General features: G+C 67.1%; 56 protein-coding genes and 2 pseudogenes (1 of these 58 cut by a window edge). 28 read left to right on the top strand and 30 right to left on the bottom strand.

The annotated features are described in order from the left end of the window. Positions 1 to 423 carry the 5' end (the start) of an ATP-binding protein gene (locus KO481_RS31000; RefSeq protein WP_215922004.1) on the bottom strand. The gene continues 636 nt to the left of window position 1, outside the view, so only the first 423 of its 1059 coding nucleotides appear in the window; its start codon is at positions 421 to 423; its stop codon lies off the left edge, out of view. 179 nt (positions 424 to 602) lie between these two features. Here KO481_RS31000 and KO481_RS30995 point away from each other — a divergent pair, with 179 nt between their 5' ends. The 3 genes from KO481_RS30995 (at position 603) to bfr (ending at position 2182) form a co-directional block, all read left to right on the top strand. Continuing rightward, complete coding sequence (locus tag KO481_RS30995; protein WP_215922003.1) at positions 603 to 1211, top strand: methyltransferase family protein; 609 nt, start codon at positions 603 to 605, stop codon at positions 1209 to 1211. A gap of 94 nt (positions 1212 to 1305) precedes the next feature. Beyond that, on the top strand, positions 1306 to 1548 hold the full coding sequence (locus tag KO481_RS30990) for a (2Fe-2S)-binding protein (protein WP_308166826.1): 243 nt from the start codon (positions 1306 to 1308) through the stop codon (positions 1546 to 1548). Positions 1549 to 1699: 151 nt separating this feature from the next. After that, positions 1700 to 2182, top strand: coding sequence for a bacterioferritin (bfr, locus tag KO481_RS30985; protein ID WP_215922002.1), 483 nt, complete (start codon positions 1700 to 1702; stop codon positions 2180 to 2182). Between the two features lie 46 nt (positions 2183 to 2228). Here the strand turns inward: bfr and KO481_RS30980 are convergent, their stop codons facing one another. Further along, positions 2229 to 3956, bottom strand: coding sequence for a DEAD/DEAH box helicase (locus tag KO481_RS30980; protein ID WP_215922001.1), 1728 nt, complete (start codon positions 3954 to 3956; stop codon positions 2229 to 2231). Between the two features lie 126 nt (positions 3957 to 4082). Here KO481_RS30980 and KO481_RS30975 point away from each other — a divergent pair, with 126 nt between their 5' ends. Continuing rightward, the gene (locus KO481_RS30975) at positions 4083 to 5216 is read left to right on the top strand and encodes a YihY/virulence factor BrkB family protein (RefSeq protein WP_215922000.1); all 1134 of its coding nucleotides are present in this window, start codon (positions 4083 to 4085) and stop codon (positions 5214 to 5216) included. A gap of 21 nt (positions 5217 to 5237) precedes the next feature. Here the strand turns inward: KO481_RS30975 and KO481_RS30970 are convergent, their stop codons facing one another. Both KO481_RS30970 and KO481_RS30965 read right to left on the bottom strand, forming a co-directional pair. Further along, entirely contained in the window at positions 5238 to 6263 is a 1026-nt protein-coding gene (locus KO481_RS30970; protein ID WP_215921999.1) for a GlxA family transcriptional regulator, read from the bottom strand. A gap of 12 nt (positions 6264 to 6275) precedes the next feature. After that, the gene (locus KO481_RS30965) at positions 6276 to 7013 is read right to left on the bottom strand and encodes a VOC family protein (RefSeq protein ID WP_215921998.1); all 738 of its coding nucleotides are present in this window, start codon (positions 7011 to 7013) and stop codon (positions 6276 to 6278) included. A gap of 218 nt (positions 7014 to 7231) precedes the next feature. Here KO481_RS30965 and KO481_RS30960 point away from each other — a divergent pair, with 218 nt between their 5' ends. Then, positions 7232 to 8488, top strand: a complete 1257-nt coding sequence (locus KO481_RS30960) for an MFS transporter (RefSeq protein WP_215922090.1) — start codon at positions 7232 to 7234, stop codon at positions 8486 to 8488. Here KO481_RS30960 and KO481_RS43480 read toward each other — a convergent pair. After that, the gene (locus KO481_RS43480; RefSeq protein WP_308166837.1) at positions 8459 to 8818 is read right to left on the bottom strand and encodes a DUF3099 domain-containing protein; all 360 of its coding nucleotides are present in this window, start codon (positions 8816 to 8818) and stop codon (positions 8459 to 8461) included. The genes KO481_RS30960 and KO481_RS43480 overlap by 30 nt on opposite strands. 241 nt (positions 8819 to 9059) lie before the next feature. On the opposite strand from KO481_RS43480, the gene KO481_RS30950 reads away from it, so the two are divergent. After that, a complete protein-coding gene (locus KO481_RS30950; RefSeq protein ID WP_215921996.1) occupies positions 9060 to 9293 on the top strand; it encodes a DUF3039 domain-containing protein in 234 nt (77 codons plus the stop codon). A gap of 309 nt (positions 9294 to 9602) precedes the next feature. Continuing rightward, positions 9603 to 10508, top strand: coding sequence for a lipase family protein (locus tag KO481_RS30945; protein WP_215921995.1), 906 nt, complete (start codon positions 9603 to 9605; stop codon positions 10506 to 10508). 162 nt (positions 10509 to 10670) lie between these two features. On the opposite strand, the gene KO481_RS30940 is transcribed toward KO481_RS30945, so the two are convergent. Further along, on the bottom strand, positions 10671 to 11879 hold the full coding sequence (locus KO481_RS30940) for an MFS transporter (protein ID WP_215921994.1): 1209 nt from the start codon (positions 11877 to 11879) through the stop codon (positions 10671 to 10673). Between the two features lie 118 nt (positions 11880 to 11997). Between KO481_RS30940 and KO481_RS30935 the strand changes: the two genes are divergently transcribed. Beyond that, a complete protein-coding gene (locus KO481_RS30935; protein WP_215921993.1) occupies positions 11998 to 12939 on the top strand; it encodes a LysR family transcriptional regulator in 942 nt (313 codons plus the stop codon). 525 nt (positions 12940 to 13464) lie between these two features. On the opposite strand, the gene KO481_RS30930 is transcribed toward KO481_RS30935, so the two are convergent. From KO481_RS30930 to KO481_RS30920, 3 genes are read right to left on the bottom strand one after another with little or no spacing between them, the layout of a single operon-like run. After that, positions 13465 to 15429, bottom strand: coding sequence for a bifunctional copper resistance protein CopD/cytochrome c oxidase assembly protein (locus KO481_RS30930; RefSeq protein WP_215921992.1), 1965 nt, complete (start codon positions 15427 to 15429; stop codon positions 13465 to 13467). Continuing rightward, positions 15426 to 17696, bottom strand: a complete 2271-nt coding sequence (locus tag KO481_RS30925; RefSeq protein WP_215921991.1) for a heavy metal translocating P-type ATPase — start codon at positions 17694 to 17696, stop codon at positions 15426 to 15428. Before KO481_RS30925 ends, KO481_RS30930 begins: the two co-directional genes overlap by 4 nt. Positions 17697 to 17738: 42 nt before the next feature. Next, complete coding sequence (locus tag KO481_RS30920; RefSeq protein ID WP_215921990.1) at positions 17739 to 18824, bottom strand: cytochrome c oxidase assembly protein; 1086 nt, start codon at positions 18822 to 18824, stop codon at positions 17739 to 17741. A 56-nt stretch (positions 18825 to 18880) separates the two neighbouring features. Here KO481_RS30920 and KO481_RS30915 point away from each other — a divergent pair, with 56 nt between their 5' ends. Continuing rightward, complete coding sequence (locus tag KO481_RS30915) at positions 18881 to 19480, top strand: DUF5134 domain-containing protein (protein ID WP_215921989.1); 600 nt, start codon at positions 18881 to 18883, stop codon at positions 19478 to 19480. Positions 19481 to 19666: 186 nt separating this feature from the next. Here KO481_RS30915 and KO481_RS30910 read toward each other — a convergent pair whose 3' ends face one another. Together KO481_RS30910 and KO481_RS30905 are read right to left on the bottom strand one after the other, a co-directional pair. After that, complete coding sequence (locus KO481_RS30910) at positions 19667 to 19882, bottom strand: heavy-metal-associated domain-containing protein (protein ID WP_215921988.1); 216 nt, start codon at positions 19880 to 19882, stop codon at positions 19667 to 19669. A gap of 196 nt (positions 19883 to 20078) precedes the next feature. After that, complete coding sequence (locus KO481_RS30905; RefSeq protein ID WP_215921987.1) at positions 20079 to 20642, bottom strand: TetR/AcrR family transcriptional regulator; 564 nt, start codon at positions 20640 to 20642, stop codon at positions 20079 to 20081. A gap of 106 nt (positions 20643 to 20748) precedes the next feature. Here KO481_RS30905 and KO481_RS30900 point away from each other — a divergent pair, with 106 nt between their 5' ends. Next, entirely contained in the window at positions 20749 to 21405 is a 657-nt protein-coding gene (locus KO481_RS30900) for a lysophospholipid acyltransferase family protein (protein WP_215922089.1), read from the top strand. A gap of 23 nt (positions 21406 to 21428) precedes the next feature. Here the strand turns inward: KO481_RS30900 and KO481_RS30895 are convergent. Both KO481_RS30895 and KO481_RS30890 read right to left on the bottom strand, forming a co-directional pair. Continuing rightward, positions 21429 to 22683: pseudogene (locus tag KO481_RS30895) on the bottom strand (IS701 family transposase). A 154-nt stretch (positions 22684 to 22837) separates the two neighbouring features. Next, on the bottom strand, positions 22838 to 23563 hold the full coding sequence (locus tag KO481_RS30890; protein WP_215921986.1) for a zf-HC2 domain-containing protein: 726 nt from the start codon (positions 23561 to 23563) through the stop codon (positions 22838 to 22840). A 108-nt stretch (positions 23564 to 23671) separates the two neighbouring features. On the opposite strand from KO481_RS30890, the gene KO481_RS30885 reads away from it, so the two are divergent. Then, positions 23672 to 24199, top strand: a complete 528-nt coding sequence (locus tag KO481_RS30885) for a sigma-70 family RNA polymerase sigma factor (protein ID WP_245401753.1) — start codon at positions 23672 to 23674, stop codon at positions 24197 to 24199. A gap of 44 nt (positions 24200 to 24243) precedes the next feature. Beyond that, on the top strand, positions 24244 to 25446 hold the full coding sequence (locus KO481_RS30880) for an MFS transporter (protein WP_215921984.1): 1203 nt from the start codon (positions 24244 to 24246) through the stop codon (positions 25444 to 25446). A 359-nt stretch (positions 25447 to 25805) separates the two neighbouring features. Here the strand turns inward: KO481_RS30880 and KO481_RS30875 are convergent, their stop codons facing one another. From KO481_RS30875 to KO481_RS30860, 4 genes are all read right to left on the bottom strand, one after another. Then, positions 25806 to 26603, bottom strand: a complete 798-nt coding sequence (locus KO481_RS30875) for a metal ABC transporter solute-binding protein, Zn/Mn family (protein WP_215921983.1) — start codon at positions 26601 to 26603, stop codon at positions 25806 to 25808. Beyond that, a complete protein-coding gene (locus tag KO481_RS30870) occupies positions 26546 to 27424 on the bottom strand; it encodes a metal ABC transporter permease (RefSeq protein WP_215921982.1) in 879 nt (292 codons plus the stop codon). Before KO481_RS30870 ends, KO481_RS30875 begins: the two co-directional genes overlap by 58 nt. Then, positions 27421 to 28080, bottom strand: a complete 660-nt coding sequence (locus KO481_RS30865; protein ID WP_215921981.1) for a metal ABC transporter ATP-binding protein — start codon at positions 28078 to 28080, stop codon at positions 27421 to 27423. The genes KO481_RS30870 and KO481_RS30865 overlap by 4 nt, the downstream gene beginning before the upstream one ends. A gap of 135 nt (positions 28081 to 28215) precedes the next feature. Beyond that, the gene (locus KO481_RS30860) at positions 28216 to 29394 is read right to left on the bottom strand and encodes an acyl-CoA dehydrogenase family protein (RefSeq protein WP_215921980.1); all 1179 of its coding nucleotides are present in this window, start codon (positions 29392 to 29394) and stop codon (positions 28216 to 28218) included. 87 nt (positions 29395 to 29481) lie between these two features. Here KO481_RS30860 and KO481_RS30855 point away from each other — a divergent pair, with 87 nt between their 5' ends. Together KO481_RS30855 and KO481_RS30850 are read left to right on the top strand one after the other, a co-directional pair. Beyond that, a complete protein-coding gene (locus KO481_RS30855) occupies positions 29482 to 31164 on the top strand; it encodes a CoA transferase (protein WP_215921979.1) in 1683 nt (560 codons plus the stop codon). Further along, positions 31161 to 32795: an AMP-binding protein gene (locus KO481_RS30850; RefSeq protein WP_215921978.1), complete on the top strand. Its 1635-nt coding sequence runs from the start codon at positions 31161 to 31163 to the stop codon at positions 32793 to 32795. The genes KO481_RS30855 and KO481_RS30850 overlap by 4 nt, the downstream gene beginning before the upstream one ends. 327 nt (positions 32796 to 33122) lie before the next feature. Here the strand turns inward: KO481_RS30850 and KO481_RS30845 are convergent, their stop codons facing one another. Beyond that, a complete protein-coding gene (locus KO481_RS30845; RefSeq protein WP_215921977.1) occupies positions 33123 to 33551 on the bottom strand; it encodes a MerR family transcriptional regulator in 429 nt (142 codons plus the stop codon). Further along, positions 33548 to 33886, bottom strand: a complete 339-nt coding sequence (locus tag KO481_RS30840) for a hypothetical protein (RefSeq protein ID WP_215921976.1) — start codon at positions 33884 to 33886, stop codon at positions 33548 to 33550. Before KO481_RS30840 ends, KO481_RS30845 begins: the two co-directional genes overlap by 4 nt. A 108-nt stretch (positions 33887 to 33994) precedes the next feature. On the opposite strand from KO481_RS30840, the gene KO481_RS30835 reads away from it, so the two are divergent. Continuing rightward, the gene (locus tag KO481_RS30835) at positions 33995 to 34537 is read left to right on the top strand and encodes an SUKH-4 family immunity protein (protein WP_215921975.1); all 543 of its coding nucleotides are present in this window, start codon (positions 33995 to 33997) and stop codon (positions 34535 to 34537) included. Between the two features lie 113 nt (positions 34538 to 34650). Here KO481_RS30835 and KO481_RS30830 read toward each other — a convergent pair whose 3' ends face one another. Beyond that, entirely contained in the window at positions 34651 to 35871 is a 1221-nt protein-coding gene (locus tag KO481_RS30830) for an MFS transporter (RefSeq protein ID WP_308166825.1), read from the bottom strand. 149 nt (positions 35872 to 36020) lie between these two features. On the opposite strand from KO481_RS30830, the gene KO481_RS30825 reads away from it, so the two are divergent. After that, entirely contained in the window at positions 36021 to 36407 is a 387-nt protein-coding gene (locus KO481_RS30825; RefSeq protein ID WP_215921973.1) for an ArsR/SmtB family transcription factor, read from the top strand. A 296-nt stretch (positions 36408 to 36703) separates the two neighbouring features. On the opposite strand, the gene KO481_RS30820 is transcribed toward KO481_RS30825, so the two are convergent. Then, positions 36704 to 37522 (bottom strand): MBL fold metallo-hydrolase, encoded by an 819-nt coding sequence (locus KO481_RS30820; RefSeq protein WP_215921972.1) that lies wholly within the window; start codon positions 37520 to 37522, stop codon positions 36704 to 36706. Positions 37523 to 37633: 111 nt separating this feature from the next. On the opposite strand from KO481_RS30820, the gene KO481_RS44505 reads away from it, so the two are divergent. Continuing rightward, positions 37634 to 38233 (top strand): helix-turn-helix domain-containing protein, encoded by a 600-nt coding sequence (locus KO481_RS44505; protein ID WP_215921971.1) that lies wholly within the window; start codon positions 37634 to 37636, stop codon positions 38231 to 38233. 209 nt (positions 38234 to 38442) lie between these two features. Here KO481_RS44505 and KO481_RS30810 read toward each other — a convergent pair whose 3' ends face one another. Next, positions 38443 to 39282 carry a LysR family transcriptional regulator gene (locus KO481_RS30810; protein ID WP_308166824.1) on the bottom strand — a complete coding sequence of 280 codons (840 nt, stop codon included), beginning with the start codon at positions 39280 to 39282 and terminating at the stop codon, positions 38443 to 38445. 105 nt (positions 39283 to 39387) lie between these two features. On the opposite strand from KO481_RS30810, the gene KO481_RS30805 reads away from it, so the two are divergent. Continuing rightward, positions 39388 to 40122 (top strand): SDR family oxidoreductase, encoded by a 735-nt coding sequence (locus KO481_RS30805; protein WP_215921969.1) that lies wholly within the window; start codon positions 39388 to 39390, stop codon positions 40120 to 40122. A 112-nt stretch (positions 40123 to 40234) separates the two neighbouring features. Here KO481_RS30805 and KO481_RS30800 read toward each other — a convergent pair whose 3' ends face one another. The 3 genes from KO481_RS30800 to KO481_RS30790 form a co-directional block, all read right to left on the bottom strand. Next, positions 40235 to 40924 carry a class I SAM-dependent methyltransferase gene (locus tag KO481_RS30800; RefSeq protein ID WP_308166823.1) on the bottom strand — a complete coding sequence of 230 codons (690 nt, stop codon included), beginning with the start codon at positions 40922 to 40924 and terminating at the stop codon, positions 40235 to 40237. An 87-nt stretch (positions 40925 to 41011) separates the two neighbouring features. Then, positions 41012 to 42562, bottom strand: a complete 1551-nt coding sequence (locus KO481_RS30795; RefSeq protein WP_215921968.1) for an arylsulfatase — start codon at positions 42560 to 42562, stop codon at positions 41012 to 41014. 291 nt (positions 42563 to 42853) lie between these two features. Beyond that, positions 42854 to 43186, bottom strand: coding sequence for a winged helix-turn-helix transcriptional regulator (locus KO481_RS30790; RefSeq protein WP_215921967.1), 333 nt, complete (start codon positions 43184 to 43186; stop codon positions 42854 to 42856). A gap of 99 nt (positions 43187 to 43285) precedes the next feature. On the opposite strand from KO481_RS30790, the gene KO481_RS30785 reads away from it, so the two are divergent. The 4 genes and pseudogenes from KO481_RS30785 to KO481_RS30760 all read left to right on the top strand — a co-directional run. Then, the gene (locus tag KO481_RS30785) at positions 43286 to 43612 is read left to right on the top strand and encodes a YciI family protein (protein ID WP_215921966.1); all 327 of its coding nucleotides are present in this window, start codon (positions 43286 to 43288) and stop codon (positions 43610 to 43612) included. A gap of 7 nt (positions 43613 to 43619) precedes the next feature. Next, entirely contained in the window at positions 43620 to 44261 is a 642-nt protein-coding gene (locus KO481_RS30780) for a cysteine hydrolase family protein (RefSeq protein ID WP_215921965.1), read from the top strand. Positions 44262 to 44312: 51 nt separating this feature from the next. After that, positions 44313 to 46154, top strand: coding sequence for a CDGSH iron-sulfur domain-containing protein (locus tag KO481_RS43475; RefSeq protein WP_245401704.1), 1842 nt, complete (start codon positions 44313 to 44315; stop codon positions 46152 to 46154). Next, positions 46154 to 46296, top strand: a pseudogene (locus KO481_RS30760) (IS256 family transposase); the annotation flags it as partial. The gene KO481_RS43475 and the pseudogene KO481_RS30760, both read left to right, overlap by 1 nt. Before the next feature lie 46 nt (positions 46297 to 46342). On the opposite strand, the gene KO481_RS30755 reads toward KO481_RS30760, so the two are convergent. Continuing rightward, a complete protein-coding gene (locus KO481_RS30755) occupies positions 46343 to 47011 on the bottom strand; it encodes a DinB family protein (RefSeq protein ID WP_308166822.1) in 669 nt (222 codons plus the stop codon). Positions 47012 to 47340: 329 nt separating this feature from the next. On the opposite strand from KO481_RS30755, the gene KO481_RS30750 reads away from it, so the two are divergent. Then, the gene (locus tag KO481_RS30750; RefSeq protein ID WP_215921964.1) at positions 47341 to 48702 is read left to right on the top strand and encodes a flavin monoamine oxidase family protein; all 1362 of its coding nucleotides are present in this window, start codon (positions 47341 to 47343) and stop codon (positions 48700 to 48702) included. A 113-nt stretch (positions 48703 to 48815) separates the two neighbouring features. Here the strand turns inward: KO481_RS30750 and KO481_RS30745 are convergent, their stop codons facing one another. Together KO481_RS30745 and KO481_RS30740 are read right to left on the bottom strand one after the other, a co-directional pair. Next, on the bottom strand, positions 48816 to 49166 hold the full coding sequence (locus tag KO481_RS30745) for a DoxX family protein (RefSeq protein WP_215921963.1): 351 nt from the start codon (positions 49164 to 49166) through the stop codon (positions 48816 to 48818). Positions 49167 to 49169: 3 nt separating this feature from the next. After that, entirely contained in the window at positions 49170 to 49757 is a 588-nt protein-coding gene (locus tag KO481_RS30740; RefSeq protein ID WP_215921962.1) for a cupin domain-containing protein, read from the bottom strand. A gap of 183 nt (positions 49758 to 49940) precedes the next feature. Between KO481_RS30740 and KO481_RS30735 the strand changes: the two genes are divergently transcribed. The 4 genes from KO481_RS30735 to KO481_RS30720 all read left to right on the top strand — a co-directional run bounded on the left by KO481_RS30735 (position 49941) and on the right by KO481_RS30720 (position 54477). Beyond that, positions 49941 to 50849 carry a sigma-70 family RNA polymerase sigma factor gene (locus KO481_RS30735; protein ID WP_215921961.1) on the top strand — a complete coding sequence of 303 codons (909 nt, stop codon included), beginning with the start codon at positions 49941 to 49943 and terminating at the stop codon, positions 50847 to 50849. A gap of 238 nt (positions 50850 to 51087) precedes the next feature. Further along, positions 51088 to 52392 carry an erythromycin esterase family protein gene (locus tag KO481_RS30730; RefSeq protein WP_215921960.1) on the top strand — a complete coding sequence of 435 codons (1305 nt, stop codon included), beginning with the start codon at positions 51088 to 51090 and terminating at the stop codon, positions 52390 to 52392. A gap of 181 nt (positions 52393 to 52573) precedes the next feature. Further along, positions 52574 to 53821, top strand: a complete 1248-nt coding sequence (locus tag KO481_RS30725) for a sensor histidine kinase (protein ID WP_215921959.1) — start codon at positions 52574 to 52576, stop codon at positions 53819 to 53821. An 11-nt stretch (positions 53822 to 53832) separates the two neighbouring features. Continuing rightward, on the top strand, positions 53833 to 54477 hold the full coding sequence (locus KO481_RS30720; protein WP_215921958.1) for a response regulator transcription factor: 645 nt from the start codon (positions 53833 to 53835) through the stop codon (positions 54475 to 54477). A gap of 34 nt (positions 54478 to 54511) precedes the next feature. On the opposite strand, the gene KO481_RS30715 is transcribed toward KO481_RS30720, so the two are convergent. Further along, positions 54512 to 55144 (bottom strand): response regulator transcription factor, encoded by a 633-nt coding sequence (locus KO481_RS30715; RefSeq protein ID WP_215921957.1) that lies wholly within the window; start codon positions 55142 to 55144, stop codon positions 54512 to 54514. Next, positions 55135 to 56364, bottom strand: coding sequence for a sensor histidine kinase (locus KO481_RS44500; protein WP_215921956.1), 1230 nt, complete (start codon positions 56362 to 56364; stop codon positions 55135 to 55137). The genes KO481_RS30715 and KO481_RS44500 overlap by 10 nt, the downstream gene beginning before the upstream one ends. A gap of 446 nt (positions 56365 to 56810) precedes the next feature. Here KO481_RS44500 and KO481_RS30705 point away from each other — a divergent pair, with 446 nt between their 5' ends. Further along, positions 56811 to 56969, top strand: coding sequence for a hypothetical protein (locus KO481_RS30705; RefSeq protein WP_215921955.1), 159 nt, complete (start codon positions 56811 to 56813; stop codon positions 56967 to 56969). The last annotated feature ends 31 nt before the right edge of the window (positions 56970 to 57000 follow it).

The following is a 57000-nucleotide window of genomic DNA, read 5'->3' as shown; positions in this document are numbered from 1 at the left end:
CGGCCGGGCCAGCGCGTTGTCGGTGGCCCGATTCCCCGCGCCGATCACGACCGATCCGGCGGGCAGTTCGTAACTCCCCACGCGCCGGTCCAGGATCAGCGAATAGAACGACTTCTGCACCTCCGCGGGCGCGGCATTCAGCTCGTCCAGGAACAGGCAGTAGGGCTGGGCGCGGGCGATCATCTCCGGCGGCGCGAATCGGCTGCGATCCTCCACGATCTGCGGCACCCCGATCAGATCCTCCGGCGCCAGCTGGGTACCCAGCAGCGTCACGCACTCCAGCCCCAGCGATTCGGCGAACGCTCGCACCAGCGAGCTCTTGCCGATACCCGGTGCGCCCCACAGGAATACCGGCCGTACCACCGCCACGTGCAGCAGCAGCTCCGGCAACTCCTCCGGAGTCACCGAGACGGTCGCCTCCACACACCCTCCCCTACCTTCTGCCATATCTCGCATGTGCGTCGCACGCCGTCGAGACCATGGATCGGTGGTCCAGAGTAGATCCGCGCCCAGGGGCCCTCCACCGAATTTCCACCCGCGGGTGGACGGGAACCGGCTGGCGGGTGGTGCCGGAGGGGGCGTCGCCGGAGCACCCTGAAGGTATGAACATCGTGCACCTACTGACCCTCGTCGCCGGACTGAGCATCGACGTGGTCGGAATCGTGTGGCTCGGGACCGCGGTGTGGTTCGCCGCGGTGCGGCCGGGCACCCTGCGCGACAAGCTCGGGCACTTCGCCCGCACGCTGCTGCCCGAGCCGTGGATGATCGCCGGACTCGTCGTGTTGAGCGTCGTGCTGCATCTGCTGCCGCGCTCGATCTGGGACCCGATCACCTGGAAGGCCGCGGCCCTGACGGCCCTCGGGTCGGTGCTGATCATCGTGTCGGCCGGGCTCATGGTCTGGGCACGGCTGGCCCTGGGCACCATGTGGGCGGGCAGGCCGATGATCCAGCGGAATCACGAGCTGCGCACCGACGGCCCGTACCGGATGGTGCGCCATCCGATCTACACCGGACTCCTGGGGCTCATGCTCGGCGCGACCCTGCTGTCCGGATTCGGGGCCGGGGTGGTGCTGCTGGCCTTCGTCACCGCATGGTTGCTTCGCCGGGTCCGCGTCGAGGACACCATGCTGATCGACACCTTCGGCGACGACTACCGCGATTATCGGCACCGGGTTCCCGCGCTGGTTCCACTCGCGCGGCCCCGCGCCTGACGCCGATCGGAAAACAGGGGGGTCACAACGACGGCGATCCGTGATATACATAAGGCGAGGCTTACTTCATAAGGGGAGGCTAACCTCCTCCCCGGTGCCTCACCCCGACCGACGCTCCCGCACCTCGAGGCCCACCGTGTACGTCTGTATCTGCAATGCCGTCTCCGAATCGGACGTGCACAGCTGCGTCGCCGCGGGCGCCTGCTCCACCAAACAGGTCAAGAACGCTTGCGGATGGAAGCCCGGCTGCGGCAGCTGCACCCGGCGCCTCGCGGAGGTGTTCGGCCAGGCCATGACCGCCACATCGGTCGCATCGGCGCAGGCCCCGGCCGCCTGACACGCCGCCGAGTAAACCGGCCGACCGGATTGTCCCGGTATAGCCTTTAGGCCAGCCTTGCTTCGCTGGGGCCGAATTTGCTTGCAGAAAGCCGAGACACGCTGGCTGTTATAGCAACGGCGAATATCCTGGTGTGCCACGATCACACCCCATGGAAGGCGACAAGGAAATCATCGCGCTGCTCAACGAGCAGCTCACGGCCGAACTGACCGCGATCAACCAGTACTTCCTGCACGCCAAGATGCAGGAGAACTGGGGCTTCACCAAGCTCGCCAAGCACACGCGGTACGAGTCCATCGACGAGATGAAGCATGCGGAGATTCTCACCGACCGCATCCTGCTCCTCGAGGGACTGCCCAACTACCAGAAGCTCAACACGCTGCGCATCGGGCAGACCGTGCCCGAGCAGCTGCGGGCCGATCTGGCGGTCGAGGTGGAGGTGGTCAACCGGATCCGCCCGGCCATCGAACTGATGCGCTCGCGCGGCGACGCCACCTCCGCGCGCATCTTCGAGACCATCCTCGAGGACGAGGAACACCACATCGACTACCTGGAAACCGAGCTCGAACTGCTGAACACGCTCGGCGAGCAGCTGTACCTGCAGCGCTACACCGATACGCCCGAGGGCGACTGAGCATCTCCACCGGGCCGGGTTCGAGACGGCCCGGCGGAGATATCCGCTACATCCGGCGCAGGGCCGAGATGCGTTCGGAGAGCTGATCGGCCGTGGCCAGCGCCGTGGGCGGACCACCGCATTCGCGTCGCAGCTCGCCGTGGATCACCCCGTGCGGCTTGCCGGTCCGGTGGTGATGCATGGCGACCAGGCTGTTGAGCTCGCGGCGCAGCTCGCCCAGCTTGTCCGCGGTGGCCACGCGCTCCGAGGCCGCGGCCACCTGCGGGCCCGCCTCCGCCGCGGCGGTGCGCTCGGCCACCTGACGAGTCTGCCGATCGCGCAGCAGCGCACGCATCTGGTCGGCATCCAGCAGCCCGGGAATGCCGAGGTAGTCGGCCTCCTCGTCGCTGCCGGAGAAGGTCGCGGTGCCGAACGAATCGCCGTCGTAGATCACCTGATCCAGCTCGGCATCCGCGGCCAGCGCGACGAACTTCTTCTCCTCCTCGCCCGGCTCGTCCTGCTGCTTGTTCGCATCGATCAGCAGTTCGTCGTCCAGGGCGTTCTTCTCCCGGTGCGGCTTGCCGATGACGTGATCGCGCTGAACCTCCAGCTGCGCGGCCAGATCCAGCAGCACCGGCACCGAGGGCAGGAACACGCTCGCGGTCTCCCCGGGGCGCCGCACGCGCACGAAGCGGCCGATCGCCTGCGCGAAATACAGCGGCGTCGAGGCGCTGGTCGCGTAGACCCCGACCGCCAGGCGCGGCACGTCCACCCCCTCGGACACCATGCGCACCGCGACCATCCACGGCTCGGTACTGCGGGCGAACTCGTCGATCCGATCCGAGGAGCCCGGATCGTCGGACAGCACCACCGCCGGCTTGGTGCCCGAAATGTGTTCCAGCAGATCGGCGTAGTCGCGCGCCTTCTCCTGATCGGTCGCGATGACCAGCCCGCCCGCGTCGGCCATGCCCGTGGCGCGCAGCTGTCGCAGCCGGGTGTCGGCCGCGATCAGCACCTTCGACATCCAGTCGCCCGCCGGATCGAGCGCGGTGCGCCACGCCCGCGCGGTCTGCTCGGCGCTGAGCGGCTCGCCCAAGCGGGCGGAATACTCCTCCCCCGCGCTGTCGCGCCAATGTGCCTCGCCCGAGTACGCCAGGAACACCACCGGGCGCACGACGCCATCGGCCAGCGCCTCGGAATAGCCGTAGGTGTGATCGGCCCGCGAGCGCGGGAAGCCGCTCTCGTCGGGCTCGTAGGTGACGAACGGGATCTGGCTGTCGTCGCTGCGGAACGGGGTACCGGTCAACGCCAGGCGGCGGGTGGCGTCGCCGAACGCCTCGGCGGTCGCCTCGCCCCAGCTCTTGGCGTCGCCCGCGTGGTGGATCTCGTCGAGAATGACCAGGGTGCGGCGGTTTTCGGTGCGCACCCGATGCTTGAACGGATGCGAGGCCACCTGCGCATACGTGACCACGACGCCGTGATAATCGCCGGAGGTGCCGCCGGTGGAGTTCGAGAAGTTCGAATCCAGCGCGATGCCGGTGCGCGAGGCCGAGGCCGCCCACTGATGCTTGAGATGTTCGGTGGGCGCGACCACGGTGATCTGATCGACGGTGCGATCGGCCAGCAGCTCGGCCGCCACCCGCAGCGCGAACGTGGTCTTGCCCGCCCCCGGTGTCGCGACCGCGAGAAAATCGCGTGGCTTGGTCGTCAAATACCTGGTCAGAGCCCTGCGCTGCCATGCACGTAAAGAACCGCCACCACCCGAAGTCACTCGAAGGAGAGTACCGATCCGCACCGACAGAAAGGTAATCCGACACTGTGTGAGTGCTTACGCCCGGCATGACTGTGACGCTCCCCACCGGCGACACGATCGGCCGCTGCGCGCGCATCCCGCGCGCGGGTGGGCGATGCTGTAGGCAGCATGGACGCTCACGACACGCCGGACCCGCACCGCGACGGACCCGCAACGCCCGCCGGACCCGCAACGCCCGGGCCCGCGCCGCACGCTGCGCCGCCCGCGCGGGCCGTTGTGCCCGGGCGGTGGTTGGCGCCGGTGATCGGCCGGATCATCCACGCATTGCTGCGGCTGTGGGCGTTCGTGGCGCGCGTGGCCGTGAAATCCTGGGACGACGAGATATTCGGCAAGTCCTCCGCGGCCGCCTTCTGGCAGACGCTCTCGCTGGCCCCGCTGCTGCTGGGTCTGCTGGGCTGCCTGGGCTACGTCGGCGGCTGGTTCGGGCCCGACACCGTCCACATCGTCGAGTCCAAGATCATCACCTTCAGCCGGAACCTGTTCAGCCCCACCGTCGTCGACGATCTGATCGCCCCCACGGTGCGGGATGTGCTGCGGCGCGGGCGCGGCGCGGTGGTGTCGATCGGGTTCGTGCTCTCGCTGTGGGCCGGATCGTCGGCGATGGCGACCTTCGTGGACGCGATCGTGGCCGCGCACAATCAGCAGGACGCGCGAAATCCGGTGTGGCAGCGCATCTTCGCCCTGCTGCTGTATCTGCTGTTCCTGATCGTGTCGGTCTTCGTGCTGCCGCTGGTGGCGCTGGGACCGACGTTGATCGGGCGGGCACTGCCGCTCACCTGGCGCGAACCGGGGCTGCGGCTGATCGACGCGTTCTACTACCCGGGCACCGGCCTGCTGCTCATCGTCGGGCTCACCACGCTGTACAAGCTGGCCCTGCACCGGTCGCTGCCGTGGCACCGGCTGTTCGGCGGCGCGCTGATCGCGGGCGTGTTCTTCATGACCGCGAGCACGATTCTGCGCGGCTACCTGGCCTGGGTGGCCCGGACCGGAATCAGCTACGGCGCGCTGGCCACCCCGATCGCCTTCCTGCTGTTCACGTTCTTCCTGGCGTTCGCGGTCATTCTCGGCGCCGAGTTCAACGCCACCGTGCAGGAATTCTGGCCCGCCCGTAGGACCCGTTTCGACCACATCCGCCGGCGGCTCGTGCACCGGATGCGCGCGCGGCGCAACGTATCCGGCGGGGCCGGCCAGGCTGCCCCGGCGCCGGAGGACCCGGCGCACGGAACCCGCCCGGCCCCGTAGCGCACATCGAATGGTTACTACTCAATGGGTTACCGCGTGCCGCACCGCTCGAAAGGTCTTGCGGTAGGCCAGCGGCGGCACGCCCAACTCGGCCCGCATGTGGTGGCGCAGCGAGGACGCGGTGCCCATGCCCGCCGCCCGCGCCACCTCGTCGATCGGGAGTTCGGTGGTCTCGAGCAGGTGCCGGGCGTGCCGCAGGCGCTGCTGCAGCAGCCATCCGCCCGGGGCCTGCCCGGTCTCCGCCTTGAAGCGGCGGGTGAAGGTGCGCACGCTCATGCGGGCATGGGCGGCAAGGGAATTCAGGTCCAGGTCGTGGTCGAGATGGCGCAGCATCCACGCCCGGGTGGGCGCGGTGCCGTCGGAACCGTCGTCGGGGACCTGACGATCGATGAACTGGGACTGGCCGCCCTCGCGCCACGGCGGAACCACGCAGTAGCGCGCCGCTCGATTGGCGACCTCGCTGCCGTGATCGGTGCGCAACAGCTGCAGGCACAGATCGAGCCCCGAGGCCAAACCCGCTGCGGTCCAGATGTTTCCGTCCTCGACGAACAGCAGGTTCTCGTCCAGCAGCACGCGCGGATACAGCCGTCGGAAGTCGTCCGCGAACGACCAGTGCGTGGTGGCCCGGCGGCCGTCGAGCAGCCCCGCCGCGGCCAGCACGAACGCGCCGGTGCAGATGGACACGACACGGGCATCGTCCCGGATGCTCCGCAGCGCCCGCGACAGATCCGGCGGCAGCGTGCCGAACCGGCGCGCCCCGGGCATCTGGGTACCGGGCACGACCACGGTATCGGCCGTGGTCAGCAGCTCGGGCCCGGCCTCGGGGATGATCGCGTAGCCCATCGTGGACCGGACGCTGGAGGTGTTCAGGCCGCATATCTTCACGTCGTAGAGCGGCGTGCCATCCGGCGCCTCTGCCGAACCGAGCACGGTCGGCGGGATCGTCATGTCGAAACCGACAACCGGCTCCAGCGCCAGCACCGCCACGGAGTGCGGGCGCGACGTTTCGGACTGTGGCGCAACCGATTCCGAGAGCATCCCTGCCATCTACCCGCTCCCCTACTCCGTCACGCGACTGGTGTGCGGGTCACGGCTGGTCAGGCAGTACGTGCCGCCCGCGGGATCACTCATCACCGCCCACGCCCGGCCGCCGCCGACCCGGCGTGCGCCCAGCCGCTCGTGCCAGGCCACGACCGCGTCGACGTCCGAGCACGCCATATCCAGATGCGCGGACGGCGGACGGTCTTCGTTCAAGCGCTGCAACAGAATTCGGATCGGCAGCCGCGACGGCACCGCCAGCCGGGCGAATTCGGGGTCGGTGGTGGGGGTTAGACCCCACCCGGTGAACGCGGACCAGAAGCGGACCTCGTCGTCGAATCCCGCGGGCCCGATGTCCAGGCAGATCTGATCGAGGCGGCTCAGGGCACCGTCCGGCGACGGGACGGCCGGCGGCGCCTGCTCTCCGTCCTCGACGGTCAAGCAGAACACCACGCCCCGCGGCGAGCGCAACACCGTCCAGTCGTCGTGTGCGGCAACCAGGCTCGCCCCGTGGCTCAGGGCCGCGCGCCGCGCCGACTCGGGATCGTCCACGTCCAGGTCCAGGTGTGCACCGCCGGGCCCGCCGACCGCCTGGATCCGGAGACAGGGGTCGCCCGATTCCGGCAGCAGGGTCGCGAATTCGCCTCGCTCGCCGCGTCGTTCGGACAGGCGAGCGCCCGTCACCCGCGCCCAGAACGCGCCCGCCGCGTCGAAGCCCTCAGCGGGGCGATCGATGAATGCGGTATTCCAGCGGATCATGGCGCCTCCCACGGTGGCCGGATCGAGTGGCCAGATATTGACGGATTGTGGCACTCCGGCCACTCGTACCGCAACCGAATCTCGGGGACGATCTTCCGGTGACCGAACTGCAGGACCCGGCCCGCGGCCCCGAAGCCGCCGGGCGGAACGACGCCCTCACCTCCGACGCCACCGCGCCGCACCTCGGCGCGCGGCCCGCCCGCACCGGCCCGTTCGGCATGCACCCGGCCTGGTTGGTCGCGGCCGCCGGGTTCGTGGCGCTCATCGGCGCGGCCGGATTCCGATCCGCACCCAGCGTCCTGATGGACCCGCTGCACCACGAATTCGGCTGGTCGCACGGCACGATCGGCGCCGCGGTCTCGCTGAATGTGCTGCTGTACGGGCTGATCTCGCCGTTCGCGGCCGCACTCATGGACCGCTTCGGCATCCGCCGGGTGGTGGCGTGCGCGCTGCTGCTGGTGGCGGCGGGCGCCGGACTGACGGTCTTCATGACCCGGCCGTGGCAGCTGCTGGCGACGTGGGGGCTGCTGGTGGGCGTCGGGGTCGGATCGATGTCGATGCCGTTCGTGGCGACCATCAGCACCCGCTGGTTCGTCGGGCATCGCGGGCTGGTGACCGGCGTGCTCACCGCGGCCGGCGCGACGGGTCAGCTGGTATTCCTGCCGCTGATCTCGGCGCTGGCCCAGGCCCACGGCTGGCGGACGCCGTCGCTGGTGATCGCGGGCGCGGCCCTGGCGGTGGTGCCGGTGGTGCTGCTGTTCATCCGCGACTTTCCCAGCGATATCGGCGTCACCGCGTACGGCGCGGAACCCGGCAGCCAGGTCGGGGTACGCAAGGAACTGGGAGGCGGGGCCGCACGCGCGGTGACGGTGCTGTTCCACGTCGCCCGCAGGCCGCAATTCTGGCTGCTGGCAGGGGGTTTCATGGTGTGCGGTGCCTCCACCAACGGGCTGGTGGGCACCTATTTCGTTAGTGCGGCCCACGATCACGGCATGCCGCCCACCACCGCGGCGAGCCTGCTGGCCACCGTCGGCATCTTCGACGTGGCCGGAACCATCGCCTCGGGCTGGCTCACCGACCGCACCGATCCGCGCTACCTGCTGGTCGCCTACTACGGGCTGCGCGGGCTGTCGCTGGTTATCCTGCCGTCGCTGCTCGCGCCGGACACCAAACCCAGCATGTGGGTGTTCATCGTGTTCTACGGACTCGACTGGGTTGCGACGGTGCCGCCGACGGTCACATTGTGCCGCAGGTATTTCGGCGAGGACGGACCGGTGGCGTTCGGCTGGGCGTTCGCCTCGCATCAGCTCGGCGCGGCCCTGGCCGCCACCGGAGCCGGCATCATCCGCGACATGCGCGGCAGTTACGACCTGGCCTGGTACATCGCGGGCGGGCTGTGCGCGGGCGCCGCGATCATGTCGGGATTTCTCCGCTCGCGGCGCGCCTCATCCGTCGATGGAGCGGTTCCGGCCTGACTCGAGCGCCTTGTGCTCGGCGCGGCGCCCGTCCCACCGGCTGGGCTCGTCCTTGCGGCGGGGCGGGCGGTCGTTCGCGACGAGCACCGCGATCCACGGCAGCGGAACCGAGACGCCGATGATGGCCAGCGAGATCAGCGCGTTGTGCCACTCACCGTAGGCAATCGCGGCCAGCACCAGGCAGGGGATGCGGAACCCCATCAGGATCGAGTACCTGCGCACCCGGTCCCGATGCTGCTGCTCCAGCGAGGGCGCGGCCTCGGTGATCAGGACCGGCCTGTCCTCCTTCGACGGACGGAAGAACCCCTCGCGCTTGCGCGGCGGCGGCACCGGGCCCTGATTCAGGGTGTCCCGGAAGAAACCCTCGCCGTGCACCGCATCCGGCGCCGGGACCTCGACCTCGGGTTCGGAGCCGCCCGGGGCGCGGTCATCAGGGGTTTCGCCGTCACGCTGCATACCTCGAGTCTTCCACTCCCCCGTGACGAATGCACATGCGGTAATCCACCGCCAGGCGAACAAACCCCCGAGGCTGCGGCGACGGCCTGGGCGCCGATGCGGCATCATGGAAGGGGTGAGCACCGATACCCTGGTTCGCCCGGATACGACCACCGACGAGTCGACCGGTAGCGATATCCCCAAGTACTTCCATTACGTGAAGAAGGAGAAGATCGCCGAGAGTGCCGTCATGGGCACCCACGTCGTGGCCCTGTGCGGCGAGGTGTTCCCGGTCACCCGCTCGGCCAAGCCCGGCTCCCCGGTCTGCCCGGAGTGCAAGCGCGTCTACGACATGATGAAGAAGAGCTAACCATTTTCGCTGGTCAACGGGTTGCGGGCTGCTGAACTAGCCCCCAGAGTGCCATTTTGGTGCTAGCACACCGTTGGATCGCGAACCGGCTCCGTTCCATTCTCAGCGCTCAACGACCACCACTGTGGTGCAGGTTTCAGGGTTGGTGGACCGGCAACGCCCGCTGTGCGTCGAAGCGATAGCGGGAGGGCGTGGTCGCCGTCCAACGGTGAAATGCTCGCCGGAAGGCGCTCGGTTCGGAGTAGCCGAGCCAGCGGCGGCGATGTCTATCTCCCAGGAGAGCATCCTCCGGCCGGGGGCTGGCGGGTTGTGTCATGGGGCCACGGCACGACGGGAATCACCTTCGGCTGCGCGCCGAACCTCACCGGGGGCATTACCGGGCCGATCAGTCAGACACCGTACCTGTCGCAATTCCTGGACGCGGGATACGCCGTCGCGGCAACCGATTACATCGGGCTGGGCGCACCGGGCGTCATCGAGTACCAGGCCGGACGCGCGGAAGGGCATGCGGTGCTCGACACCGTGCGGGCCGCCCATCGGCTCGACCCGGCGATCTCGACCACCGCGGTCTCGGCTGGCCATTCGCAGGGCGGACACGCCGCGTTGTTCGCCGCGGCCATCGCCCAGCAGTACGCACCCGATATCGACGTGCGCGGCAGCCTCGCCTACGCACCGACCAGCCACGCCGAAGACATCGGCACCCACCTGATGGGACCGGCCTTTCCGACCCTGCCGATAGGAAATGACCTGCAGCTCAACCTCATTCTCATTCTCATTCTCGCGGGCCTCGACCATGCCCGGCCCGACCTCGATGTCGACGGTTATCTCAGCGACCGCGGCAGGCAGGTACTGGCGATAGCGAGAAAGGGATCAGGCTGTCTGACGGAGCTCAAAGCGGCCGTACACGGACAAGCCCTGGGAACCCTGGTGTCCCATCCACTGTCGGACCCGGCGTTGGTCGCCGCACTGCAGGATTATATGGCGGTACCCGCGCACGGCTATCGGGCGCCGATCACCCTCGAACAGGGTGTTGTCGACGACATGCTGCCAGCACCGTTGACTGTCACACTGGCCCAACAGCTTTCGGCCAATACGAGCCCGACCCGCCTGAAGCTGTATCCAACCGCGAACCACTTCACCATCCTCTCGCAGGCATCCGCGGACGCCCTCGGCTTCCTGAACGAACACATGCCTCCCACCGGCAGCAGTCGCTGAACCGAGACTTCTACATCACGGTCGGCCGAAACGTCCTGTCGGCGCGAGTTCCGCCGATGGTCGAAGAATGCGCCCGCAGTCAAGCACAGCGCGCTACAAAGGCGGACATTCGTTCTGAACCCAGTCGGTAGAGCCAATCGGTAAATCTCAGCCGCTGAGCCCCTACGCGTGGGTACTGTGCGCTGCCCATCGGGCGTGAAGTAGCGCGGCGCCCAGTGCGAGAGCCACCGTCAACACGGCCGAGGTCAGGAAGATCGTACCGATAACGCCCCGGCTCACAAAGGGACTCGCGATCGCGGTAGCTATGGAGCTGCCCAGGAAGACCGCGCCGACGAAGAACGAGACGGCCGTGGCGCGAGCCGCGGGTGCGGCGGAGATCGCCCAAGTCTGCAAGGAACCATGCAGGAACGAGTTCGACAGCCCGATGACGACGGCGGCCGCTGTCAGGGCGATGACGGACTTCGCCCCGGCACCGGCGATGACGAAAGCGATGGTCAGCAAGCCGCCGCCGATCGCGATCAGCCGGGAGACGTCCATCCGTGAGGAAACCCGCCGCATGAGCCAGGACCCTGTGACTATGCCCAGTCCGTAGGTCGCCGCGAGCGCACCCGCGGTGGCCGTGGACGCACCCGCATGCTGCAGGGCCGGGGCGACGAAGGTGAAGATGCCGAGCAACAGACCCCCCTCGACGATGCCGAGGAAATACAGCAGGACCGGCCAGCGACCGAACGCCGACCGAATCGATCGACTACCCACATCGACGGACGTCACGGATTCGGTTGTGCGCCAGGTCAACAGCAACATGACCACAGCGCCCACCGCGGTCGAGCCGAACGGGACGCGCCAGTCGGTCCAACTCCCGACCGCACCGGCCGCCAGGGTCGCCAGCGTCGTTCCCAACGCCGTGAACGTCTGTAGCGCCGACACCTCACGCAGCCGCTCGATGCCGTCGTATCGATCGCCGATCAGCGTGAGGACGGTCGGAAAGAGCGCACCGACGAACAGTCCACAAACGGCCCGGCTCACCAGCAGCAGTGGGAAGCCGGGGCAGACGACTGTCGCGAGGCTGGAGACGAGCATTCCGAGCAGAGCGACCCGGATCACCCGGCCCCGCCCTACACGGTCGCTGAGAACTCCCCAGAGAGGTTGCCCGATCGCATAACTGAAGGCGTAGACCGTCACCAGCGCCGCGGCAGCGGTGAAGCCTACGCGCTCGTGCAGCGCGATCAGCAGGATCATCGGCGCCGTGGCGAAGCGGTCGTAGAAAGACAGAAAGCCCATGGCCCGCAACACCTTGCGTCCGATCTGCCGCGGGCGGGCACGCTCCACTCCGATGGCGGTGGGTGGCATCGGCTGCGTTACCGAAGACATCGCTGGTCCCCTTCGATGGGTTGTCGAGTTACTCGTGTCTTCGACTCTCACAACTCCGAGGAGATTGGTCAAAGATCTAGTTCCACTGACATACATAGGGTTTTCCTATACTGATGAGGTGGACATCAGATCGCTCGGATACTTCATCGCCGTGGCGGAGGAGGCCTCGTTCACGCGCGCCGCCGAACGCTGCCACGTCGCCCAGCCCTCCCTGAGCCAGCAGATCCAGGGACTGGAACGCGAACTCGGCGAACCGCTGTTCGAGCGCCTACCCCGCCAGGTCCACCTCACCACCGCCGGACAGGTCCTGCTCCCCTACGCCCGCGTCGCGATCGCCGCCGTCACCGCGGCGAAGGATGAATTCGCCTACCGCGCCGGCGGACTCACCGGGACCCTGCAATTGGGGCTTGTCGAGGGAATCGATGCCGACGCGGTCGCCGGAGTGCTCGGCCGGTTCACCACCACGTATCCGGGCGTGACGTTGACGGTGAGCGGCGGCACCAGCGCCGAACTCAGCTCCCAGGTGACCGACCGCCGGCTGGACACCGCCGTCATCGCGCTGCCGGTCGACGGGTTGACCAGCCACCTCGCTCACCGCGTCGTCCACCGCGAAGAGATTGTCACCATGGAACGACCGAGCGAGGAGGGCGGGCAGCCCGCCCGGGACCGCAGACCGGCATCCGACCTGACGGGCGTCCAGGTCATTACCTACAACGAGGCCAGCGGCGTCCATCCGCATATCATGCGCTACCTCGACGGCCACGCCGCGTCTCCCCGAATCATCTGCGCGGCAAACGATCCGGCGCTCCATCGCGCCCTCGCCCGCCAAGGCCTGGGCATCGCCATCACCGCGGCATCCGACCTGTCCACCGCCGACGCGACCGACCTCACCATCCGCGGCTTCGACCCGCCCCTGACCCTGACGAAAGCGCTGATCTGGCAACGCCACAACAACTCCCGAGTCCTCGCAGCCTTCCTCGCCCTCTGGAATCAATTCGCGCCCACCGCCAACCAGAAAGAGGACGTCCACCTCGACCGCGACATCACGCAGGCACCGTAGCTTCGCGTCGGCCGTCGAGGTGGGGGATCCGATCCCCGGAAACGACCAGTGGAGCTCGCGCGGGGTGTCCGTCTCCCGTTGGAGGTTCTCGGCGCTGGTTCGGATGTGGCAGCACTGACAGTCTTGCTTTGACGTTGACGTCAAGGTTTACCGTTGCCGCAGCAAGAAGTGCGAATTCTCCCACTAACACTCTTGTCCACGGTCGTGCCCGCACGGCAATGACCGGCTTCCCATCCATACCAGGAAGGAATCTCGTAGTGCGGTTTGCGGCCAGCTACGGCACGGCGTTCAACGGCCGGAACGGCTGGGATGTATTGGGGCGATGAATTCCTAGGTCAAGATCGGTAGAACCCCGAGATCGCCAGGTCGGGGCTGGTCATGGGGGTTCTACGACATGATGAAGAAGAGCTGAGCTAGGACTCGGCATTTCCCCCGCTCAGTAGGGTCTGACGTGCTGAAAAGTGCGACTTCGACTGCCACTTTCAGGGCTGTTCGGCAGCTGGGTGAAATGCGGGTCCTTCTTCATCATCTCGTGGAGGAGCTGAGCTGCGGACTGTGCTCCTGGTGGGAGCGCAGGGCGCTGGCGAGCGCCTGATACGGGTCGGTGGCGTCGTCCCCGGCTTGTTCGGTATCGGAGCGCCAGCGGAATACGAGTGCGGCGGTGGCGATCAGGAGGGCGGCCTCGCCGATGAGCAGGGCTGCGATCGCGGCGGCGTGCTGATCGGCGAACAGGTCTCTCACCCACGGCAGGCGCAGTGCGGAGTACATGTTGCCGCTGGCGCGGCCGTTGCCGATCAGGGTATGAGTGCCGAACAGGGTGGCGGCGAAGATGATGTCCGCGGGCATGGCGGCCAGGAGCATGCCGAGGCGGGCGATCATCGGCATCGGGCGGGGGCCTGGGTCGGGTCCGACGACCGTCCAGGCGAACAGGTAGCCGATGCTCAGGAACACCACATCGATCAGCAGGTGCGCCCAATGGAAACGTACCGCCACGTCGAACAGTCCGGTGCAATAGAGAACAAAAGGCGCACTTGCGAATATCGCAGTGGCCGACAGCGGATGGGTCAGTGCCCGGATAAGGCGCGATTCGGCGAGCGTGGTGATCCACTCCGTGGGACCCGAGCCCTCGCGAGCCCCTGCCGATCGTAGGAGGGTCAGGGGTGCTCCGAGGGCGAGCAGGACGGGTGCGAGCATGCCGATGAGCATGTGCGCGACAATGTGGTAGCTGAACATCGCGCCCGCATAGCGGGCGATTCCGCTGCAGGTGGCGATGAGCAGGACCGCACATCCGGTCAGCCACGCGACCGTTCTCCCGCGCGGCCAGCCACCGCGGCGGACCCGATAGGACGCGGCCAGGTACACCGCGGCCAGCAGTAGTGCGAGGGTGCCCAATAGCGGATCGAACCGCCAGTCGAGCAGCAGTCGCATCACGCCCGGTGGATGCGGGAGGTCGAATCCGAGAAAGGCTTGATCGGGGGTGGCGACGGGGCCGGTATCTGCAGGGGGCGTCAGGTGTGTCAGTCCGACTGAGATACCCGCGGTCGCGGACAGTACGACCAGCTCGCCGGCGCACAATCCGAGCATTCTTGCGGTGCCCGATCGATGATTCGGGTTGCGCCGCAACCATATTCCGATCACTCCGAGCCCAGCGACCAGGACCACCTTGACCAGGAACCACCAGAGGTAGTCTCCGGTGCGGTGCCGCCCCGCCGGTATCAGCACCGCGGCGACGACGAGTCCGGATCCGGCCAGCGCCAGCCAGCTTCCCAGCGCGAACCGCTGGTAGCGGCGACGCAGCACCTCCGCGGGTACACCGCGTCGCCAGGCCGGCCGTAGCAGGGCGATCAGCAGCCCGATCCATGCCACCGCGACCGGAACGTGGATCACCAGTGCCGCCTCGGCAAGATCGTGCCCGGCATCGGAGGCACTGTGTCCGGTGACAGCCTGCGGCAGCACCGCGACGATCGACACTGCCCACACCACCACGGTCGGTTGCCAGCGCAATACCCATCGGCACGCGACGGCTACCGCGGCGGCCAGCACCGCGGTGACGAGCCAGGCCATCGGTTGTTCGAGAGTGGCCCACAGCGCGAGCTGATCGTTGACCGGCGCCCGCAGCGGTGGTCCGGACAGCGGTACGCCCGACAGATCCGCTGCCTCCACCGGGACGAGTGCCGCGGCCGCGGCCGCCCAGCCGACCGCCCACCGTCCGGCACTCACCACCGCGGCGTACCCGTGGGGTGCGAGCCGGCCCGACTCGTCCGGGGCGAAGAATGCCGCGAACGTCAGCGCCCCGGCACAGATCACCGCACACGCCTCGGCGATCAGGCGCAGCAGCGGCGCGACCACTCGTACCAAGGTCCCCGGATCACCCAGTCCGAGAAGGGAATACGGTGCGCTGCCAGCGGTCACCGCGACCGCGATCACGATCGCCGGTGCGGCGATCGCAGCGAGCGGTACCGCCCAGCGCCCCAGTCGGCCCGCGCTCATCGACTCGGTGACAGCTTGCGCAGCCGGAGGCTGTTGGTCACGACGAACAGCGACGACACCGCCATGGCCGCGGCGGCGATCAGGGGGTTCAACAATCCCGCGGCGGCGATCGGGATGGCGGCGATGTTGTAGCCGAACGCCCAGACGAAGTTCCCGCGAATGGTCGACAGGGTGGCGCGCGCCAGCCGTACGGCGGTGGGCACCACGTCGAGTTCCTCGCGGACCAGGATGATGTCGGAGGCTCCCAGGGCGATGTCGGTGCCGGTGACCACCGCCAGGCCGAGATCGGCGCGCGCCAGGGCCGGTGCGTCGTTGATGCCGTCACCGACCATGGCCACCACCCGGCCGTCGGCCTGCAGTCGCGCGATGGTCGCTTCCTTGTCCGCCGGCATCACCTCGGCGATGACCTCGGCGACGCCGATCTCCGCGGCGACCGCCCGCGCGGTCACCGCGTTGTCCCCGGTGAGCAGAACCGTGGCAAGGCCGAGCCGATGCAACTGTGCGATCGCTTCGGCCGCGCCGGGTTTCACGACATCAGCGAGGGACAGCACACCGATCGCGGTACCGTCGACCGCCACGGTCACCGTGGTGCGTCCCTGCTCCTGCTCGGCATTCCGCTCGGCGGCCAGCTCCGCGGGCACGATGACATCGGCGTCCGCGGCCAAGCGCGTGGATCCCACCAGGACCGTGCGGCCCTCGACGGCGCCGCGGGCGCCCAGTCCGGCCAGGGCGGTGAAGCCGGTGACCATTGGCAACGAGCCGAGTTCGGCCCGGGCCAGCGCCGCGATCGCTCGGCCGACCAGATGTTCCGACGCGTCCTCCACCGCACCGGCCGCACGGAGCAATTCCGCGCGCGTGCGCCCCGGAGCGGGATGCACCGCGACGACCGTCATTCGGCCGAGCGTGACCGTACCGGTCTTGTCCAGCACCACGGTATCCACCGCACGCGCCGACTCGAGTGCCTGATGTCCCTTGATGAATACCCCCAGCTGCGCGCCGCGTCCGGACGCGACCAGCAGGGCGGTCGGGGTGGCCAGGCCCAGCGCACACGGGCACGCGATGATCAGTACCGCCAGTCCGGCGCTGATGGCATGTTCGGCCGTGCCGCCCGCGAGCAGCCATCCGATCAGCGTCAGTAGCGCCAGCACCACGACGACCGGCACGAACACCGCGGAGATCCGATCGGCGAGGCGCTGGATCCCCGCCTTGTCCTGCTGTGCCCGCTCGACCAACCGCACCAGTTGCGCCAGTTGCGTATCCGCGCCGACCCGGTCGGCGCGCACCACCAGCCGCCCGGCCAGCACCACGGTTCCGCCGATCACCTCGTCGCCGGCCATGACCTCGATCGGCGTCGCTTCTCCGGTCATCGCGGAGGTGTCCACCGCGCTGCCGCCCTCGACCACGACCCCGTCGGTCGCGACGATCTCGCCGGGACGAACGACGAACCGGTCTCCGACTCGGAGCATGCGGACGTCGATACGCTGTTCGGCGCCGTCGTCCTCCAGGACCGCGACGTCCTTCGCCCCGAGTTCGGCCAGCGCCCGCAGCGCCCCGCCCGCGGTGTGCTTGGCCTTGGCCTCGAACAGCCGCCCGCCCAGGACGAAGATGGTGACCCCGGCCGCGACTTCGAGGTATACCGAGCCGCCGGGAGTGAACAGCGCTCCCCACCCACCCCCGGACGGATCGGCCGAGCCGTGCGCGAAGATCGTGTACAGCGACCAGCCCGAAGCGGCGATGATGCCGATCGAGACGAGCGTGTCCATCGACGTCGCGCCGTATCGCAGCCCGGTGAACGCTTTGCGGTGGAACGGCCACGCGCACCAGGTCACCACCGGCAGCGACAATGCCAAGAGCAGCCACTGCCAGCCCTCGAACCGCATCCGCGGCACCAGCACCATGACGAAAGCCAGATCCCCGGCGGGCACTCCGAGCAGCATCGCCACCGCGAGCCGCCGCCACAGATACCGCACTCGCCCCGATTCCGGATCGCCGTCCGGGCGCTGCTCGACCGGTACCGCCCGATACCCGGCGCGCTCGACCTGACCGATCAGGTCCTCGACCGTGAGCTCGCCGCACGCCTGCACCGTGGCCTTCTCGGTGGCGTAGTTGACCGTCGCGCTCACGCCGTCGATCTTGTTGAGCCGCTTCTCGATTCGCGCCGCGCATGCGGCGCACGTCATCCCGCCGATCTGCAACTCCACCGCGCGGGAGGCGGGTGGCGGCCCTGCGACCGGACTCGGGGTGGGCGTCTGGGTCAGTGAAGCCATGCCGTCACTCGCTCGCAATCGTCGGAGGGAATCTACGTGTGCTCATGCGGGGTTGCCGTCCTTGTCATCGCGCCGGGGAACAGGCCGCCGGCCGTGTAGCTGTGCGAGCCGGGTGTTGTAGGCGTCCAGCGCTGCCTGCTCGGCGTCGATGTCGCCGCCGGACGTGGATTCGCCGAGGAGGGCGCGCTGGCGAATGCCATCGAGCCACGGGCCGAAACTACGGGCCTGATCACCGGCACGGACCCACTGGCCCGCGACGATGATCATCAGCACCACCATCAGTCCATCCCCGCCCAGCCACATGATCACCCCGGCGGTGTTCTGGTCGGTCAGTGCACCCGGACCCCATGCCCGCGACGCCGCATAGGCGGGTGCCAGGACGGTCGAGGACATCATCAGCGTGACCCCGACGAGGGTGTCCGGTCCGACGCAGATCGCAAGCACCAGCAGCCGCAAGCCGTACGGCCACGCCGGCTCGGTCGTCAACTCGCCACCCACGAGCGGGAGAAGCAGCAGATAACCGCTGATCAGATACAGGAGCAGTTCGGCGGTATGAACCCAGGCATGGGTGAGCATCGCCTGCTGGAACCCGGTCAGATGGGTCAGCACCAGCACCGCCGCGTACAGCGGCACCGTGAACCGTGCCGCTATCAGCCACCGCCACGGCGAACGCAGCCGGGCGGCGTCGATGATCGCGCGGGCGCGTGGGCCGCCGGTCAGATGCAGCAGCCGGATGGGCTGCCCCCACACCATCAGCGCGGGAACGACGGCGATCATCAGCAGGTGGACCACCATATGGATGGTGAACAACCGATGAGAGTACGTCGCCAGCGCGCTGTCGAGGGCCAGCACCAGACAGGCCAGTCCGGCATACCAGCTCGCGATGCGGATTACGGGCCAGTGCTCCGAGCGGCGGTGCGCCCGCATCACCATCCAGCCGTAACCCATCGCGGCGACCGCGATGAGGATGTCGGCGACCGGTGAGAACGTCCAAGTGGTCAGCGCACCGGTCACCGTCGGCGCCGGACCTTCGATCGGCACAGCCAGGGTGGCGGTATGCAGCAGTTGCTCAGCGCACACGATTGCGCCCTGCGGGTAAGGGTGATCGCCGAGCTCTGGTGGCGCCATCCGCATTCACCTCTGGACAGTCGGACCGGAGACCGCCAAAGTTCCCGGGGAGACAGATGCACACGATGCCGCCCGATATGCCTCCGATGACCGGCCCCGCCCCCGACATGTCCATGCTGCCCGGGTGGGTTCGCGTGCTATGGACCATCGCGTTGCTGGTGGTGGCGCTGTTGCACGTCCGGCACGCCGCCGCGGCTCCCGGACAGGGACGATGGTGGCACGGCACGCACGTGGTGATGAGCCTGGCCATGGCCGCCATGTACGCCGTGGATCCGATGCGGCAGCACCTGCTGGACCACTGGCTGGCGACGTTGTTCGCGGCGCTCACCGTGGCACTGCTGATCGTCATAACCGTTGTACGACAGCGTGAAGGGACGGTGAGCCTGCGGTGGATCGCGACCACCATCGATTCCGCCGCCATGACCTATATGGCCGCGATGATGCCTGCGCCGTCGGGCGTGCCCCGGGTGATCACCTGGGTGGTCGTCGCCTACCTGGGTGCCGCGACCCTTGCCTGGCTGTTCCGCCTATGGGATCGGGCCCAGCCGGCGCACCCCACCGCCGGGTTGATCGGACACGACAGCCTCGATGTACACATCAGCCTGGCGGTCATGACAGCGGCCATGGCCGACATGCTCGCGTCGATGCTCGGATAATCGGCGCGACTCGTCCGGTCCGCAGCGGCGGTTCTGGCCGATCCACATCTCCGGCTATCCCATATCCGAACGAATACCATTCACCCGCAACCATATTCGCCGACCCGGCACCACCCGGACCGGCACCGACAACCCCACCGGGAAAAACCCCGGGTCAGGTCCGAGGGGCATTCCCGGACCGCTAACTCAGACGACCGTGAAATTTCCGCCCGAGTCCAGGGCCATCTGCACCTCGTCGGGGCGCAGTTCGTGGTCGGCGTCGACGGTGACCTTGGACAGGCCCTTGACATTGAGGTCGACCACGACCGAATGAACGTCGCGAATGGCGGACAACGTCTTCTCGACCGTCTGGACGCAGCCCTGACAGTGCAGTCCATCGATGGAGAACGTAGCTGTCGACATGGCACTCTCCAATCTCGTTGGAATAGAACCGGATCGGACATGGGCCGCACCGACCGACCGAGCCGACCTCCACACGATCCTACTGCTACTGATAGACGCGAGCTATAAGCCGGGGATTGCCGCGTCGCGGGTCAACGGGTCGCCCGAGGACGGCTAGTACTCCAGCACGAGTTCGTGATGGTACGTGAACAACCGATCAGATCGGAGCTGATCCCAGGTACTGGTCGATAATCTTGCCGACCAGTCCGGCCGGGTCGGCGTTGGGTGCTATCAGTTCGAGACTGCGGTTGGCGACGAGGACCGCTACCCCGTGCACGCTGGTCCACAACAGCAGCGCTTGATGCACGCTGGAGTCCGGCATGCACTTGGCGACCAGATCGGCCCACAGCCGGTACATCGGCAGACTCTGTTGCCGTAGGTTCTCGCCGGAACCCTCCAACAGGTCGTGCCGGAACATCAGCGTGAACATCTCCGGTCGTTCCGCGGCAAAGCGAACGTAATCCAACACCATCTGCTCGATCTGCGCCCGCGGCGGTTGTCCGACATGGGCGCCGAAACGTGTTCGCAGATCAGCGAAACCGCGGCCGGCGACCGCGGCCAGGAGGGCGGCGTGCGTCGGGAAGTATCGCCGGGGAGCGCCGTGGGACACCCCGGCGTGCCGCGCGATCGCACGCAACCCGAGCTGCCCCACGCCGACCTGCTCCAATAGCTCCACTCCCACCGTCACCAGCCGATCGCGCAATGATTCCTCGACACCCATGTAGGACATTCTCGCGCCCTTGTCCGGTCAGCCTGAAACACTGGAGTAGACAGTGTCTACGTACATCATGTAGACAGTGTCTACTGTAAACGTCGGGAGGGTGATCATGTGGTACTGGCTACTGAAGTATGTCCTGCTCGGGCCGCTGCTGCGGATGCTGGGTAGACCGAAAGTGGAAGGGCTACAGTATGTTCCGCGCACCGGGCCGTTCATTGTCGCGGCCAACCATCTGGCGGCAATCGATTCGTTGTATCTGGCATTGGTGCTGCCGCGGCGGATCACCTTCATCGCCAAGCAGGAGTACTTCACCGGGGCTGGGCTGCGAGGGCGGATCGACAGGTGGGTGATGACGGCAACAGGGCAAGTAGCTGTAGACCGCTCCGGCGGATCGGCTTCGGCCGCCGCTCTGGACGCAGCCGTGCGCATTCTGGAATCCGGCGGAGTATGGGGCATCCACCCGGAAGGCACCCGCTCACCGGACGGTCGGGTCTATCGCGGGCGCACTGGCGCAATCCGGGTTGCGATGCACACGGGGGTCCCGCTTGTGCCAGTCGCCCTGTCAGGAACCGAACAGGTCAACCCACGGGGGCGACGAACGTGGCGACCGGGACGGGTCCGCATAGTGTTCGGACGCCCCCGCTACTTTCCACCGCTTGATCACACGGGCGTACGGACTGCCACCGATGCACTGATGACCGAACTCGCGATGCGGTCCAGTCGCTGCTACGTAGACCGGTATGCGGCAACGTTCGAGTCTGGCTAGGGCTCCAGCCAGCCTTGCGAGCGTCATGTCGGTGTAGCCGATCGCCGCTGGTAGTGGCTTGTTCTCGCGCGGTGTTGGTGGCGTCGTCGCCATGTCGACCAGGCCAGCCGGTGCCAGGTGCGGCAGATGGGGTCGATGAGGAGAACGGCGAAAGGTGCCGAATCTCGTTGCGGGTCAAGGGGACCAGATCCGTCTCCGAGTCAGGGCTCGCGGCGGCGCGCTCGGTGGCAGCCAGGACGGTGAGAAACGCGTGAGCCAGCATCACCAGAATCGTCCAGCGCCGCCACGAGCGCCAGCGACGAACCTGATGCTCATCCAGCCCGCACAGGCCCTTGCCGGTCTGGAAATTTTCTTCGATCGACCAGCGGCGGCCGGCAACGGTCGCGAGCCTGTTCAACGGCACGGGTTGCGGTGCATAGCAGCGGTAATAGGCCAGCTCGCCGGTTCTGCGGCTGCGGCGGATCAGCAGCCACCGATGCCCCGCCGCGGCGTCATCGGTATCGGGGTCGATGCCGATCCACGCCCAGTCGTAAAGGCGGGGGCCTTTCGCGCCGTCACCAGCTGAGTGCGGTTGCCAGCCGCGGCACGGCACCCGGGCTGCGAACTCGTCGGCACGATAGCGGCCGGTCGCGGTGTTCACCCGCCGGTCACAGGCGATCCCCAGCACGTATCCCACACCGCGGGCCTCCAACTCGCCCCGGAGCCCGGGGTCGGCGCCGTAGACCTCATCAGCGGTGGCCCACGGCGCAACTACGCCCGCATCGAGAGCGCGGGTGATCATCGTGCGCGCTAACGCGGGCTTTGTCGCAAACCCGACATCGTCGGGGATACCGGCCCTGGCGCACCGGTCGCGGTCGGTGGTCCAAGACTTCGGCAGGTAGAGCTCGCTGTCGATGAACGCGTGCCCGGCCGCGGTGGCATACCCGAGATAGACTGCGACCTGCGAGTTCTCGATACGCCCGGCGGCGCCGGTGTATTGGCGTTGAACCCCGACTGTGGCCGTGCCCTTCTTCAGGTCGCCACTCTCGTCCACCACAAGAATCGGATCAGTATCGCCGAGATGCTCGACCACATAGCCTCGTAGGTCGTCACGCACCGCGTCCTCGTCCCACACCGCCGCGGCCAGGAAATGCTGCATGACACCCGGGCCGCGGTCACCAGCGGCTTCGGCCAGCGTCCAGCAATTTTGGTCGGCAGCTCAGAAGCCATGCCCGACAACATCTTCCGAGCAGTCCGTCGAGACTCGACCCGACCGAACCGCCCCGCCACACGATCCATCAGCTTGTCGAACAACACAATCCAGCGACCTACGTCTACGCTGTGACTCACGGCCACCGCACCTCATTCAGAGCACACACAACCCTCCATGATCACGCCGTGGCCCTCCTACTCCCCGGTCGACTCGCCCACATCGCGAAGTCTGGCTGGAGTACTAGGCTGCGTGCCGGCTTGCCGGGCGTTGATAGCCATCGGAGTGCCGCGGGTCCTGGTACACGGGCTCCGCTCCAGGCGCGCGGTCATAGCCGAATCCGCCGGGAGCCGGGAGCGTCCGGCCGGGCAGGGGTTGCTCGTCGTCGCGATGCTGGCGATGGACCAGGTACAGCAGGGCGACACCGACCACCACGGGAACGTGCGACAGCAGCCGCATCACGGTGACCTCGCCCTCGGCCAGATCCAGCAGCGAGGCCGCGGCGAGCACGCCGACGAAGACGGTCATCATCGGCAGTTGGCCTGCTGCGGCCCGGGTCCGCAGAGCGGCCCACGCCAGTCCGATGCCGATGGCGACGTTCCACGCCGCGCTCTCGTGGCTCATATGGCCCATCATGAACGCGGTTCCGCCGCCCATGCCCGGGTCGGCCCCGAACAGCTCGGCCAGGGCCAGGCCGGTCTGGGTGATCGCCACGACCGCGAGCAGGACCCGCAGGGTTTGCCGGGCACGACGGGGTGCGGGAAGTTGCGCCATGACCGCCGCGGTCAGGTCGGGCACCACGGGCGCGCGATGCAGGATCGTGGCGCGGCGCAAGGCATCGGCGCGCCGGTACCAGTCCTGGCAGGCATGGCAGGCGGTGAGATGCCGGTCCACCATCTCGGCGGGGACGGGCTCCTGCTCACCGTCGAGACGCGCCGACAGCGCTTCATGGACCGTTTCGCACTTCATGCACCTATAGTCGCGCAGTTGTCCCGGGAAGTTCCCACGACAGGGTGTAGTAGCCTCTGCGATGTGCAGGGTGGCAATGACGAGGACGACCGATTGACCGTGCTCGCCATGGCCGCGGGCCGCGGCGACCGGCACGCGTTCGAGCAGTGGGTTCGGGCCCTGCAGGCGGACGTGTGGCGCTTCCACGCCTACCGCGCCGGGGCGAACGTCGCCGACGACCTGACCCAGGAGACGTTCGTGCGGGCCTTCGGCAGCCTGCCGCGGTTCGCGGGACGCTCCACCTCGCGGGCCTGGCTGCTCTCGATCGCGCGGCGGGTCATCGTCGATTCGATCCGCTCGGCGGTGGCGCGGCCGCGGCTCCACGCGGGCGAGGACTGGGAGGCGGTGGCCGAGCAGCGGGCCGCGCAGCAGCGTTCGGGACGCACCTTCGAGGATGTGATCGAGGTGCGCATGCTGCTGGATGATCTGGATCCGGAGCGTCGCGAAGCCCTCGTCCTGACTCAGATGCTCGGCCTGTCGTATCAGGAGGCCGCCGACGCGTGCGGCGTTCCGGTCGGGACGATCCGATCACGGATCGCGCGGGCGCGAGAGGACCTGCTCGCCGCGGGCCGGGTCCGCGACGACGGCGTGGGCTGAGGACGCGCAGGAACTTTCCCGCATGCCCGGCCGACTTTGCCGGTGTGAGTGTGGATGTCGCGAATACCGATGCCCGAGGGGCAAAATGGCGTCCGGCGGTACTGACCGGGTTGTTGGTCACCGCCATGACGATGTCCATGCTGCCGCTTTTCCTGCTCGGGGCGCTCGGACCGCGGTTGGTCGATCAATTCCATGTCGCCGCATGGGCTCTGGGCGCGCTGGTGTCCGCCGGGTTCGGGGTGGCGGCAGTGGTGTCGCTGATGATCGGCCCGATGGTGACAGCGCTGGGGGCACGGCGCTGTCTGATCGCGATGTTCGTCATCTCCGCCATCGCACTCGGCCTGTTCGCGGCGGCGCCCTCGTACCCGGTGCTGGTGGTGGCCGTCGCTGTCTCCGGGCTGGCGCAGGCGTTGGCGAACCCGGCGACGAATCAGTTGATCGCAGCACGGATCTCGCCCGCGCGCCGCGGCAGTGTGGCGGGCTGGAAGCAATCCGGGGTGCAGTTCGGAGCCTTCCTCGCTGGGCTGCCGCTGGCCGCGGTAGCCTCGGCGACGACCTGGCGCGCCGCGGTCGCGCTCATCGCCGTCGTGGCGCTCTGCGCGGCCGGGATGAGCTTGTTGATCGCGAAGGACACTGTGCCACTGCGACTTCCGCCGCTGCGGTTCGCGCATGCACGAGGCGACGCGGGCTGGTTGTGCGGATACTCGGTGCTCCTCGGGGCGGGGGTTTCGGCGATCAACACGTATATAGCGCTGTATGCCGCCCGGCATCTGGCCATGTCTGCGCCCGCGGCAAGTGCACTCGTGGCGGTCCTGGGAGTGGCCGGTATCGCCGGACGGGTCGGATGGACGCGACGCGCGGCGGGAGCGGGCAATTCCGGAGCGTTGCTGGGGCCGTTGGCATTCGGTGCCACGATCGCCGCGGCATTGATCGGTCTCGCGGGCCGGTTGGAGGTGTGGCCGGTCTGGCTGGGGGTGTTGGGAATCGGCGGCTGCGCTGTGGCGGCGAACGCGGTATCGATGATGACGGTCATCGCGATGGCGCCCCCGGATCGAGTCGGGCCCGACTCGGCCGTGGTCTCCGCCGGTTTCTTCGCCGGATTCGTGATCGGGCCGACCGCTTTCGGCGTTCTGGCCGGAAGCGGCTCGGGCGGATATGATCTCGCGTGGCTGGCAGTGGCGGTGGCGTTCCTCGCCGCCGCGGCGGTGGCATGGCGGTGGCAGCGTCGCGTAGCTGGTTCTCGATGAACGATATTCTCCGGGATGCGCTGGGCCGCATGATCGTTCGGATCGACAACACAGAACTCCTTGTCGGCGAGCGTTTTCCGCTGTATGCCGATCCAGCGACGGCCGAGTGGGTTACGACCCGCCGCGGTTCCTGGGTCGCCGGTTTCTGGGTCGGACAACTGTGGCTACGAGCATCTCTGACCGGCGAGCGTGCACACCACAGCGCGGCCGAGGAGTGGACGACCCGCTTGAAGCCGGGTGTCTCGGCCGACACCGCGACTCGTGGGCTCACGTTCTGGTACGGCGCGGCGGCCGGCAGCCGACTTGGCCTGTCCGCCGCTGGCGATGCTATGGCCCGCACCGCCGCAGCGCATTTGGCTTCAGTTCTTCAGCACAGCAACGATTTTCGACTCGGCGTCCCGGTACACCGACAGCAGATCGTAACCTTGCGTCGGGTAGTTCGTCAGCGCGATCTGTGTCGCGGATGTCCCGGGCAGCACTGTGCCGGTGTCCATCTGGGCATTGCTGAACACGAACTGCGGCTTCGTCGCCGACAGATCCGCGACCTGCTTCGCGGTCACCTCCTCGGGCCCGTAGGTCCCCAGTACCTGCGCGCCCGAGAGCTGGGCGGCGAAGCCCATGAAGGTCTCCGCGACGACCTTGGGCGGCTGCCCGTCACGCCAGGCGGCCTTCGCCTCGCCCGCGAGCGTGTCGTATTCGGTGCCGAAGTTCTGGATCCAGCGATCGGCGGACGCTCGGGTGCCGAACGCGTCACCGAGCGTGCGAACCTGCTTGACGACGTTGTCCCTGCTGTTATCCAGGTTCAGTTGCAGCACTTTGGCTTTGGATCCGGCCGCGTCTTTGATCTTGCTGGCGAAACCCTCGAACTGCGCGTAGAGCACGAAGTCCGCCTTCGAGACCGCGGCCAGGTCGGAGGGTTTGGGATCGTAGTCCGGGGCGTGCTTGATCGACGGTGGCACGATCACCGTGACATCGGTGGCGCCGGCGGCCTCGGCGAATGCCGCCTCCCAGCTGCTGGCCGCCACCACGTGCGGCCCGGTGTGGCTGCCGTGATCCTGCTGCCCGGAACCGCATCCGGCCAGTACCTCCGCACCCGTGATCAGTGCAACGACACCGATTCCGAGGCGGACGAACCGCCGGCGTGTGTTGGGAACCATCCTCGTCTTCTCCAATCGGGTAACACATGAACCGCGAGGGCGACCGCCCCCGCAGACAACACCAGCACCGGCCCCGGCGGGAGATCCAGCCACACGGCCAATACGAAACCGACCACGTTGACCAGCAATCCGACGGCCACGGCCGCAAAGACCATGCCCGGCAGGGAATTCGCCAGCCGGCGCGCGGCCAGCGCGGGCAGCAGGGTCAGCGCATCCACCAGCAGCGCTCCGGTGAGCCGGATTCCACTGGCCACGGCTACCGCAACCAACACCAGCAGAATCAATGTCAGGCGATTGACCCGCACACCCGAGCAGGCCGCGAGCTCGCGATCGTGCAATAGCAGACTCAGCTGACGCCGCCGCAACACGAACAACATCGGCACGATCACCGCCAGCACGCCCAGCAGCACGACATCGATGGTGCGGGTCGCCAGAATCGAGCCCCACAGCAATTCGAACGCGCCATTGGCATTCACCCCGACCACCGACAACGTCAGCAGTGCGCCCGCGATCGCCAGGCTCATCAGCAATCCCATCGCGCCGGACAATCCGGTCGAACTGCGCGCGAGCGGAGTGAGCGCGGCGCCCGAGGCGGCACACGCAACCAGGGCGCACAGCATCGGGTCCAGGCCGGTCAGCATGCCGACCGCGATCCCGAACAATGCCACGTGCATCATTGCGAAACGCACCGGCATGATGTCCAATCCGATGATCACCACGCCGACGATCGGCAATCCGATCGCACCGAGCACCAGCGCGAGCAGCGCGCGTTGTACCGGTATCAGATGCCACAATTCCACGAAGTTCGACGCGCTGTTCAACCGATCTCTCCACTGCGCGAAGAGATTTCACGAAGCTGACCGTCGGCCATCTCGAGCACCCGATCGCACCGGGCGGCCAGCGCCCGATCGTGGGTGACCACCAGCAGCGTCACCGGAACCGTGGTCAGCAGTTCGCTCGCCTCCTCTTGACCCGCGAAATCCAATGCGGCTGTGGGTTCATCGGCTAGCAGAACCCCTGCGCCCGCCGCCACACAGCCGAGTGCCCGCGCCAGATACATGCGCTGCAGCTGCCCCCCGGACAGTGTGTGCAACGGCCGGTCCACACACTGCCCCACGCCCAGGCGTTCGGCGGCTCCGGCCGCGGACGCGAAAGCCCCGCTGCTGTCGAGTAGTTGCCTCGCCAGCAGCGGAAACCTGCCCGGCGCCTGCCGTTGTGGAATCCAGGCCGCGATGCGACGACGACCCCGCCAATCCTGCGGGGTCCGCGCCACGTCCCCGTCGACCGCGATCGTCCCCGACGAGATCGCGTGCAGCCCGAGCACACTGCGTAGCAATGTGGTCTTCCCCGACCCGTTGGTTCCGGTCAAGGCCACCCGCTCACCGGCCGCCACACTCAGATCCACCCCGCGCACCACCACCCGCCGGCCGTGCACGCAACACACCCCGGACAGCTCCACCGTCGAACCCTTCGGCACCGCTCACTCCACTCGTCGTCACCCGAGAGGTCGGCCCGCGCGTACCGAGAGTTCCCAACAATCCGAAACCCGAGGACGACACCCATCTCAGCTTCGCGCACCGACGGAGCCTCAGCTGAGGCAGTGGGCGCCGCCTCAGCCACCGATCTCGGCCACGATGGGCTGATAGCTGCGAATCAGGCGCCGGGCCGTGCTACTGACGTGAAATTCGTCCGCCCCGTCCAGAATCCGCGCGGCACGGGCAACCCGAAGCAATCGCGGCAGACCGGTTGCGGCAGTGAGGCCCTCGGCGCCGTAGACCTGAATCGCATTGTCGGCGGCAACGGTCAGCGCACGCGCGGCGGCGACTTTGGCCATGCTCACCTCGATCTGCGCGGTTTCGTCGGCGGCGACCAGTTCGGCCGCACGCGCGGCGAAGAGCCGGGCGGATCGGACGGCCAGTTCGGCATCGAAGACCATCTGCTGCACGAGTTGCCGATCGGCGAGTGTTCCACCACCGAGACGGCGCTGCCCGGCGCGGGCGGCCATCAGCTCGACGGCCCGCTGCGCCTGGCCAACCCAGCGCAGGGCCCGCAGGGTCCGGCCGACGGCCAGCCGAGCGCCGGCCAGTGCGAGCGCGCCGCCGACCGGACCGATCAGATGAGTGTCCGGCACGAGTACCTCGTCCATGGCAATCTCGTACTGCCCACCGACGCCCAGTACATCGAGTTCGCGCACCACCCGGAACCCCGGCGCGGCTGTGGGTACCGCCAGAATCGAGCAGGCCGCGCGGGCGGGACCGTCCCCGGTACGCGCGACGACCAGCACGTAGTCCGCCCCGGCGGCGCCGGTGGTGAACCACTTGCGGCCGCTGACCCGCCACTCGGCGCCCTCACGAACGGCTCTGGTGCGCAATGCTTCCGGGTCCGATCCGGGCACACCAGGTTCGGTCATGGCGTAGCCGACCGACAGCGCACCGGACACCACCCCGGGCAACAGCGCATCACGTAACTCCGGGTGTGCGTGCGCGGCGAGCATCCGCACATTCAGCAGGGCGGCCGATCCGAGTGCATCGGGTCCGTGGTCACTGCGCCCCTCGACCTCGGCAAGGGCGAAATACTCCGCCGGCCGCAGTCCCCCGCCGCCGTACTCGACCGGCAGTGGCAATGCCCACAACCCGGCCTCCACCGCGCGGTCCCGCAACCGTGAGCGGGTGTCGCGGTCACCGGCATCCAGTGCATCTTCAGCCGGAACAACCTGGTGAGCAACGAATTCCCGGACCCGCTCGCGCAAGGCGTCGAGGCGGTCGGGAATGCGGGACGACTCATCACACATGTCCAGATCACATCATTTGCCGGAACTCACCCGGCACGCCGCCCGACCTTGTCTGCGCATCAGCATGCTCTCGGTGGAAGGCGAACCATGACGAACACCTCTACATCCGGACCGCCCATCGACCTGTTTCCCAGCGGCACGCTCGCGCGAGTGACCGGCACCGGTCCGGCCGCCGAAGTGTTGCGCGAACACCTGCGTGCGCTCGGCGCCACTCTCACGGAAGCTGCGGATCCGGGCGATTCCGGATCCGCGGCCACCGCAATGCTGGACCTCGGCAACGGCATCCGCAGGGAGGTGTTCGTGCCGTGGGCGGGCCCGATCGACGAACCGGCACTGACGAATGAGACCACCGTGCAAGCGATCTGCGGCGTCATGCACGTCAACGGCCGCCGCATCGGCGCTCCGCGCGGCCTGTCGCTGGACTACTGCGCCACCACGGCCGGCGTCCTCGCGATGACCGGTCTGCTGGCCAGCCTGCTGGTTCCCGCCGAACATCTCCGGATCGACACGAGCGTCGCGGAGTCGGCGCTCCTGGCGATTTCGCAGTATCTCGCGGCGGCGGGTGCCGACGATCCCGAAGCGGTCGATCTCGCGCCGGGCGGACCGCCGTTCGTCAGCGCCGACGCCATCCGGTTCGAGATCGAGTCCCTCCAGCCCGAACCCTGGGCCGCCTTCTGGACGGCACTGGGCGTAGAAGCCCGCACGGCCGGAAAGGGCTGGCGGCCATTCCAATTCCGCTACGCGACCGCGACCGCCCCGCTCCCCCGAGCGTTGCACGCGGCCGTCCGGTCCCAGAGGTTCTCCGTGATCGCCCAGACGGCCGCACGCACCGGCGTATCGGTGTGCAGACTGTACGGGGCCGCCGAGCCAGGTACCCCGGCGACGGATGTACTGCCCGCCCCATGGTCGATCGCCGATTCGATCGATTCTCCTGTGCAGCATCGTGATTCGATCGCATCCCCGGGCTCACCACTCGGCGGTGTATCGGTCCTGGAGGCGGGCCGCCGGGTCCAGGCACCGCTGGCCGCGCACCTGCTACGGCTGCTCGGCGCGGACGTCACCCGTATCGAACCGCCCGGCGGTGATCCGCTGCGCGAGATGCCGCCCTACAGTGGCGATCTGTCCGCACGCTGGCTGGCACTCAACCGCGGCAAGCAGGCCGCCGAATTCGATATCAAATCTGCCGCGGACCGGGCCAGTCTGCGCGAGCTGGCAGCGGAAGCCGATGTGTTCCTGCACAATTGGGCTCCGGGCAAAGCCGAGGAGCTGGAACTCTCGGCGCAGCATCTGCCACCCGGCCTGGTCTATGCCTACACCTCCGGCTGGGCCGGGCTGGATCTCGAGGACGCACCGCCTGGTACCGATTTCATGGTCCAAGCCCGCACCGGTCTCGCCGAACTGGTCGGACCGCCCGATTCGCCGCCCGCGCCGTCACTGATGACCCTGCTCGATGTACTCGGGGGCATCCTGGGCGCTGAAGCGACCGTCCTGGGACTGCTGCGGCGGCACAGCCTCGGTCGCGGCACAGCCGTGCAAAGCAGCCTGCTCGCCGCCGCCAATACGCTACGGCGACACGGCATCTCGACCACACCCCTGGCATTGCGGCAACCGTTCCGGCTCGACAGCCGATGGGTCGTCAGCGCACCGGACGCCCTGGTTCCGGTGACCGACGACCCGGCCCAGCTGCTCACCGATCCCCGGTTCGCGACCGTCCTCGGCCGTGACGACCACGGCTGCCCGGCCCTGACCGCCCCCTGGAGAATGTCGTGAACCGCGTCGAAAACACCAGCCGCTACCGCGATCTCGTCCCCGCGGACCTGCGCGAACGCTGGGCCGCGGCTGGTTACTATCCCGGCGTCGACATCTATTCGATGTTCGCCCGGCACGTCACACGGCAGCCGGACGCGCCGGCGGTCATCGATGCCGACGGAACAGTGACCTATGCCGAACTCGACGATCTGGCCCGCCGCCTGGCCGCGGGCCTGGCCCGGCTCGGCGTCGGAGTGGAAGACATTGTCGCGGTACAGCTTCCGAACGATCGGCTGGCCTGTGCGGCCGACCTGGCCATCGCTGCCCTCGGCGCGATCGCATTGCCGTTTCCCGTGGGACGCGGCACCCGCGAAGCGGCCGGCCTGTTACGCCGCTCGGGGGCGGTCGCGGTGATCGCCGCGGCCGAGTACAACGGTCTTCACAGTGCCGGGCAGATCCGGGAAATGGCCGCGGACCTGCCCTCCTTACGCGCCGTCGTCGCCGCCGGACGCCACGTCTGCCGCGGCTGCATCCCGCTGCACGCGCTCCTTGCTCCCGATCCCGGCGATTTCCGGCCGCACCGGCCCGACCCGGACGGCCCCGCTCGCATTCTGGTCACCTCCGGATCCGAAGCCGAACCGAAAATGGTCGTGTATTCCCACAACGCCCTCGCCGGAGGTCGCGGCGCGATGCTCGCCGCCCTGCACGCGGGTCCAGGCGTGATGCGAAATATGTTCCTGACCCCGCTCGCGTCGGCATTCGGCTCCAGCGGCACCCCGGTCACCCTGGCCACACTGGGCGGTACGCTCGTGCTGCAGCCGAGATTCACCCCGGCAAGCACCTTGGCAATGATCGAGAAAGCCTGTCCCACACACCTTCTCGGTGTTCCCACCATGCTGCGGATGCTGCTGGATCACGTAGCGGACGGCCTCGGCCCTACGAGCCTGCGCGCGATCGTGCTCGGCGGCTCGCCGCTCGACGCCGACACCGTCCGGCGTGGTCGCAACACCTTCGGATGCCCGATCGTCAATCTCTACGGCGCCGCTGACGGGGTCTCCTGTCATACCGCACTCGATGACCCTGTCGACCGCGCAACCAGCGCCGGGCGTCCCGATCCCGTCGTCGCCGAGATCCGTGTGGTCGATCAGCACCTGACCTCGGTGCCCACCGGGCAGGCCGGGGAAATCCTCGCCCGCGGGCCGATGTCCCCGATGTGCTACCTGAATGCGCCCGACCTCGATGCCATCATGCGCACACCCGACGGCTGGACTCGTACCGGCGATATCGGCCGCCTGGACGCCGAGGGCTATCTCACGGTCGTCGGGCGCGGCAAGGACATCATCATCCGCGGGGGCCTCAACATCAGCCCCGCCGAGGTCGAGGCGCTGCTCATCACCCATCCCGCCATCACCGAGGTCGTCTGCGTCGCGGTTTCGGACCCCCTCTACGGTGAACGCCTGTGCGCCTGCGTCGCAGCTACCGATCCGGTGAGCCTGCGGGAGGTCACCGATCATCTGGCCGCGCAAGGCCTGGAACCGCGCAAATTCCCCGAACGTCTCCTGCAACTTCACACACTTCCCCTGGGACCGGCCGGGAAAATCGACCGTCGCGCCCTGCGCGCGCGGGCCCAGGCCGATTCAACCGGTCAATAGAATTGCCGAATCTTCTGGTGGACAGCATGATTCCTGCGAAATACTTCTCTGGAATCCGAAATCTATTCTCGGAGTCGGGAATACAGGCATACCGTGGTCTACACCTGTAATCCGACGATAATCCCGACCATCGTGGCCAACCGCCGGCGACTGAGCGCCAGACGATCGGTCACGGTACGAAGGGGCCCGAGGATTGTCGATGTCACGATATGCCCTCTCCTGACCAACCGGACTCAGCGACATTGAACCCGGCCCGGTGCATACGCGATTCATTGACAGAAGCAGGTTGACCCGTGGCGGGCGCGAGGCAGCGAACTGTGCTCATCCTCAATCGTTGCTCACCGCAGGGACGGAGGTGAATGGTATTGGGCAGCAGGGACTTTCGCTGCACAGGAGGAGGTCGTCGCATCCGGCGGCTACGGCGGTCCGCAAGGTCTCGCGCACAGCGGTCAGCTCCGCGAGCTTGGTGTCGACCTCGGCGAGTTTGGTGGCCGCGCGTGCGTGCAGGCCCGCATTTGATCGGCCGTGGACCCGGGTGGCTTCCAGAAGGCCGGCGACCTCTGCGAGGGTGAAGCCGAGCCGTTGCGCGGCCTTGATGATCCGCAGGGTCGCGACCGCCTGTTCGGGGTAGAGACGATGCCCGCCCGGCGAACGGCTCGGTTCGGCGAGCAGCCCACGACGCTCGTAGTAGCGCAGGGTTTGGATATTCACCCCCGCCGCAGCGGCGACTTCTCCGGTGCGCAACCCCGTGCTCATCGCCTTACGGCTCCGACGTGGGATTCGAGTGCATCGAGAACGTCCACGTGGACGGCGGGAACATCGATGCGCATCCGCACCGCGCCGGCTCCGGCCGGCTCGAAGGTGAAGGTGAAGAACGAGCAGCAACTCGTTTCGCGCTCGGCCAGGTCCCGTCCGAGGGGTTCAGCGTCGGCGTCGATGAGAAGCTCCAGGCGGGTGCGGTCGGTGCGGTCGGTGCGCTGCACGGCGTCGGCGAAGAACCGATCGAACTCCGCCACGCGCATCGGCTGGGCAGCCGTCGGCAGGGTGCACGAGTCCGGAACCCAGTCCGAAGAATCGAGGTTGATCGTCATGAACCCACGGTAAACCTGTACCCAAGTACGGAATGCAAGCCCGAAAGCGCAACGACTCGGCCGGTCCAGGCCATGCTGTCGGGATGGCCAAGGGACGGAGAATGTGACATGGGTGCAGCCGATGATCAACGCACCGGCGCGGTCACCCGGGAGGAGATCCGCGCTGTGTGGGACGGCCGCCTCGAGCCGGTGCCGGCCCAACTCGTCAGTCCCCGGCTCTCGGTGCCGACTCGGAGCTTTCTGATCACGATCGGCCTGCCATACGGAAGTCACTGGGCAGAGTTCTTCCACGACGACAGGCTCTCGAGGCCCGTCGTCCAGCGGGGCCGCGAATACCTGCCCATCGGCGCGGATGACCGGGGCCCGCTGGTAATCGAACCCGAGTCGGATTCGATGTTTCATCTCCTGCCCGAGCCCTACTATGTCAACGCCGACGTGTCCCTGTTCGTCTACTTCCACGGGTTGTTCGTCCGAGAGATCCAGCGCCTGGACTCGGTGACCGAGATGGAACACGACGAATTCGCCGATCTGGTCGACGATTCCATAATGGGCATCGATCGCCGGATGCGTGACCTCGACCCGTCCGCGTGCACGACCGGCAGCTGGTGGGACTGCCTGCTGACGGAGATGGTCGAGCAGGGGCACATGTAGCCGTTGAATCAGCTTCATCCCGGGTATGCGGTCGGGACCGGCATCCGCGCCGGCAAGAACTGCGCAGCCGTCGCCGTACCCGCGCGGTCATGGTCCGCGCGGGCCCTCATCTGTCAGCTGTTGGCGGTTGACCGTCGGTCGGTGGAGGTCGGCGTCAGCTTTGCGATCGCCAGGCCGCCGATGACCGCGGAGGTCATCAGGACGAGGGCGAAGGTCGTTGCCGCGGCTGGAAGTCCGGCTGCGTCGCTGAGGTAGCCGGCGATGACCGGGAGCAGTCCTGCGGGAATGTAGCCGCCGATGTTGAATGCCGCGTTGGCCTCGGCGAGGCGTCGTGTCGGGATTGCGGTGTTGAGCAGGGATAGTCCGCCCAGCTGCCCGAGCCCCTGTCCCGAACCCGCCAGTAGCGCCGAGGCAAGCAGTGCGGGAATCGATCCCGTGGTGATCGCCAGTATGAGGGTAATCATGGCGAGGGTCGTGGCGGCCGCGGACGCGATCATGATTGTCCGCTGCGGTAATGCGCGGACGGCGAATTGCACTGCGGTGGCGGTGACGAACATGCCGAATGCCATGGCACCGGCCATGATTGGACTGCTGGCGCCGAGCAAGCCGGAGAGCAGCGCGGGTCCGAGGGACAAGACGAACGAGGTCGCGGTGATGCCGGGCGCGAACACCGCGATCCCCAGCACGAGCCGACCGCGCTGACCGGACGGCACGCCCGGGACACGGATCCATGATCGGGTTCCGCCGGCTGCCGGTCGGGTGACGGGCATGCGCACCACGACCAGTGCCGCGGTGACGAGTAGGGCGATCTCGACACCGAAGACCGTCACGGTCGGTGCGGGCAGTGTTTCGGACAGGATTCCCGCGAGCAGTGGTCCGGTTCCTGCGCCGAAAACCATGGCGCACGAGGCAAGTAATGCGGCGAGCGGTTTGCGTTGCGGCCCTGCGACATCGGTGACCGCGGCCATTCCGGCCGAGACCGCGGCCCCGACGGCGATACCGGTGAACAGCCGCGCGATCATCAGCATGGCCACGTTGGTCGCCATCGCGAACGTCAGGCAGGCGATGATGGCCACCACTATGGCGGGCAGCAGAACCGCCCTGCGTCCCAGCCGATCCGACGTACCCCCGGACACCAGCAGCGATCCGAGCAGCCCGACGATGTAGCAGGCGAACACGACGGTCATGGTGCCCTTGGAGAATCCGATCTCCCGTTGCCACACCACATACAGCGGTGTCGCCGCGTTGGACAGCACGAAGACCGCCATCACCGGCCATGCCGCCAGCCACACCCACCACGTGGGCGTCGCTGCTCGCGGGAGTTGAACGGGCACTGTTGATGTGCCCCGAACGGAAGTGTGTAGCGCGGTCATCGGCGGTGACTCCTCAGTCGCAGTACGAAAAATTTCGAACTAGTACGATCGAAGTCGAACTTAGCATAAGTACGATTAAACTCGTACTGCGATGAGATCGGAGGAACCTGATGGCTGCCGCTACCAGCCGGGAGTTCGCGGTGCATCCGCCGCAGGACCGCCTGCCCGACCCGCTACCGGAGCCGGCCGTGGCCGAACTGCGCCTGGAGGCGGTGCTCGGGGTGTTGAGCGATCCGCTGCGGTTGTACATCGTGCGCGAATTGCTTTTGCGTTCCGAGGCTTTCGACCACACGTGTGGATGGTTCGGGATCGATCGACCGAAATCGTCGCTGACCCACCACTTCAAGGCGTTACGCGAGGCGGGTGTTATCCGGCAGCGCCAGTATGGCCTCGAACGCCGTAGTCACGTCCGCATAGATGATCTGCAGGCCCGTTTCCCCGGGCTGCTGAACTTGGTCGCCGACTGGAAGAACCGCGAAGAAGGCCACTCGATCTGATGCCGGTCCAGGTTGGTTCGCGCTCGGTCGTAGCGCATGGTGGTGCGCGGATCGGCGTAACGGGCGGCGATCTGGACATCGCCTGGCGTGGGCCGAATCCCGCGCCGCCGTGAGCATCGCCTCGAACTGGAGATGCGAAAGCCCCAGCGTCGGTGACTCGTTCGATATCCGTGGCCGGCGTACACACCCCGCAGGCGAGTGCTCCACGACACCGTCGATGACACAGGTGCGGTAGAACCCAGTGAGCACGGCGGTGCCGCGAGCGACGGTGGAGGGTTTTGTGCCGACAGGTTCGATCAGCCGATCGGCGGTGCGAGGTATTCCAGCGCATAACCGGCGCCCGAGGGGGCGACGCGTGCGATGCCGGGTGAATCGAGGTGAGCGCCGGCCACGAAATGACCTGGCCGAGTGAGTCGTTCGAGGAGGGCCGCGCGCGCGGCGCGGGCCTGGGACTGGTTGCCGTCGAACTCCCAGGACACCTTCGGCTGATCGAATTGGAGCGTGGGAACGTGAACGGTGTCGCCCCAGACAAGAAGGTGGCCGGTGCTGCTTTCGATGTCGTAGACGGTGTGGCCGGGGGTGTGGCCCGGTGTCGGGATCGCAATCGTCCAGTCGTTGATGGCGATCTTCTCCGACACGGGGACGACCCGATCGCGGATCGGCTCGAGCCGTCCGGTGAACACCGAGGTGTCGCCCGCACCGATCCACACGCGCTCGAGTTTCGGGAACGCCTCCGAACCGTCCGGCGCGATCAGGCCGCTCACGTGGTCTTCATGGTTGTGGGTGATGGCCACATCGGTGATGCGCGCACGGTCGATGCCTGCTTCGTCGAGCGCGTCGTAGATCAATCCCATGGTGGGGTCGTGCCAGTTGTCGGATGCGCCGGTGTCGATGAGAACCGATCGTGTGCCGTCGGTGACGAAGAAGGCGTTGACCGCCAGCCGCAAGTTGCCGCCGACCAGCGGCACGGTGGCGGGCAGCTCCTCGAGCGGACACCCGCCCTCGTCGCGGAGCCGTGTCGGCGGCATGTCGATGTACCCGTCTCGCAACGAAATCACCTGCAGATCGCCGAATTCGAACGTCGCATGGTGCCGGCTACTCGAGATCAAACGCATGGAAACCTCCATCAGATTGAGCGTCTATCGCACATCTTCGATAGAAGATGCTATCTTCTTTAGGAGAAACTACACTGCGAGCGGCGAGATATCCAACGATCGAGGAGCACGGTGGTCGAGCAAGACGCAAACGAACCACACCAGGGTGACGACCCGGCCGGCGCGTTCGGCAGTAACGTGCGGCGACGCCGTGAGGAGGCGAAACTGACGCTCGAGCAGCTGTCCATCCAGTCGTCGGTCAGCCGGGCGATGCTGTCCAAGGTCGAGCGCGGCGAGAAGAGCCCGACGATCGGCGTCGCATCCAAGATCGCCCATGCGCTCGACGTGTCGCTCTCGGACCTGATCGGCGGGCCGACCGCCGCGTCCGGGGCGGCCGTGGTCATGCGCAAAAACGAACGCCCGATCTTCCGTGACCCGGACACCGGTTTCGAACGGCACATGGTGTCGGCTGCGCCGGGCGCGGGAACCGGCGAGATAGTCGTCCACTATCTGCCCGCCCAAGTCTCCCTCGGACTGCTGCCCGCATATCCGCCGGGTACGGAGAAACAACTCGTGGTACTCGAAGGCACCCTCACGGTCCTGCTCGGCGGGATCACCGAGACTCTGGAGACCGGTGACTCACTGTTCTTCCAGGCCGACACCGACCACGGCTTCGCCAACCGGACCGACATCCCCTGCGAATACATCATGGTCATCTCACGCAGAACCTGAACGGCCGCAGCCATTGCCCGGCAGGTGTTCCACGACTCGCCGACGCGACGGAATGTGGTGTGGCAGAACGACTTCAGTGACTTGTGGCCATCACCGTGACCCCGACCGCTCGCAGCGCCGACGCGCCGGCCCGCCTCGGGTCGACGGTCGTGAGACCGGACCGGCTGCTGCCCAGCGCAACCTCCACTGGCTGCGAGCAGCGGTGTCGGTTAGAGGCGTGTCGCGGTGCGAACGAGGTCGGCAACGGCTTTGGATCTGCTGTGTGGTGGCCAAGCGATGACGGTCGTGACGGCCGGTGCGTCCGGCACCGGCACGATGGCGTGGTCGTCGCGTCGCTGGTCTCGGAGCGACTCGGGCACGACGGCGCAGGCCAGTCCGAGCGCGATCAGTTGGAATAGTTGGGTATGGTCGCGGATCTGCGGGCCGGGGCCATCCGGATAGCTGCCATCGCGTCCAGGCCAGCGCGGCAGAGGCAGGTCCGTCTGGGTGTTGACCTCGGCCAACGACAGATGCGCCCGGTTGGCGAGGGGATGACCCACGGGCAGGACCACCACCTGCTGTTCGGTGTGCAGATCCTCGGTGTCGAATCCGGCTGTCGTGTCGTAGGGCCGGTGGAGCAGAGCAACGTCGGCACGCCCGGTGCGCAGCAGACTTTCCGGCTCGCCGGGCCCGCACAGCATCACCTCGACGGCCACGGCGCCCGGTTCAGCGGCGTAGGCGTCCAGAAGCTTCGACAACAGTTCCCTGGACGCTCCGGCCTTGGTGGCCAGCACCACACCCGGCTGGTCGGCCGCGGCGCGGCGGGTGCGGCGCTCGGCGGCTTCGACCGCGTCGAGCGCGATCCGGGCCTCCCGCAGCAGCACCGCCCCGGCCTCGGTCAAAGTGATTGCGCGAGCAGTGCGGTGTAGCAGAACGACTCCGAGCCGCCGTTCCAGCTGCTGGATCGCCCGCGACAGCGGTGGTTGCGCCATCGCGAGCCGTTGTGCCGCACGCCCGAAGTGCAACTCCTCGGCGACGGCGACGAAGTATCGCATCTCCCGCGTCTCCACCAGGTCATGGTATCCGGCGCTGACCACGATCAATACTCGTGCGGTATCGCCGCCCACCCGATCTGTCTTGGACGCCGCACCCGGAACCGCAGCAGGATCGACGGCATGAGTGAACGGATGATCGCGCTGGTGACCGGCGCGAACAAGGGAATCGGATACGAGATCGCCGCTGGCCTGGGCGCGCTCGGCTGGCGAATCGGTGTGGGCGCGCGGGATCGGCAACGCCGCGACACCGCGGTGGAGAAGCTGCGCGCGGCAGGTACCGATGCGTTCGGTGTGCCGCTGGACGTGACCGACGACGCAAGTGTGGCCGCGGCAGCCGAATTGATTGCCGACCATGCCGGAGGGCTCGACGTCCTGGTGAACAATGCCGCGATCAACGGCGTCACCGGCGATATGCCGCAGACACCGACCACGGTCGATCCCGCGACCGTGCGAGCTATCGTGGAAACCAACGTGATCGGGGTCATCCGCGTCACCAACGCGATGCTGCCGATGCTGCGCGCCTCGGCCTCACCGCGGATCGTCAACATGTCCAGCAGCGTCGGCTCGCTCGCCCTGCAAACCACACCCGGCATCGACATGGGCCCGGTTCCTGCTGCCTATTTGGCGTCGAAGACCTTCCTCAACGCCGTCACCATCCAGTACGTCAAGGAACTGAGTGATACCAACATCCTGATCAACTCCGGCTGTCCCGGTTTGACCGCCACCGACTTCACCGGTTTCAGCGGCGACCGTACACCGCAACAGGGCGCGGCCATCGCGATTCGCCTCGCGACCCTGCCCGACGACGGACCGACCGGTGGATTCTTCGACGACGCCGGAACAGTGCCCTGGTAGCAGCCACACCGGCCGATGCCCCGCGCTGTCGGCTCGGTCAGCGCGGTATGTGGCAAATGAGTGCGTTCGCCGGGTTACCTAGTGGTGGAGAGGTGTTCGCCGAAGAACACCATCAGCCCGGCGAGGGCGGACGCGTCGGAGATGGCTTGGTGGCCACACCCGTGATCAGCGGTCGAACAATCGGGGGCATTCCCCGCCACGACATTTCTTGCACGTCGTCGAGCTTCAGCCCCGACGCCCGGATCCGTTCGAGGGTGGCGCGGTTGCAATGGCAGCCCTCCGCGAACCGGCGCCACGGGCCCGCGAGGCGGTCTTGCCACAGGGAAAGTCGCGGCGACTCGGAACGTACGTGCTCGAGAAACAGCAGCTGGCCACCAGGGCGCAACACGCGCCCGATCTCCCGCAACACCGGATCAGGGTCATCGACAGTGCACAACACGAGCGTTGAGACGACCGTATTCACGGTTCCATCCGCGAACGGCAATTGTTCCGCAGATGCGTCAAGCACGCGTGCGCGATGTCGACTGCGACGCATCCTCCGCGTCAACCGTGTCCTCATCGCGGCTTCCGGTTCGGTCAAGATCAGCTCATCGAGGCCATCCGGGTAGTACCCCAGGTTGAGGCCGGTACCGCTGCCGAGCTCGACAGTCCGCCCCCTCGCACGGCTGAGCAAATTTCGCCGACGAGCGCTCATACCCGCCTTCTCGCCCATCCACAGCAGCGGGTCGTAGAGCGCCGCGAAAGTCCGGGCCCACAGGTCCGAGCCCTTCACACCTGCCGCCGGTACGGCGCCACTGCTCACAGACTCGACGTTACGCCTAGGGACATCCGGCCGGTTACACAACTACTCCCGAGACGTCCAGGCAGATGCCATCGGGCCGTCATTATGTCAGTAGCCGGTGAAGTCTTCTCCGGTCTCGATATTGCGGTACTGCTCGATACTTTTCTGATAGTCCGCGATGACTGCGCCGGCCAGGAACAACATCCAGGTGCAGTCCATTTTGGTGTCGGCCAGGTTGTAGTCTTCGTGCGGGTCACTGCTCAGGTCGAACACCTGTGGGAAGTACGGTTCGACTATTGGTTTGTCTATTCCTTCGGTGTAGCGGAACACGACTTTGCCGTAGCCCACCTTCACCGACATCAGCTGGTCGTCGAGCCCGAACAACGCGACGTATCTGCGTGGCGACTTCTCGGTCTGGCCGGTCAGGAACGCCGAGGCATCGAGGCCGTCGATGGGCCTGTCGCGGGGGACGCGGCCGGACTCGCCGAGCATCCCGGCCAAGGTCGGCAGCCAGTCGAGGCCGGCCAGCATGTCGTTGCTCACGCGTCCGGCAGGCACATGGCCCGGCCAGCGGATGATCGCCGGTACCCGGTATGAGCCCTCATAGGGTGGAGTGAAGAAATTTCCTCGCCAGGGCCCGCTCGAACCACCTGGGACACTGACGACTCCGCCTGTGCCGTTGTCGCTGGAGAGTACGACGATCGTGTCCTCGGCGATCCCGGCGTGGTCGATAGCGTCGAGAACCTGACCCACGCGATGGTCGATCTCGGCGATGATGTCGGCGTACAGGCCGAGCCGGTGCGGTGCCGTCCGGTCGAATTCCGGGTGCACCCGCTCGGGCGGATGGATGTGTGTGAAGCCGATGTAGGCGAAGAACGGCTGGTTCGCTGCCGCCTGCCGCGCAATGTATTCCGTGGCCCGCTCGACGATTTTCTCGTCGAGAAATGGGCGGATCTCGAGGTCGAGGTCGCCGGTTGCCTTGGCCTTTTCACCCTTTCTGGCTTCCCAGAGTTTGGGGGATTCGCCGACTCCCATACCGATCGCCAGGGGCAGGGGGAATCCGCTGTCGAGTAACTCCCGGTACGCGACGTACCCGGTGTAACCGGCCTCGTCCGTGGTGTTCTTCAGTCCCCACCACTCGTCGAAACCCTGATCGGTCGGCAGCCTGCCCTCGGTCGCGCCGAGGTGCCATTTCCCGTATGCGGCCGTCGCATAGCCGGCGTCGGACAGCAGGTTGGCCAGCGTGTATTCCCACGGGCACAGCCCGTAGGGTTTCGGCAGCAGCGGCACCTGCGTGGTTCCGGATCGCACCGGCAGGCGGCCGGTGAGGATGGCCGAGCGGGTGGGGGTGCATTGCGGTTCGACGGTGTAATTGGTGAGCCTGGTGCCCTCTGCCGCGAGGGCGTCGATACGTGGGGTAGGCGTCTGGCCGCCGTAACACCCCCAATCGCCCCAGCCGACGTTGTCCAGCAGCATGAAGACGATATTCGGTCGAATGCGCGGCGCCATATAGATCAACCCCTTTTCCGATACGTCATCGTCTGGGTTGGGGCAGCGAAACCCGGGGTGGCGAAGTCCTCGGCAAAGAAAATCCGCGCAGGCCCACGCCTTATCAGCATCGTTGCGCTGTGGGCACGCGCAAGCATCATCAAAGCACACACCAGCTCACCCACAAAGAGTGAGTCCCGCCCGACCATGTCAGCGCACAGCCGCTCGGCCGGGGCGTGTGCCATCGGGCCGGCACCGCGACAGCGTGGTTTGGAGTCGAATTCGGCTGCCGGTTGTTTCTGGACTCATTGAATTCTGAAAAGCTTTGGCAGTAAACATGTTTCGCCACCCCACTGTGTGGCCCCACCTCCAGTGGAGTGGCGCTGACCAGGAGTCGGTGTCAAGTGTCCGGCACCTGGACGACACACCTCAGCAGCGTATTTCTCCTATGGGATAGGTCGATCAGCCGAGGGTGATTTCCGCTCGTTCGCAACGCTTCAGACCCCACTCGTAGAGGGCGGTGAGGACGGGGGCCAGGCTGCGGCCCTCCTCGGTCAGCTCGTAGCGCACCTGGCGTGGAACGGTATCGAGTGTGGTTCGTTGCACCAATCCGTCGGCCTCGAGTTCGCGCAGCGCTTGCACGAGCATTTTCTCACTGGTGGACGGCATCAGCCGACGCAGCTGACCGTAGCGGTGCACACCCTCCTTGAGGTGGGCGAGGATGACCGGCTTCCACCGGCCACCGATCAGATCGATGGCCACGTCCACCGGGCAGTGGTAGCGCTTCGTCGGCACCTGCTGACCTCCGTACTTACTGAAAAGTGCGTTCTTGCAACACTGTAATCATTTCGCTTGCATAGCTCTGACACCAATCGGATATGAAGGCGGACTTCCATGAAGGTCATCACCTACGACAGCTTCAAACCCGGCGTCACGCTGGAGACCATCGCACCGTACCTGCCGGAGGAGGTCGCCAACGTCTGGCGGCTGTGGAAGGCCGGCATCGTCCGGGAAAACTATGCTCGCGCAGACGAATCGGGTGTAGTGATCGTGTTCGAGGTCGACAGCGTCGAGGATGCCAAGCGCTATGTGGCGGATTTCCCGCTCACCAAGAAGGGGTTTCTGGAATGGACCTATATTCCGGTCATGGCCCCGTTGCCGCTCGAAGCCCTGATGGATACGTCGGTCGACGTGAGCGAACCGTACGACCGGACCAAGTGAGCAGACGATGCGGTACTACCACGGACTGACCATCCCGCAGACCGTCGAGGATGCCTGCGATCCCGCTCGGATGGCGGTGTTGTTCTACGACATGCAGGTCGGCATCGTCGCCCAGATCGGCGCCGGGCCAGGGATCGTCGATGCTTGCATACGGATACGTGATGCGGGTCGGGCCAACGGTTTTCGAGTCTTCTATACGCGGCACATGTCGTTGCCCGTCGCTGCGGCAGGAGTGTCGCAACTGCGGACCGCAATGGCGTGGCAGCACGTGGACGATCCCGCCGAGGCGCACTCCGCATTTCCCCAGGGCTCGCCGCAGTATCAGTTGGTTCCGGAGCTGACCCCAGGCCCGGACGAAGTGGTCTTCGACAAGATTACGATGTCGGCGTTCGAATCGACGCCGCTGGATATCGCACTGCGCGACTGCGGAATCGACACCGTCGCCATCGCGGGTATCGCCATGGAGGTGGGTATCGAACCGACCGTACGCCACGCTCTCGATCTGGGGTATCTCCCGGTTCGGGTCACCGACGCTTGCGGCGCAGGTGATCGCCTGGCCGCCGAGCGCTCCGCTGCCGCACTGGCATTCACGGGCGGTTCGCTTGCCGTGGACACGGCGATCCTCATCGATTTGATGGCCCGGAACTGACCGGCGCCGCAGTGTACGACGTCCACGGTGTTCCTTCGAAAGGCTGAACTATTGACAACCGAAGACCAAGACATCTCGGGTGCTGCGCAGCTGTGTGAACTGGTGCGGCGGGCAGAAGCGCTGGCGGCGCAACTGGAGAATGCAGGCGGTGCAGCCGATTCCGCGGTCGCTGCGCGACTACGCGACCGCGTGCTACGGCCGCTGCGGGCGATGGCAGGGGCTGCGGTCGGTGAGGCGGTGGCACATCAGGCAACGACCGGCGGCGACGTCGCGGCAAGTGCCGACCTACCCGAACACGAGGATTCGGATTCCGATGGTGCGCTGTGGCGACTGGCATGCGATGCCACGTCCCTGCTGGCAGCGTCGCCGGACCTGATGGCGCTGGGGGAGCCGGTCGCCGCACTGCACGAGCTGGTGCTGGACTGCGATGGTGACGAGGCCGTACAGACCGAACAAGCAACCGCGCTGCACGCTCTCATGTCCGGTTTGCCCACCCGGATCGCCTGTCTGCGTAACGGCCCCTACCTGGTCACCAACGTGCGACACCTGCACGACTGGCAGGGCCTGCCGCTGCCGGTACGGCCGCAGCTGGCGCTCTGCCGTTGCGGCGCCTCGGCATCCAAGCCGTACTGCGACGGAAGTCACGCCCGCAGTGGATTCTCCGGTGACAAACACCCCGATCGCGTTCCGGACCGTCTCGATACCTATGTCGGGCACCAACTTACGGTGCTGGACAACCGCGGCACGTGTCAGCATTCGGGTCTGTGCACCGATCGGCTCGCCACGGTGTTCCGAGCGCAACAGGAACCGTTCGTTGCACCCAGCGGAGACCGGATGGACGAAATTATCCGCGCGGTGCGGGACTGCCCCTCCGGCGCGCTCGGCTACGCGATGGACGGGATTGCGGCGCGCGGCGCGGTGGACTGGCACGGGACTCGCGAACCCGCCATCGAAGTGTCCAAGGATGGGCCGTACCGGGTGGTCGGCGGTGTTGAGCTGGTGGACGCAACGGGACGAGACACCACGCGCAACGCCGGTGCCTCGCGTGAGCATTTCGCGCTATGCCGGTGCGGCGCCTCGAAGAACAAGCCGTTCTGTTCGGGAATGCATTGGTACGCCGAATTCCGCGATCCGGTACCGGATCCCGACTGCGAACCGACGATCTTCGAATGGGCGGGCGGGGTGCCCGCGTTGACCAGGATGACCCGGCTGTTCTATGAGAAATTCGTGCCGGCGGATCCGCTCCTGGCGCCGCTGTTCGCCGCCATGTCCGCCGATCATGCTGAGCGGGTAGCGAAATGGCTCGCAGAAGTGTTCTGCGGCCCACGCGCCTATAGCCGACAGTACGGGGGATATGAGCGGATGCTGTCTCAGCACATCGCCAAATGCTTGACCGAGGAGCAGCGCAGCCGGTGGGTGTCCCTGCTGCTGCAGGCCGCCCGGGAGGCGGGCCTGCCCAACGACCCCGAGTTCCGCTCTGCGTTCCAGTCCTACCTCGAGTGGGGCTCCCGTTTGGCGGTGGAGAATTCCCAGTCCCACGCGCAGCCACCGCAGCACATGCCGATCCCACATTGGGATTGGAATACCGCCGCGGGGCCGCCGGGGTGCCGCCCCTCGGCACTCGTCACGTCAGCCGACGCCGATCCGCCACCGGTACTACCCGCTTCCGGTACACAGCCGAGCTTCGAGCGGCACATCAAGACGCTGTTTCGGCAACGCGATCGCCGCGCTATGCAATTCGCCTTGGACCTGTGGTCGCTTGCCGACGTCCGCAGCCACGCACCGGAGATCCTGCGCCGGGTGCGCGCCGGAACCATGCCCTGTGACAAGGCGTGGCCGCGCGAGTGGGTCGAGGCGTTCGAACATTGGATCGATACCGGCATGAATGCCTAGGGAATCTGCGCACGACGAATCCCATCGAATCTACTTTCGCGACAGTGCGTTTGAGGAGCAGGGTCACCAAGGGACCGGGCTCGCGATGGCGTTCAAGCTGATCGAGGCCGCTGAGGTACGCTGGCGCGCCGTAAACGCGCCGCGTCGCGATGAGTTTTGCCCTCCGCGGACTTCGGACCTCGTTCGGATCAGGGCTGCACTGAAACGCCGGTGCTCGGCGGGGCGGAACGTGTGATCTGCTCGCGCAGGATGTCGCCGTGGCCGGCGTGACGCGCGAAGTCCTCGATCACGAACAGGTAGATGAATCGCAGGCTGACGTCGCCGAGGCGGGGGTGTGTCCTGATCTCGTCGAGGTCGAATTCGGCGGCGATCGCGCGGGAACGTTCGCTGGCGCGCTCGAATTCGGCGATCACGTCGGCCAGGGTCTCGTTGTCGTCGACGACGAAACTGGCGTCGCCCGGCGTCGTGCCGCCGTCGCATTCGCTCTCGGCCAGGCCCGCCAGGACGTGCTGGAACCAGATTCGTTGGGCGACTGCGGCGTGCTTGAGCAATCCGATCGGCGTGGTCATCGACGCGACGAGGCGGCGGCGGGCGTCTTGGTCGGACAGACCGCGCACAGTGTTGACCAACTCGGCCCGGTTGCGGTCGAGCATGCTCTCGAGCAACCGGCGTTCAGCGCCTGTGGTGATTCCGTCAGTATGGTCGGATGACCTTCCGACGGGGAGTTGGCGGGTGGGTGAGGTCGGAGTCGAGGATGCGTAGTCGCTGGATTTCGTTGCGCTGGGCGGCGATTGCGGCAAGGGCCGGGTCCGGAAGTCGGCGAGTTCGTCGATCGTGCCGCTGGCCTCGGCGAGCATTCGCTGAGTGCGCGGTTGTCGGCCTCGAGTCGCAAGATCTGCATGTCGCGGGGGTCCGGGATGTCGCCGACCTGTTGCACCGCGCGCAGAGCGTAGCTCGAATCCTAGCCCGAGATGGCCGTGGGGCCGATCGCCGTACAGCGCGGCAGGGCCGTCCTCGAACAGCGACTTCTCGGCGCGGGCCAGACACTCCTCGATTTGCTCTAGAATTGCTGTTTCGAAGTGTCGGCCTGATCGAAGGTGGTTCGTATCCGTGGAGTCGCGGGTACGAGCAGTGCCGTGGCCCGATGGTCACCAGGTGGAGAACTCCGAGACGAAGGCGGCTCTCGATGACAGACTTCGACTATTGCGTAATCGGTGGCGGATTCGCGGGATTGACAGCTGCGTTGCGGCTGAAACAGGCGGGGCGATCGGTGGCGGTGCTGGAAGCTCGCGACCGGCTCGGCGGGCGCACGTTCACCGAGGTGCGCGCGGACGGTTGCTGGATCGACCGTGGCGGCGCCTGGATCGGGCCGGGACAGGACCGGATCCAGGCCTTGATGAACGAGTTCGGGGTACGCAGCTACCGGCAGTACACCGACGGTGAGGCCATGATGGTCGTCGACGGCAAGCAGTACCGCTACACCGGCACGATCCCGTGGACGATGAGCCCCTGGGCGTCGATGAATCTCGGCGCGACCTTTGTCGAGCTGGGGCATATGTGCAAGGCGATCCCGCTGGAGGCACCCTGGGAAGCGCCGAAGGCCGGCAAGTGGGATCGGATCAGTCTGGCGCAGTGGCTGGATCGCGCCGTCTGGTCCAAGCCCGCCTACGAGCTGCTCGAGACCGCCATCGCAGGCAGTTACACCTCGGCCGCCTCGGAAGTGTCGATGCTTTTCGCGCTGTACCAGATGGCGTCGGGAGGTGGACCGAACTTCGTTTTCGGCGTCAAGGACGGCGCCCAGGACGCCCGGCCCGTCGGGGGCATGGGCGCGCTCTACGGGCCGATGGCGGCCGAGCTCGGCGACTCGATTCACCTGTCGCAGCCGGTGCACCGCATCGAGCAGGACGCCGCCGGGGTGACGGCGCACGCGGATGGATCGACGGTGCGCGCACATCGGGCGATCGTGGCCGTCCCCCTGGCGATCGCCGGTCAGATCCGGTACGACCCGATGTTGCCGGTCGATCGCTCGTTCCTGCATCAGCGGGTGCCCAGTGGCTCCATCATCAAGATCTCCGTCCTGTACGACGAGCCGTTCTGGCGGCGCGACGGATTGTCGGGACAGTCGGCAGCACCAGGGTCGCCGGCCACCGTCACCATCGACGGCTGCACCGACGCCGGGCGGCCCGGGGTCCTGTGCGTCATTTCCGAGGGACCCATCGCACGGCAGATCGGCCGCCTCGACGCGGCCGAACGCAGGACGGCGATACTGCGCGAACTGGTCACGCGATTCGGCGAAAAGGCCGGTGCCCCAGTCGATTACGTCGAGCAGGACTGGAGCACCGAGCGCTACTCCGGTGGTGGAATGCTCAGTCACACGCCGACCGGTGTGCTGACCCAGTACGGCCATGCACTACGCGAACCGTGCGGCCGTATCCACTGGGCCGGAACCGAGAGCTCGGCCGTCATGTGCGGTTGGGTCGACGGAGCCATTCGCTCGGGTGAACGCGCCGCAAGCGAAGTGCTGCAGCACGAACTCGCCGCGGTATGACCAGACCCGCCACGACCACCACGAGGCCATGGTCTACATCACCGCCATCCGAACCCTGCCCCGACGACCCGCCTGAAGCCCGACGAGTTCGGATGGCACCGGTCGGCCGCGGATCAGAGTCTGAGCGCGTCGATTATGGCCAGCGCCACGGCTACGGCGCCGATGACGAGGGGCGCGGGGGCGGTGGTGTAGAGGCTGCCACGGATGTGAGCCACCGATGCGCCGATCATGAGCAGAGCCAGCCCGGCCGCCGCCGCGATCCCGAACGGGGCGTAGGCCAATCCCGCCGCGAGTCCCAGCGAGCCGAGCGCCTCGAGGTAGCCCACGGTATGCATCAATCCGACCGGCACTCGCAGTTGTTCGGCGGTGGCGGTGACCGATTTCAGTCGCCGCAACTTCGGCAGCGCCGACCGCACGAAGACGGCGATCAGCAGGACCGAGACGACGATGCTCGCGATGAACACGGCCTACCGCCCTTCGTCCGGTGCGTCGCCCGGCTGCATCCGCAACACCTCGCTCGACAGGAACTCCGCACGCTGCCGCTCCCCCGCGAGCAGGGGACGGTCGTCAGCGCGCTGGGCCTGCCGCCAGATCGGGCTGTCGACGAAATAGTTGTCGAATCGCTCCTGGGCGCCGAGCACCTCCTCGGCGCTCGCTGTGCCCTGCCGGATGCGGTCGCCGAGGCGGAAGTACTCGAACCGCTCGATGCCGGGGGTGAACACGATCAACACATCCGCCGATCCTTCTGCCGGCGCCGCCCAGGCGTGGGTCATGCGCGGCGGGATCAACAGGAAGTCGCCCGCGCCCACGGTGAGCACCTCCTCGCCGGCCAGCACCCGCAGCTTTCCGTCCAGCATGTAGAACAGCTCGGCCGAGGTGGTGTGGTAGTGCGGCGGCGGGCCCTCGGTCCCGGCGGCGAGGAACGTCCGGTTGGCGCTCATCGTGCCGCCGGTCATGTCGTGATCGGCGTACAGCCACACGCCCATGGTCTCGAGCCGTTCGGCCTCGTCTTGCCGGACGAGCAGGGCCCGATCCGATGCGATGTCCGCGGTCATTGAAACTCCTTTTCCGTCGATTCGGGTGGGACGATCGGTCGTCGCCGCCCGACACCACAGAGCCTGGCTGTGGCGGGAGGTGTGACATCCAGGCCGATCGATGTGAGGCATGGCACAATTTCCGCGAAGATGTCACATCCGCCTGTCGATCCCGCTCAGTGCTGTCGACAAGGAGGTACGAAGATGACATCGCACGAACACGCCGGCGCTACCGACGCCGTCACGGCACAGTTCCTGGACCATCGGGAATTGCTGTTCTCGGTGGTCTACAACATGCTCGGCAGCGTCGCCGATACGGAGGACGTGCTGCAGGAGGTCTGGTTGGCGTGGACCGCGCGCCATCGCGACCCCGGCAACGCGCCCATCGACAAGTCGCGTGCCTACCTGGTCCGCATCGCGGCGAATCGGGCGCTGGCCCGCCGCGCGGAGCTGAGTCGCAGGCGTGAGGTGTACGTCGGCCCCTGGCTGCCCGAGCCGCTGCTCGCCACCTCGGACCAGGCCGCGGATTCGGTCGAGCGGATCCAGTCACTGTCGACGGCCGTGCTGGTCGTGCTGGAAACCCTGTCGCCGCTCGAGCGGGCAGTCTTCGTGCTGTACGAGGTCTTCGGTTTCAGTCACCGGGAAGTGGCGGAGATGCTCGACCGCACGCCCGAGGCGATCCGTCAGCTTGCCACTCGGGCGCGGCAGCATATCCACGCCCGTCGCCCGCGACATCATGCCGATCCGAAGGTCCATGCCCAGGTCGCCGAGCGATTCGCCGCCGCCGCGCTCGGCGGCGACCTGTCCGCGCTGCTCGAGCTCCTCGCCCCCGATGTCACGCTGTGGACCGACAGCGGCGGGAAGGGCCCGGCCTACAGCCTGCGGCCGGTACACGGCCGCGATGAGGTCGCGGCGGCCCTGCTGACCATAGCGGCGAACCGCGTGGACGAAATGAGCATCCAGTATCGCTCGGTGGCCGGCGATCCCTGCGCGCTGGTGTTCTCCGGCAACAGCCCCTTTGCCGCGGTGGTATTCGATATGACTCCCGACGGCCGCCGGATCGGCGGCATCTACTCCGTCACGAATCCCGACAAGATGTCGGGCATCCGTTGAGCGCCGTCATTTACGGGATCCAGCTGGCGGCGTTCTGACGTTTCTGTGGCGGTCGCGGGATGGGCGGTCCTGACGGGACGCGGGTCGAGGTGGGGGTATCCCCAGGAAGAAGACGGTGGCTGCCGCCAGCGCGCGGCTACGCACCAGCGGGCGACGCTTGCTGTGAGGTTTGACCCCAAAGCAAGGAGTACACAGGATGGCCAGGGACCGGAAGCGCGTCAGACGGTGGAAACTGCCAGTGATAGGAGCGGTGGTCGCGGTGGGCGCGGGCATTGCCGTCGTGGCCACCCATGCGACGCCGGCCGGGAAGCAGGACTTGGTGGTTCACGCGCTGGAACAGGTGGCTCACCCACTGCGCTCGACCGAGCCTGGGGCGGACAGGGCCGACCTGCGGGCCCTGGGCGAGATGATCGGCTACGCCACGGTGGTCGGTCTCGGCGAGGCCACCCATGGCTCGCATGAGCTCTTCACCATGAAGCAGCGCGTCTTTCAATACCTGGTGGGTGAGAAAGGCTTCACCACCTTCGCCCTGGAGCTGAGCTGGTCGGCGGGCCTGCAAATCGACCAGTACCTCCAGACGGGTGTTGGCGACGCCCGCACGATCGCGAAGGAGACGTTGACTGGCTCTCCGTGGGACCGTGAGGAGTTCGTGAGCCTCATCGAGTGGATGCGTGAGTACAACAGCCAGCATCCCGGACACCCCGTCCACTTCATGGGCGATGACATCGGCGCGCCCACACTGGGCGACGAGTTCTTCGCCCGAGTGACCGGGTACGTGCAGAGCGACCATCCGGAATCGCTACCACGGCTCACCGAGCTCTACACCGGACTGCGCCCGATCGACAACGTCTTCGCATACCTGGACAGGCCGCTTGCGGAACGACAGCGGCTGGCCGCTCAGGCGCAGCAGGCCCTGGATCTGATCAGCGACCTGAAGGGTTCCGGCGGAGAAGCGTTCGACTGGGCCGAGCAGAACGCCCGATCCATCGCTCAGACCGCCGCCTTCCTCACGATGGACGTCAACGATCCGAACTCGCTGGCCAGCTCCGAGCGTCTCCGCGATGAAGTGATGGCCGAGAACGTCACGTGGTGGCAGCGGCACACCGGCTGCAAGGTACTGTTGTCGGCGCACGACGACCACGTCGCCTACATCCCCGGTGATCCCAAGATCTACCCCAAGACACAGGGATCATTCCTGCACGACACGATGGGCGCCGACTATCTCTCGATCGGCTCCACCTTCGACCGGGGCTCGTTCCTCTCCTCGGACAACGCCCTCGGTGGCGACTGGAAGAAGTTCACCGTGGGCGCCGCCGGACCCGGCACGAACGAGTACACCCTCGACCAGGTCCACTACCAGGACTACTACCTCGACATCCGTAATGCCCCGGCCGCCGCGCGTGCCTGGCTGGACACCGTCCGGCCGACGCGCGAGATCGGGACGCAGTACCCCGTCGATCCCGAGAGCATCGCGCTCGCCCGCTCCTTCGACGTCCTCGTCCACCTGCACGAGGTCCGCGAGGCCGACAAATGCAGGCCGTGAGGCCCTCGGCGTGCATCAGTCCCACCTCGACCGGCCGAGGGCTGCCCGCCCACGCCTGGCGCACCAACGGGTGCGGCCACTCCGAGATGCTGCCGACCGTTCGGGGGTGCGGGTAGCCCCACTACGGCCTTACCGGCTACCGGATGGAACAACAAGACACGGAACCAGGATCGTGTTCACTATGTTCGATTTCGCACAGGCACGACGTGACCTGGCGTACCTGCTTCCCGGCATCGTCGTCGCCCTCGCCGGTTTCGTCACGCTGACTTGCGGTCTGGCGCTGAGCCTCGGGACGCTGGTGGCGTGGATCGGGGTGCCCGCGCTGCTCGCCACGCTGGGGATGGCCCGGATGTTCGCCACGCTGGAACGACGCCGAGTGGCGGCCGTGACCGGGCACGAGCTGCCGTCGGCTCAATACGCCGCCGGCGCCGGGTTCGGATCGCGCCGGATGCGGGCAACACTGAAATGTGGGCAGTACTGGCGCGACCTGGCGCACGGGGTGCTGGTCGCACCGCTGTCGGTGTTCACCTGGAGTGTCGCGGTGATCTGGACGACCGCGGCGGTGGCGGGGACCCTATATCCGATCTACGGCTGGACGGTTCCCCGATACCCCGACAGCCAGGGGCTGGCCGACCTGATGGGCTGGCACACCCTGCTGGCCAACAGCATCGTGAACCTGGCGGTGGGGCTCGTGTTTCTGGGCACGGGCCCGGCTGTTCTGCGTGGTCTGACCGCGGTGCACACCGGGTTTGCCCGCATGCTGCTGACCGATGAGAAGGCCGCGCTGCGGGCCCAGGCCGAGCACCTCACCGCGAGCCGCAGCGCCGCCGTTCAGGCCGAGGCATGGACGCTGCGCCGGGTGGAGCGTGACATTCACGACGGTCCGCAGCAGCGGCTGGTCCGATTGACCATGGACCTCGAGGCGGCGCGCCGCCGCATGAACGACAATCCCGACGCCGCAAAGACATTGGTCGAGGAGGCGCTCGCGCAGAGCCACGAGGCGTTGACCGAACTACGCGCGGTATCGCGCGGTATCGCACCGCCCATCCTGATCGACCGCGGTCTCGCCGCCGCGCTCGCCGCCGCCGTGGCCCGCTGCCCGGTCGACACCGCGCTCGAGTGCGATCTGCTCGACGGCCGACGACTGCCCGAATCCGTGGAGAACGCGGCCTACTTCGTGGTCAGCGAGGCCCTGACCAACGTTGCCAAGCATGCGCGGGCCGACAGCTGTGCCGTGCGGGTAACCACCGAGGCGACCGCGCTGTGGCTGCGGGTGACCGATGACGGAGTGGGTGACGCCCACCTCGGGAAGGGGCACGGGCTGGCCGGCCTGGTCGATCGGCTCGCCGGGGTCGACGGCCGGCTCGACATGCACAGCCCAGTGGGCGGACCGACGGTGCTGACCGCCGAGATACCGCTCCCCCGATAGAGTCGGTGCTCATGCGTGTGGTTCTGGCCGAGGATTCGCTGCTGCTGCGCGAGGGCCTCGTCCGGCTGCTCGTCGAGGCGGGCGCCACCGTCGTCGAGGCGGTCGGCGACGGAGAGGCGCTGCTTCGCGCGGTGGTCGAGCACCGGCCCGACGTCGCGGTCACCGATGTGCGCATGCCGCCGTCGTTCAGCACCGAGGGGCTGCGCGCCGCGTTGGAGGCACGGCGCCGGGTGCCCGGCACGGCGATGCTGGTGCTGTCGCAGTACGTCGAACAGACCTACGCCTCCGACCTGCTCGCCCAGGCGGGCCTGGGCGGCGTCGGCTACCTGCTCAAGGACCGGATCTCCAAGCTGGAGGAGCTTTCTGACGCCCTCCGCCGCGTGACCGACGGCGGCACCGTGCTCGATCCCGAGGTGGTCGCCGCGCTGTTCGCCCGGCGGCGACGCGGCCCGCTGGACGAGCTGACCCCGCGGGAACGGGAGGTACTCGCGCTGATGGCGGAGGGTCGCACCAATCGGGCGATCAGCAAGCAGCTGACGATCACCGAGGGCGCCGTGGAGAAGCACGTCTCCTCGATCTTCACCAAGTTGCACCTGCCGCCCTCCGGCGACGACCATCGCCGCGTGCTGGCCGTGGTGACCTGGTTGCAGTCGTAGTCACCGGCCGTATATTCGGCCGCTTGTGACCGCTCTAACGACTGAGGTAGGCCAGCACCGCGAGTACTCGACGGTGGCCGCTGTCTTCGGCGGGGAGGTCGAGCTTGGCGAAGATATTGCCGACATGTTTATGGATCGCACGCTCGGTGACCTGCAAGCGTAGAGCGATCTCGCCGTTTGCATAACCTTGGGCCATCAGCTCGAGGACTTCACGCTCCCTGCCGGTGAGTGTGGATACCGGATCGTGGCGGGTCATGAGCTGTTCGAGCACTTCAGGGTCCATCACGGTGCCGCCCGAGGCGATGTGTTGCAGGGTGCGCAGGAAGTCGTCGACCCGTGCGACACGGTCCTTGAGCAGATAGCCGACTCCACCGCCATCGCGCAGCAGATCGCGTGCGTAGCTGTGCTCTACGTACTGCGAGAAGACGAGCACGGGTTGCCCCGGAAAGCGGGAGCGCACCTCGAGCGCCGCGCGGATACCTTCATGCCGGAAGGTCGGCGGCAGTCGTACATCGACGACGGTGACATCGGGGCGATGTTCGGCGACGGCAGCGATGAACGAGTGGCCGTCGGTGGTGACCGCCGCGACCTCGTGCCCCTCCTCGCGCAACAGGAGCACGAGCCCTTGTGCGAGTACAACATTGTCCTCGGCGATCACTACTCGCATGGGCACGCCGCCCGCAATACGGTCGGACCGCCCAGCGGGCTGTCGACGGTGAGAACCCCGTCGAGCGCCTCCAGCCGTCTTCGCATGCCGGCCACCCCCGTGCCCTTGGACTCGTCGACACCGCCACGCCCGTTGTCGTGTACCTCGACGGTGACGTACCGGCCGATCTTGCGCACCTCGACGCGTGCGGTGGTCGCGCCGGAGTGGCGTGCGGTGTTGGTGAGTGCCTCGGCGACCACGAAATACACCGCTGCTTCCACCGAGGCAGGTATGTCACCAGAGACCTCGATCTCCACATGGGTCGGAACAGTGCAGCGTGCCGCCACGGCGGCGACCGCACCGTCGAGGCCCTGATCGGCGAGAATCGGCGGATAGGTGGTGCGCAGGACTGTCCGCAGGTCACTCATCGCGGCTTCGGCGCCGTCGCGGGCTTGTTCCAGCAGCGGGCCGACTGCCTCGGGGTCCCGCTTGAGGACCCGCATCGCCAAACCCAGCCGCATCGCGAGACCAACCAGGTGGGCCTGGGTGCCGTCGTGCAGGTCGCGTTCGATGCGCCTCAGGTCAGCGGTGTGTGCGTCGACCGCCCCGGAACGGGTGCGTTGAAGTTCGGTGATCTGATGCGCCAACTGTTGGTTCATTCCCGCCCGTAGGCATGCTTCCGATATTTGCATGCCGATACGCGCGATCAGCGGCACACAGGCGACGGCCACTGCCGTGGTGACGACCGTCTGCACGATTCCCACGGTGAACGCCGACGCCCATCCGGTGATCGGCACGTTGGCCACCACCCGGACAGTGCCCTGCGGAAACAACCACCACAACCAGATGGCCGCAAAACTCAGCACCGGTAGCACAGCGAGGGCGAGGCCTACCGCGCCGAGGACAATGCCGGCGAAAAGCATCGCGACGACCCACCGCACTTCACGCCACACGGTTCGGTCGGTGATGAGCGCGGGTAGCCACCGAAAGGGCCTGCCGGCCGGTACTTCCGGACTGCCCAGTTCACGGGCCAGCCGGATCCGCTCGGCATCGGCGATTCGACCGAGCACCCACAATTGCGGTGGCACGAGCACGAATCCGATGCCCACGAGGCAGGCAACGGACGTGTAGATCAACAGGGGGACTGCGATAATCGCGTACAGGCCTATTCCGAGAGTGGTTGCGCTGGCGCGGGCTCCATTGCCTATCCGATCCCACCATGAAGCGACTGATACAGACACCCCGGGAGTCTTTCATCCCGATCCGGCCGTGACGGTGTAGCTGGCACTACCACCAAATGGGGTGGGTGCTACCGGGTATCGGCCCGGTGCCGTACCTAACGTTGCCGATCGTGATGAGCAGCAACGAAATCAAGGGTCGACACGTCAGGGCCGACAAAGATAGTCCGGCTGCAGTTCGCCGGTTGGCGGCAGGTCTGTGCCTCACCGCGCTGGTTACCACCGCGGTCGGGTTCCTCGCCCCGCGGGCCGCGGCCCTGGAGATCGCCCCCGGCCTTTCCTGTGAAAATGACCTCAACTGCCGCAACGACACCGAGGACACTTACCGGGTGACTTCCCGCGCGGAATGCACTGGCGTCGCCATCGGCTACACAACCGACAGTTGGATAGGCCCGCACTCGACCGCACGCGTGAAGGCCGAATGCCCGGGCACCTCGAGACTCGGCACAATGAGACCTCAGACCACTATCGGACCCAACGGGCAACCCGACATGACGATGATGAACGACTTCGGCAATTGGGAGCAGACCTACGTGGTCGGCATCAAATACCTGGGCGCGGAGGTCGACAACAGTCCCCAGAGGCCCAATTCCGGGTCGACCGGATAACACGCCAGCGACCAACGAAAACCGGCAACCG

This window comes from Nocardia albiluteola (assembly GCF_018860155.1).
GTDB classification, from domain to species: domain Bacteria; phylum Actinomycetota; class Actinomycetes; order Mycobacteriales; family Mycobacteriaceae; genus Nocardia; species Nocardia albiluteola.
Note: the sequence above shows the minus strand (reverse complement) of the source record. Positions and strands in the feature narration are given on the sequence as shown.

Coding starts and splice junctions, on each gene's coding strand:
- KO481_RS30715 (WP_215921957.1), bottom strand. CDS start 55,144: ATGCGAGTAGTGATCGCCGAGGACAATGTTGTACTCGCACAAGGGCTC.
- KO481_RS30705 (WP_215921955.1), top strand. CDS start 56,811: ATGAGACCTCAGACCACTATCGGACCCAACGGGCAACCCGACATGACG.
- KO481_RS30910 (WP_215921988.1), bottom strand. CDS start 19,882: ATGTCGACAGCTACGTTCTCCATCGATGGACTGCACTGTCAGGGCTGC.
- KO481_RS30900 (WP_215922089.1), top strand. CDS start 20,749: ATGTGGTACTGGCTACTGAAGTATGTCCTGCTCGGGCCGCTGCTGCGG.
- KO481_RS30735 (WP_215921961.1), top strand. CDS start 49,941: ATGACATCGCACGAACACGCCGGCGCTACCGACGCCGTCACGGCACAG.
- KO481_RS30820 (WP_215921972.1), bottom strand. CDS start 37,522: ATGCGTTTGATCTCGAGTAGCCGGCACCATGCGACGTTCGAATTCGGC.
- KO481_RS30920 (WP_215921990.1), bottom strand. CDS start 18,824: ATGGCGCCACCAGAGCTCGGCGATCACCCTTACCCGCAGGGCGCAATC.
- KO481_RS30750 (WP_215921964.1), top strand. CDS start 47,341: ATGACAGACTTCGACTATTGCGTAATCGGTGGCGGATTCGCGGGATTG.
- KO481_RS30835 (WP_215921975.1), top strand. CDS start 33,995: ATGGGTGCAGCCGATGATCAACGCACCGGCGCGGTCACCCGGGAGGAG.
- KO481_RS30890 (WP_215921986.1), bottom strand. CDS start 23,563: ATGAAGTGCGAAACGGTCCATGAAGCGCTGTCGGCGCGTCTCGACGGT.
- KO481_RS30720 (WP_215921958.1), top strand. CDS start 53,833: ATGCGTGTGGTTCTGGCCGAGGATTCGCTGCTGCTGCGCGAGGGCCTC.
- KO481_RS30855 (WP_215921979.1), top strand. CDS start 29,482: ATGACGAACACCTCTACATCCGGACCGCCCATCGACCTGTTTCCCAGC.
- KO481_RS30840 (WP_215921976.1), bottom strand. CDS start 33,886: ATGACGATCAACCTCGATTCTTCGGACTGGGTTCCGGACTCGTGCACC.
- KO481_RS30975 (WP_215922000.1), top strand. CDS start 4,083: ATGGACGCTCACGACACGCCGGACCCGCACCGCGACGGACCCGCAACG.
- KO481_RS30925 (WP_215921991.1), bottom strand. CDS start 17,696: ATGGCTTCACTGACCCAGACGCCCACCCCGAGTCCGGTCGCAGGGCCG.
- KO481_RS30915 (WP_215921989.1), top strand. CDS start 18,881: ATGCACACGATGCCGCCCGATATGCCTCCGATGACCGGCCCCGCCCCC.
- KO481_RS30805 (WP_215921969.1), top strand. CDS start 39,388: ATGAGTGAACGGATGATCGCGCTGGTGACCGGCGCGAACAAGGGAATC.
- KO481_RS30930 (WP_215921992.1), bottom strand. CDS start 15,429: ATGAGCGCGGGCCGACTGGGGCGCTGGGCGGTACCGCTCGCTGCGATC.
- KO481_RS30875 (WP_215921983.1), bottom strand. CDS start 26,603: ATGGTTCCCAACACACGCCGGCGGTTCGTCCGCCTCGGAATCGGTGTC.
- KO481_RS30785 (WP_215921966.1), top strand. CDS start 43,286: ATGAAGGTCATCACCTACGACAGCTTCAAACCCGGCGTCACGCTGGAG.
- bfr (WP_215922002.1), top strand. CDS start 1,700: ATGGAAGGCGACAAGGAAATCATCGCGCTGCTCAACGAGCAGCTCACG.
- KO481_RS30960 (WP_215922090.1), top strand. CDS start 7,232: ATGCACCCGGCCTGGTTGGTCGCGGCCGCCGGGTTCGTGGCGCTCATC.
- KO481_RS30845 (WP_215921977.1), bottom strand. CDS start 33,551: ATGAGCACGGGGTTGCGCACCGGAGAAGTCGCCGCTGCGGCGGGGGTG.
- KO481_RS30740 (WP_215921962.1), bottom strand. CDS start 49,757: ATGACCGCGGACATCGCATCGGATCGGGCCCTGCTCGTCCGGCAAGAC.
- KO481_RS30970 (WP_215921999.1), bottom strand. CDS start 6,263: ATGGCAGGGATGCTCTCGGAATCGGTTGCGCCACAGTCCGAAACGTCG.
- KO481_RS30860 (WP_215921980.1), bottom strand. CDS start 29,394: ATGTGTGATGAGTCGTCCCGCATTCCCGACCGCCTCGACGCCTTGCGC.
- KO481_RS30780 (WP_215921965.1), top strand. CDS start 43,620: ATGCGGTACTACCACGGACTGACCATCCCGCAGACCGTCGAGGATGCC.
- KO481_RS30725 (WP_215921959.1), top strand. CDS start 52,574: ATGTTCGATTTCGCACAGGCACGACGTGACCTGGCGTACCTGCTTCCC.
- KO481_RS30905 (WP_215921987.1), bottom strand. CDS start 20,642: ATGGGTGTCGAGGAATCATTGCGCGATCGGCTGGTGACGGTGGGAGTG.
- KO481_RS30885 (WP_245401753.1), top strand. CDS start 23,672: ATGGCCGCGGGCCGCGGCGACCGGCACGCGTTCGAGCAGTGGGTTCGG.
- KO481_RS30965 (WP_215921998.1), bottom strand. CDS start 7,013: ATGATCCGCTGGAATACCGCATTCATCGATCGCCCCGCTGAGGGCTTC.
- KO481_RS30755 (WP_308166822.1), bottom strand. CDS start 47,011: ATGCTCGCCGAGGCCAGCGGCACGATCGACGAACTCGCCGACTTCCGG.
- KO481_RS30940 (WP_215921994.1), bottom strand. CDS start 11,879: ATGTCTTCGGTAACGCAGCCGATGCCACCCACCGCCATCGGAGTGGAG.
- KO481_RS30995 (WP_215922003.1), top strand. CDS start 603: ATGAACATCGTGCACCTACTGACCCTCGTCGCCGGACTGAGCATCGAC.
- KO481_RS30825 (WP_215921973.1), top strand. CDS start 36,021: ATGGCTGCCGCTACCAGCCGGGAGTTCGCGGTGCATCCGCCGCAGGAC.